Origin of the sequence: Streptomyces griseorubiginosus (assembly GCF_001514195.1) — a bacterium.
Classification (GTDB): Bacteria; Actinomycetota; Actinomycetes; order Streptomycetales; family Streptomycetaceae; genus Streptomyces; species Streptomyces griseorubiginosus.
Genome location: NZ_KQ948741.1, coordinates 196,905 through 254,575, shown reverse-complemented (window position 1 = coordinate 254,575; position 57,671 = coordinate 196,905). Strand labels below are relative to the sequence as shown.

Below are 57,671 nucleotides of genomic sequence, written 5' to 3'. Positions count from 1 at the left end.
AACACCCGCTTGGGCGGCGCCTGGGCAGCGGCCTTCGCCTTCTGCGGACCGGCGGCTCCTCCCTCGGAGTCGTCGTTGCCGGTCGCGCAACCGGCGAGTGAGGCGGCGCAGACCGCGGCGACCACGGCTCCCGCGGCAATCCTCTGGGTGGCGGCCATCTTCCGCCCACCTTCTTCCTTCTCTCGGGGCCAACGACAGCGCCGCCAAGCTCGCACGGGACCGAGAAGGAATTAGTACGACAAGCCGATGAAATTGCTACTTCACCCGTCTAGGTGAGTTGATAACCCATTTGCCCGGAAAGTCTATGCCTGGCCTTTACTCTGCATTACGATCCATTTACCGAGCGTTGATTCATCCCGCCGCTGCACGCCGTGACCCACGGCCGCGACCCGCCCCCCGCCATCGACGGGGGACCACCTGTTCCGCGACCGCGCTGCCCCGGAGGAGACGGGAAAACATGTCAGCCTGCGTACCCACCCGAGCCACCGACCCGAGCGACCCGCACCGCGCGAGTCACCTCCACCCACCCCACAGCCCGCCACCGACACCGCCGCGCCGCTTCCGCATCGCGAGCGCCGACGTGTCGGCCTCGATCGCGGTCTTCCTGATCGCCCTGCCCCTGTCCCTCGGCATCGCCCTCGCCACCGGCGCACCCCTCCAGGCCGGCCTCGTGGCCGCCGCCGTCGGCGGGATCGTGGCCGGCCGGCTCGGCGGCTGCCCGCTCCAGGTCAGCGGCCCCGCAGCCGGACTCACCGTGGTCACCGCCGACCTGATCCACCGCTACGGCTGGCGGACGACCTGCGCCATCACCGTGCTGGCCGGAGTCGTCCAACTCGGCCTGGGCTGCCTGCGCGTGGCCCGCACCGCGCTCGCCGTCAGCCCCGCGATCGTGCACGGCATGCTCGCCGGCATCGGCATCACCATCGCCGTCGCCCAGCTGCACATCGTCCTCGGCGGCACCCCGCAGAGCTCCGTCCTCGACAACCTCCGCGCCCTGCCCGCCCAGTTGGCGCGGGTCCAGCCCGCCGCCGTGTCGGTGAGCGCGCTGACCCTGGCGCTGCTCTTCCTCTGGCCGCGCATCCCCGGCCGGGCCGGCCTGCTGCTGCGCCGGATCCCGGCCGCGCTCGTCGCCGTCGCCGGGGCCACCACCACCGCCTCCCTCACCGGGCTCGTCCTGCCCAAGGTCGACCTGCCGTCCTGGAGCAGTCACGCACTGGCCGGGCTGCCCGAGGGCCCCGCCCTCGGCCTCGTGGCCGCCGTGCTCACGACCACGCTCGTGTGCAGCGTGCAGTCCCTGCTCGGCGCGGTCGCCGTGGACAAGCTGGCGGCCGGCCGCCCCGACCTGCTCGCCGGCGGCCCCGGCTCCGGCCGGGGAGCCCGGGTCGGCCGCTCCGACCTGGACCGCGAACTGCTCGGGCAGGGCGCCGCCAACATCGTCTCCGGCGCCCTCGGCGGACTGCCGGTCGCCGGTGTGGCGGTGCGCAGTTCGGCGAACGTCCAGGCCGGTGCCGTCAGCCGGAACTCCACGATGCTGCACGGCGTTCTCGTAGTGATCGCCGCCCTGCTGATGGTCCCCGTCCTGGAGTTCATCCCGCTCGCCTCGCTCGCCGCCCTGGTGATGGCCGTCGGCATCCAGATGGTGTCCCTGCACCACATCCGTACGGTGACCCGCCACCGCGAAGTGCTGGTCTACGCCGTCACCACCCTCGGCGTGGTCGTCTTCGGCGTCCTGGAGGGCGTCACCCTCGGGATCGCCGTGGCCGTCGGCGTCTCGCTGCACCGCCTCACCCGCACCCGCATCACGCACCACGAGAGAGACGGCGTCCATCACGTCCACGTACGAGGCCAGTTGACCTTCCTCGCGGTGCCGCGGCTCAGCCGTGCCCTGCATCTGGTGCCCCAAGGTGCGGACGCGGTGGTGGAGTTGGACGGGTCGTTCATGGACCACGCCGCGTACGAGTCGCTCCAGGACTGGCAGAAGACGCACACCGCGCAGGGCGGCTCGGTCGAGCTGACCGGGCGCAGTCCGGGCACGAGCATCGCCGAGCCCTCCGGTGCCGCCGACTGCCGCTGCCGCCCCTGGACGGCCTGGCGCAACCACCAGTGCGAGCTGCCCAACCCTGCGCTGACTTTGACGCCGACGCGGGGGCCTGTCTCGGACACCGAGACGTCGGGGGCGTCGGGCTCGGCGGGCACGTCGGTTGCAAGGAGCGCGTTGGGTGCGTCGGGTGCGTCCGGCGAGAAGGGCGGCCCGGATCAAGCAGGTCGACCAGACGGACCAGCCGGGTCGGGGAGACCAGCCGGACCGAGCGGATCAGCTGGATCAGGTGGACCGAGCGGATCAGCTGGGTCAGGTGGACCGAGCGGCTCAAGTGGGCCGAGTGAACCGGGCAGCTCACATGGACCGGCCGGCTCCCGCGGTCCCCTCGCCCCCGCAGGGTCGAGCGGGCATGAACTGGCTCGTGGCATCAGCGCGTTCCAGCGCAACACCGCGCCGATCGTGCGGGGCGAGCTGGCCCGGTTGGCGCGCGAGGGCCAGCAGCCGGCCCAGCTCTTCCTGACCTGCGCCGACTCACGCGTGGTCACCTCGATGATCACCTCCAGTGGTCCGGGCGACCTGTTCGTGGTGCGCAACGTGGGCAACCTCGTACCGCTGCCCGGTGAGGAGAGCGGGGACGACTCGGTGGCGGCCGCGATCGAGTACGCCGTGGACGTGCTGAAGGTGCGGTCCATCACGGTGTGCGGACACTCCGGCTGCGGGGCCATGCAGGCGCTGCTCGACTCCGAGCCTGGCGGCGCCCGGACCCCGCTGAAGCGGTGGCTGCGGCACGGGCTGCCGAGCCTGGAGCGGATGGCCGACGACAGCCGCGCCTGGGCGAAGCTGGCCGGGCGGGCGTCCGCCGACGCGGTCGAGCAGCTCTGCCTGACCAACGTGGTCCAGCAGTTGGAGCACCTCCGGTCGCACGACTCGGTCGCCCGGGCCCTGCGGGACGGGGAGCTGGAGCTGCACGGGATGTACTTCCACGTGGGCGAGGCGCAGGCCTACCTGCTCACCGAGGCGTCCAGCGAGGGGGTGTTCGACCGCGTGACCGACGCGGACGGTCTGCGCAGCCCGGTATAAGCGGACGGTCTGCGCAGCCCGGCATAAGCAGCACCCCAGAACAACGCCTCGCCCCAGCGCCCCCAGAACGACGCCCGCCCCAGCGCGCCGGCCCGGCGCCCGCCCCGGTTCCCCACCCAGCGCCCACCAACCCCCGCTCAGCGGAGACCCGACGTCTCCGCCGGGCGGGGCTCCGGGGCCGGGATCGGACGACACGGGGCGACGTCACCGCGGACGAAGCCGAAACCGGTGACCGGCTGGAAACTCCCGTCGGGCGCGCGCTGTCCCAGCTTTTCGACGACCAGGGAGTCCCCGCGCCGCAGGTCGAACACCTGGCTGGGGCCGTCGCTCGAATCGGGGCGGCCCTGGACCCCCTTGCCCCGGGGCTCGGTGCACTCGTAGCCGTTCGGTACCTCGTCCACGACCACGTGGATGCCGTACGCCTTGAGGCGTTCGACCAGGCCGTCCGGCAGGGTGCCACCGAGGCCGAAGTCGTTCATCGTGACCGTCAGGCTCCCGTCCGAGTGCGACACCACCGCGTAGGCGGGGCTTTCCGCCGGGGAGCCCGGAGTCAGCACCCAGGCGCCCGCGACGGCGGCGCAGGCCACCGCGACGACGGCGAGCCTCGGCACGGTGAGGGCCGTACGGCAGCGCCACCACACCGACGTGGGTGTCGCTGCCGCCGTACGGTCGGCCGCCCGCAGGGCGATCTCGTGGCGCAGTTCCGCCAGCAGCCGGTCCTCGAATGTCGTCCTGGTGGTCATGCCTCTCCCCCGGTTCCGCCGGTGACGTAGGACAGAGATGTGCCGCGGGCCCCGTCGGCGAACTCACCCGCCTCGCGCAGCGACTTGCGCGCCCTGTGCAGCCGTACCCGCGCCGCGACCCGGCTGATGCCCAGCGCCGTCGCGGCCTCGCCGACCGTCAGTTCGTCGACCGCGACGAGTTCCAGGACGGCTCTCTCCCCCGCGGGGAGCCGTTCCAGGGCGGCCAGGGCGCGGCGGCCGGGGCTCTCCGCGTCGAGCTTGTCCTCCAGGCGGGCGATGTCGTCGGGCTCCAGCAGCCGCCGCCCCGAGATGCGCCGGTCGCGGTCGGTCTCGCGGGCGACCCGGCGGCGCTCGGAGGAGACGACGTTGCGGGCGATGCCGTACAGCCAGGCCCGCTCGCTGCCCCGGGACGCGCGGTAGGTGTGGGCCGAGTCCAGGACCGCGAGGAAGATCTCGGCGGTCAGGTCGGCCACGGTGTGCGGGTCCGCGACACGCCGGGCCAGGAAGGACGTCATCGCGTCCACATGGCGTCGGTAGAACTCCTCGAAGAGCTGTGGGTCGCGCGCCGCGGCCCGCGGCCCACCCCGTATCCCGTCCACTCGGGCTCCCTTCACATAAGGCGTCGATGGCGCTGCACCCGTACTTGGGCGGGAGGGTGAAAGGCGTTACACGTGCCGAACTCCGCCGGACACATGCTGAACTCCGCCTGGTCGGCGTCCGTGGGTACGGATGAGCCGGCCGCCGGACTCGACGAGCCCACAGGTCTAAACCAATTGCAGATCGGCCCTTGTCATCGCACCCCCGGTCTGATGAGCTGTGGCCTGGGACACAACGGACACCCTGGGAAAGGCAGATGCCGTGAGCAACGAAAGCCTGGCCAACCTGCTCAAGGAAGAACGCAGGTTCGCACCCCCCGCCGACCTGGCCGCACACGCCAACGTCACGGCGGAGGCGTATGAGCAGGCCAAGGCTGACCGGCTCGGGTTCTGGGCCGAGCAGGCCCGCCGACTGAGCTGGGCCAAGGAGCCGACCGAGACGCTGGACTGGTCGAACCCGCCGTTCGCCAAGTGGTTCCAGGACGGCGAGCTCAACGTGGCGTACAACTGCGTCGACCGGCATGTCGAGGCGGGCCATGGCGACCGGGTCGCCATCCACTTCGAGGGCGAGCCGGGCGACAGCCGCGCGCTCACCTACGCCGAGCTCAAGGACGAGGTCTCCAAGGCGGCCAACGCGCTGCTGGAGCTGGGGGTCCAGAAGGGCGACCGGGTCGCCGTCTACATGCCGATGATCCCCGAGACCGCGGTCGCGATGCTCGCGTGCGCGCGGATCGGCGCCGCGCACTCCGTGGTCTTCGGCGGCTTCTCCGCGGACGCCCTCGCGACCCGCATCCAGGACGCCGACGCGCGCGTGGTCATCACCAGCGACGGCGGCTACCGCCGTGGCAAGCCCTCCGCGCTCAAGCCCGCCGTGGACGAGGCGGTCGGCAAGGCCGGCAACGTCGAGCACGTGCTCGTCGTGCGCCGTACCGGTCAGGAGGTCGCCTGGGACGACAGCAAGGACGTGTGGTGGCACGAGATCGTCGAGCGGCAGTCCGCCGAGCACACGCCTGAGGCGTTCGGCGCCGAGCAGCCGCTGTTCATCCTGTACACGTCCGGTACGACGGGTAAGCCGAAGGGCATCCTGCACACCTCCGGCGGCTACCTCACCCAGGCCGCGTACACCCACCACGCCGTCTTCGACCTGAAGCCGGAGACCGACGTGTACTGGTGCACCGCCGACGTCGGCTGGGTCACCGGGCACTCGTACATCGTCTACGGCCCGCTCGCCAACGGCGCCACCCAGGTCATGTACGAGGGCACCCCCGACACCCCGCACCAGGGCCGTTTCTGGGAGATCGTCCAGAAGTACGGGGTCACCATCCTCTACACCGCCCCGACCGCCATCCGGACGTTCATGAAGTGGGGCGACGACATCCCCGCGAAGTTCGACCTGTCCAGCCTGCGGGTGCTGGGGTCGGTGGGCGAGCCGATCAACCCCGAGGCGTGGATCTGGTACCGCAAGCACATCGGCGCCGACCTCACCCCGATCGTGGACACCTGGTGGCAGACCGAGACCGGCGCGATGATGATCTCCCCGCTGCCCGGTGTCACCGCGACCAAGCCCGGCTCCGCGCAGACCCCGCTGCCCGGCATCTCCGCGACCGTCGTGGACGACGAGGCCAACGAGGTCCCGAACGGCGGGGGCGGCTACCTCGTCCTCACCGAGCCGTGGCCGTCCATGCTGCGCACCATCTGGGGCGACGACCAGCGCTTCCTCGACACCTACTGGTCGCGCTTCGAGGGCAAGTACTTCGCCGGCGACGGCGCGAAGAAGGACGACGACGGCGACATCTGGCTGCTGGGCCGGGTGGACGACGTCATGCTGGTGTCCGGCCACAACATCTCGACCACCGAGGTGGAGTCGGCGCTGGTCTCCCACCCGTCGGTCGCCGAGGCCGCCGTCGTCGGTGCCGCCGACGAGACGACCGGGCAGGCCATCGTCGCCTTCGTGATCCTGCGCGGCACGGCGAACGCCGAGGACGAGAACCTCATCGCCGAGCTGCGCAACCACGTCGGCGCCACCCTCGGCCCGATCGCCAAGCCCAAGCGGGTCCTGCCGGTCGCCGAGCTGCCCAAGACCCGCTCCGGCAAGATCATGCGCCGGCTGCTGCGGGACGTGGCGGAGAACCGCCAGCTCGGTGACGTCACCACGCTGACGGACTCCACGGTCATGGACCTCATCCAGGCCAAGCTGCCGGCCGCGCCCAGCGAGGACTGACCCGCACGGCTCCGAGGGGGCGCCCGGCGCGAAAGCGTCGAGCGCCCCTTTTAGGTAACCTAAACAAAGCAGCGTGACCCAAGGTGTGCCGGGAAGTCTGGTCGGCGAGCAGCACTGTCCTGCCCACCGACCGGAGGTCCCCCCGATGCCCACGCCCACCCGCAAGGCCCTCGGCCGGCTCTCCCTCCCCGAGCGGACCTTCGTCGCGAACGCGCTGCGCACCGAGACGGTCGGCGGAGTCCTGCTGCTCGCCGCCGCGGTGACCGCGCTGATCTGGGCGAACGTCCCCGCACTGCACGACAGCTACGAGAGCGTCAGCCACTTCCACCTCGGCCCCGAGGCACTCGGCCTCCACCTGTCGATCGAACACTGGGCGGCCGACGGCCTGCTCGCGATCTTCTTCTTCGTCGCCGGCATCGAACTCAAGCGCGAACTCGTCGCCGGTGACCTCAAGGACCCCAGGGCGGCCGCGCTGCCCGTGGTCGCCGCCCTGTGCGGAATGGCCGTACCGGCGCTCGTCTACACGCTCACCAACCTCACCGGCGGCGGCTCACTCGCTGGCTGGGCCGTGCCCACGGCCACCGACATCGCCTTCGCGCTCGCCGTGCTCGCCGTCATCGGCACCTGGCTGCCGAGCGCCCTGCGCGCCTTCCTGCTCACCCTCGCCGTCGTCGACGACCTCTGCGCGATCCTGATCATCGCGATCTTCTTCACCGCCGACATCGACCTCGCCGCGCTCGGCGGCGCGGCCCTCGGCCTCGCGGTCTTCTGGCTGCTGCTGCGCAAGGGCGTACGCGGGTGGTACGTCTACGTCCCGCTCGCGCTGGTGATCTGGGCGCTGATGTACAACAGCGGGGTGCACGCCACCGTCGCGGGCGTCGCGATGGGCCTGATGCTGCGCTGCACCCGGCGGGACGACGAGGAGCAGTCCCCCGGCGAGCGGATCGAGCATCTCGTACGACCGCTCTCGGCCGGCCTGGCCGTGCCCCTGTTCGCCCTCTTCAGCGCGGGCGTCTCCGTCTCCGGCGGCGCGCTCGGCGATGTGTTCACCCGGCCGGAGACGCTGGGCGTGCTTCTTGGACTGGTCCTCGGCAAGGCGCTCGGCATCTTCGGCGGGACCTGGCTGACGGCCCGCTTCACCCGGGCCTCGCTCAGCGACGACCTCGCGTGGGCCGACGTGTTCGCGGTGGCGACCCTGGCCGGCATCGGGTTCACGGTGTCGCTGCTCATCGGGGAGCTCGCCTTCGACGGCGACGCGTCCACCACGGACGAGGTCAAGGCCGCCGTACTCGTCGCGTCGCTGATCGCGGCCGGTCTCGCGACCGTGCTGCTGAAGCTGCGCAACGCCAAGTACCGGGCGCTGTACGAGACGGAGGAGCGCGACGAGGACCTCGACGGCATCCCGGACGTCTACGAGCAGGACGACCCGGCCTACCACCTGCGCATGGCGGCCATCCACGAGCGCAAGGCCGCCGAACACCGCCGGATCGCCGAGCTCAAGACGGCCGAGCGGCTTGCCGAAGTGACGGGCGGGGCAGGCGAGGACGACGACCGTCGGGCATGATCTGACGGGACGGTACAAAAAGACACGGCACACCCAGCAGTCCCATGGAGAGGGAGACCGCGATGAGCGCACCCGACGGCAGCCCGGTCGGCGCCGAACGCAGCATCGGCCAACTGTTCGCCTCGGCGACGACCGAGATGTCCGCGCTGGTGCACGACGAGATCGCGCTGGCCAAGGCGCAGTTGAAGCAGGACGTCAAGCGCGGCGCCGTGAGCGGCGGCATGTTCAGCGTGGCCGGCGCGGTGCTGGTGTTCTCCCTGCCGATGCTGAGCTTCGCGCTGGCGTACGGCATCCGGACCTGGAGCGACTGGAACCTCGCGGTCTGCTTCCTGCTGTCCTTCGCGGCCAACGTCCTCGTCGCACTCGTCCTCGCGCTGATCGGCGTGGTCTTCGCGAAGAAGGCGCAGAAGGGCAAGGGCCCGCAGAAGGTCGCGGCGTCGATGAAGGAGACGGCCGGCGTCCTCCAGAACGCGAAGCCGCACCCGCGGCCCGGCAACGACAACAAGGTCCTGGAGGAGCGAGTCCGGGAGACCAAGGCCATCGAGGCTGTGGCACGCTCGTCGTCATGACGGATCCCGCCGCCTCTCCGGCGCAGCAGCCCGCGTCCCTCGTACGGCCCGACGGTCCCTGGACGCACCGGGACGTGGCCGCCAACGGCGCGCGCTTCCACATCGCCGAGATGGGCGACGGACCGCTGGTGATGTTCCTGCACGGCTTCCCGCAGTTCTGGTGGACCTGGCGGCACCAGCTGGAGGCGCTGGCCGACGCCGGTTTCCGGGCCGTGGCCATGGACCTGCGCGGGGTCGGCGGCAGCGACCGCACCCCGCGCGGCTACGACCCCGCCAACCTGGCGCTCGACGTCACCGGCGTGATCCGCTCCCTCGGCGAACCGGACGCCGCCCTGGTCGGCCATGACCTGGGCGGCTATCTGGCGTGGACGGCGGCCGCGATGCGCCCCAAGCTCGTACGGCGGCTCGCGGTCTCCTCGATGCCGCATCCCCGGCGCTGGCGCTCGGCCATGCTCTCCGACGTCCGTCAGACCCGCGCCGGCTCCTACATCTGGGGGTTCCAGCGGCCGTGGATCCCGGAGCGGCAGCTCACCGCGGACGACGGCGCGCTGGTCGCCGAGCTGATCCGGGACTGGTCCGGGCCGCGCCTGCCGGACGACGAGGCGGTGGACACGTACCGGAAGGCGATCTGCATCCCCTCCACGGCGCACTGCTCCATCGAGCCGTACCGGTGGATGGTGCGGTCGATGGCGCGGCCCGACGGCATCCAGTTCAACCGGCGGATGAAGCGGCCCGTCCGGGTGCCGACCCTGCACCTGCACGGCTCGCTCGACCCGGTGATGCGGACCAGGAGCGCGGCGGGCTCCGGGGAGTACGTCGAAGCGCCGTACCGCTGGCGGCTGTTCGACGGTCTCGGGCACTTCCCGCACGAAGAGGATCCGGTCGCTTTCTCGACCGAACTGATCAATTGGCTGAAGGATCCCGAGCCCGATCGGTGACCGTTCCGTCGCGCCCGGTATCCGGACCTGAACACCTGTCCTACGAACGGCCACTTGCCCGGCGCATAGGCCAATTGGGGGGCGTGGGGGAGGTTATCGACCTTGGGGCAGGGGCAAACGTCGGGGTATGGGCTGGACGCACGACTACGGTGACGCAGCACGCAATCGACGCTCGGGCGCTGCCCTGAGCTCCCACCACCAAGGGGGTTCCCCGCAACTCGCGGGCGGAACGGACCTGAGGGTGGGGATCCCGCGCATCCTGCGCCGCCGGGCCCGCTGGGTCTCGGTACGCCTGCGTCACCCCCGAGGCTGACGCGGCCCTCTTCTGACACCCCTCAGCGCGCGGCCGCTTCTGACACCCCTCAGGGCCCGCAGCCGCTTCTGACACCCCTCAGAGCGCGCAGCTGTCGCTGTCCACCTGCTGGTTCGCGGTGCGCCCCTTGGCGATGTCCGGCTGGATCTCGTCGGCGGTGAGCGCGTACCCGGTGTCCGGGTCGTCGAGCGACTTCGCGAAGACCACGCCGTACACCTTGCCCTCCGGGGTGAGCAGCGGGCCGCCGGAGTTGCCCTGGCGGACGGTCGCGTAGAGGGAGTACACATCGCGGCTGACGGTGCCGCGGTGGTAGATGTCCGGTCCGTGGGCGTCGATGCGCCCGCGCACCCGCGCGGGACGGACGTCGTACGAGCCGTTCTCCGGGAAGCCGGCGACGATCGCGCTGTTCCCGCTGGCCGCGTCCTCGGACGTGAACTTCAGGGCGGGCGCGTCGAGATCGGGCACGTCCAGTACGGCGATGTCGCGCTGCCAGTCGTAGAGGACGACCGTGGCGTCGTACTTCCTGCCCTCGCCGCCTATCTGGACGGTGGGCTCGTCGACCCCGCCGACGACATGCGCGTTGGTCATCACGCGGCGGTCGCCGAAGACGAAGCCGGTGCCCTCCAGGACCTTGCCGCAGCTCTGCGCGGTGCCCATGACCTTGACGATGGAGCGCTGGGCCCGGGTGGCGACCGCACTGTTCGCGAGCTTCGGGTCGGGCGGCTGGACCTCCTTGATCGGCTCGTCGGAGAACGGGCTGAAGACCTGCGGGAAGCCGTTCTGCGCGAGGACCGAGGTGAAGTCCTTGAACCAGGTGTCGGCGTCGGAGGGCAGGGCCTCCTGGACGCCGAGGAGCACCTTGGAGCCGCGGACCTCCTTGCCGACCGTCGGCATGGTGGTCTGCGCGAGGGTGGCCCCGATCAGCCAGGCGACCAGGAGCATCGCGAGGACGTTGACCAGGGCGCCGCCGGTCGCGTCCAGGGCGCGGGCCGGGGACCAGGTGATGTACCGGCGCAGCTTGTTGCCCAGATGGGTGGTCAGGGCCTGGCCGACGGAGGCGCAGACGATGACGACCACCACGCCGACCACGGCGGCGACCGTGCCGACCACCGCGTGGTCGGTCACCGCGTCCCACACGACGGGCAGCGTGTAGACGGCCACGAGGCCGCCGCCCAGGAACCCGATCACCGACAGGATGCCGACGACGAAGCCCTGGCGGTAGCCGACGATCGCGAACCACACGGCGGCGACCAGCAACAGGATGTCCAGCACGTTCACGAACGCCACCCTGTCATGCGCGCCAGTCGAGCGGGACCTGCTTCTCGCGGTCCCAGGGGCGCTCCCACCCCGCGAAGTGCAGGAGCCGGTCGATGATCCCGGCGGTGAAGCCCCAGACAAGGGCCGATTCGACCAGGAATGCCGGACCTCGGTAGCCGCTGGGGTGCACGGTCGTCGCACGGTTGTCGGGGTCCGTGAGATCCGCCACGGGGACGGTGAAGACGCGGGCGGTCTCGTTCGGGTCCACGACACCGACCGGGCTCGGCTCGCGCCACCAGCCCAGCACCGGGGTCACCACGAAGCCGCTGACCGGGATGTACAGCTTGGGCAGCACCCCGAAGAGCTGGACACCGCGCGGATCGAGGCCGGTCTCCTCCTCGGCCTCCCGCAGGGCGGCCCTGAGCGGACCGTCGCCCTTCGGGTCGCCGTCCTCCGGGTCGAGGGCACCGCCGGGGAAGGAGGGCTGCCCGGCATGCGACCTGAGGGAACTCGCCCGCTCCATGAGCAGCAGCTCGGGACCGCGCTCGCCCTCGCCGAACAGGACCAGCACCGCCGACTGCCGGCCGGCGCCGTTCTTCGGCGGCAGGAAGCGGCTCAGCTGGAGCGGCTCGACCGTCTCCACGGCGTGCACCACCGGATCCAGCCAGCCCGGCAGACCCTCCTTGCTGAGCGTCACGCCCTCCGTATGGCTCGCCCGTGTCATCGCCACCCCCGTCGTCCTGCACCACTCAACGCCCGAAGGGCCCTAGATCGTTCCGTCCGGGCTGCGTGTGTTTGCGGTGACGGGGGTCCGGGGCGTGCAGGGGGGCGGTTACCCGTGGCGGCCGGTTGGCGCGGGGCGGACGCTCCGGTCCGGCGCGACCCTTCGAGCAGGACCGACGCTCCGGTCCGGCGCAACGCTTCGGCCGGGGCCGATGCTCCGGTCCGCCGCGATGACCTGGTCGGGTTCGGAGTCGCCGCCCCCAGGCACCCGCCCGGCACACGGTCGCACTCCGCCCGACGGGACGGCCGGAGGAAATCCTGCAAGCGGCTCGGCACCGACGCGGGCCGCAGGACGGAAGCAGCCCTCGGCACCGGCAGAGGCCGTGAGTGCGCCCCGCGGCCCCAGCCTCGCCGACCGGACCGAACCGCCCCCCGCGCACACCCGGACCCGACTCTCCGCTCCACCGACGACCCGGTCCACACGCTCACCCTCACCCGGCGGCCCCCAACGGCGGTGCGGCCTTGCCGCCGGCGTCCAGGTAGGCCTGCGGTGGGTTCAGGCGCTGGCCCGGGAAGCCGCCCTTCTCGTACTTGAGGAGCTTGGCCGCCTTGTCCGGGTCCGTCTCGCCCTCGCCGTAGGCCGGGCAGAGGGGCGCGATGGGGCAGGCGCCGCACGCGGGCTTACGGGCGTGGCAGATCCGGCGGCCGTGCCAGATGACGTGGTGCGAGAGGTCGGTCCAGTCGCTCTTCGGGAAGAGCGCGGCAACGGCGGCCTCGATCTTGTCGGGCTCGCTCTCCTCGGTCCACTGCCACCGCTTGACCAGCCGCTGGAAGTGCGTGTCCACGGTGATGCCGGGCCGCCCGAACGCGTTGCCCAGCACCACGAAGGCGGTCTTGCGGCCCACCCCGGGCAGCTTGACGAGGTCTTCGAGCCGCCCCGGCACCTCCCCCGCGTGGTTCTCCACGAGCGCCTTCGACAGCCCTATCACCGACTTGGTCTTGGCCCGGAAGAACCCGGTCGGCCGCAGGATCTCCTCGACCTCCTCGGGGTTCGCCGCGGCCAGGTCCTCGGGGGTGGGGTACTTCGCGAAGAGCGAGGGAGTCGTCTGATTGACCCTCAGGTCGGTGGTCTGCGCGGACAGCACGGTGGCCACGATCAGCTGGAAGGGGTTCTCGAAGTCCAACTCGGGGTGGGCGTACGGGAACACCTCGGCGAGCTCGCGGTTGATACGCCGGGCACGGCGCACGAGGGCGGTGTGCGACTCGTTCCGCGGCGGCTTGGGCGCGACCGTCTTGGCAGCCGACGCCTTCTTCACCGCGGCAGCCGCCTTCTTGGGGGCCACGGCCGCCTCCTTGACCGGAGCAGCCTTCTTACCCGCAGCGGCCTTCTTGCTCGCAGCAGCCTTCTCGACCGGAGCGGCCCTCTCGACCGGAGCGGCCTTCTTGCTCCCGGCAGCCTTCTCGACCGGAGCCGCCTTCTTCGCCGAAGCGCTCTTCTTCACCGGGTTCACCGGAGCCTTCCCTGCCGCTTTTGCCGTTTTCTTCCCACCCCCGGCGCCCTGTTCGCCCACAGCGGAATCCCGACGTGCAACCACCTGCCCAGCCCCCTCGGCCTGTGCTCTCACCGGCGTTTTGGACACCCGGCCAGCCTAGGGCCCGGCACTGACATCCGCCCCGGACCCCGGGGACCGGCCCCCAATTGGACCCCTGCCGCTTACCCCAGGACATGTGTGCGGCATCCTTGTGACAGATCACACTGTTTGGACCGTCCGGCAAAATGGGCACCGGGTTCCCCTGGTACCAAGGGGGAACAAGATTCCCTGAGCAGGTCGACAAGGAGAGAACTCGTGGACGACGTCCTCCGGCGCAACCCGCTCTTCGCGGCACTCGACGACGAGCAGTCCGCGGAGCTCCGCGCCTCCATGAGTGAGGTGACCCTCGCGCGCGGCGACTCGCTGTTCCACGAGGGCGACCCGGGCGACCGGCTCTACGTCGTCACCGAGGGCAAGGTCAAGCTCCACCGCACCTCCCCGGACGGCCGCGAGAACATGCTCGCCGTGGTCGGCCCCGGCGAGCTCATCGGCGAACTGTCCCTGTTCGACCCGGGCCCGCGCACGGCGACCGCCACCGCGCTGACCGAGGTCAAGCTGCTCGGCCTCGGCCACGGCGACCTCCAGCCCTGGCTGAACGCCCGCCCCGAGGTGGCCACCGCACTGCTGCGCGCCGTCGCCCGCCGCCTGCGCCGCACCAACGACGCGATGTCCGACCTGGTCTTCTCGGACGTCCCCGGCCGTGTGGCCCGCGCCCTGCTCGACCTCTCCCGCCGCTTCGGCGTGCAGTCCGAGGAGGGCATCCACGTCGTCCACGACCTCACCCAGGAGGAGCTGGCCCAGCTGGTCGGCGCCTCCCGCGAGACGGTCAACAAGGCCCTCGCGGACTTCGCCCAGCGCGGTTGGCTGCGCCTGGAGGCCCGCGCGGTGATCCTCCTGGACGTCGAGAGGCTCGCCAAGCGCTCGCGCTGAGCGCGGACAGCCGTACGACTTCGAAGGGCCCCGCCGCACGGCGGGGCCCTTCGCGTGCCCTCGCGCCCTCCTGGCTCCTTGTGCCCTCTGGCTCCCCCGGGGCCTGGCTCCCCGGGCCCGTTCGGCCCCACACGGGCCGCCCAGGGCCGTAAATAAGCTGTCCCAGGGCCCGCACCCGGGCACAGTGGCCCCATGGCCGCCGAAACCGTTCCCGCTGTCGCCGCCAAGGGACTCGACGCCGAGGGCTTCATCGAGCGCGAGGGATCGCTGGGACGTGTCCCGCACCCCTTCCGCCCGGTCGTCGCGGCCGCGCGCGACCGCGTGCTCGGCCTGTTCGGGTCGAGGCTGCACAGCGCCTACCTCTACGGCTCGATCCCGCGCGGCACCGCGCGCGTGGGCCGCAGCGACCTCGACCTGCTGCTCGCCCTGAACGAGGAGCCGACCGACGCGGACCGGGAGGACGTACGGACGCTCGGGGAGGCGCTGGACAAGGAGTTCCCGCAGATCGACGGCGTAGGGACCCTCCTGTACAGCCGGACGCTGCTGCTGAGCGAGCTGGAGCGACACGACATGGGCTGGTTCGTGGCCTGTCTGTGCACCCCGCTGCTCGGCGACGACCTGGCGGAGTACCTCCCGCGCTACCGCCCCGACTCCCTCCTGGCCCGCGAGACGAACGGCGACCTCGCCCTCCTGCTCCCGCGCTGGCGCGAGCGGATCGAGGGGGCGGACTCCGACGAGACCCGCCGCCGACTGGTCCGCTTCATGTCCCGCCACCTGGTCCGCACCGCGTTCACCCTGGTCATGCCCCGCTGGAACGGCTGGACGAGCGACCTGCCCGAGATGGCCGAGGTCTTCGCCGCGTACTACCCGGAGCGCGCCGACCAGGTCCGGACGGCCGCCGTCCTGGGCCGGTCGCCGAGCGCCGACACGGCCGTACTGCGGACGTACGTCGACGATCTGGGCCCATGGCTGGCGGACGAGTACACGCGCGTGCACGGCACGAAGACCCCGAGACCTTGATGGGCCCCACGGGTGCCTAGATGAGCCCGTGCTCCTCCAGGTACTCCAGCTGTGCCCGCACCGACAGCTCGGCGGCGGGCCACAGCGACCGGTCCACATCCGCGTACACGTGTTCTACGACGGCACCGGGTGCCCGGTGCCCGTTCTCCACTGCCGTCTCGACCTGGGCCAGCCGGTGGGCCCGGTGGGCGAGATAGAACTCGACGGCACCCTGGGCGTCCTCCAGCACCGGCCCGTGCCCCGGCAGGACGGTGTGGACCCCGTCGTCGACCGTCAGGGACCTCAGACGCCGCAGGGAGTCCAGATAGTCGCCCAGGCGGCCGTCGGGGTGGGCCACGACGGTCGTACCGCGCCCCAGGACGGTGTCACCGGTCAGGACGGCCTGATCGGCCGGGAGGTGGAAGCACAGCGAGTCCGCGGTGTGCCCCGGAGTCGGCACGACCACGAGTTCGAGGCCGGCCACCCGCACCACGTCCCCGGCGCCGAGACCCTCGTCCCCCAGCCGCAGCGCGGGGTCGAGGGCCCGCACCTTGGTGCCGGTCAGCTCGGCGAAGCGGACGGCGCCCTCCGCGTGGTCCGGGTGGCCGTGCGTGAGCAGGGTGAGGGCGACCCGCTTTCCGGCGGCTCCCGCGGTGTCGACGACGGCCCGCAGGTGCCCTTCGTCGAGCGGACCGGGGTCGACCACGACCGCCAGGTCCGAGTCCGGTTCCGACAGGATCCAGGTGTTGGTCCCGTCCAGGGTCATCGCGGAGGCGTTGGGCGCCAGGACGTTCACGGCCCGTGCGGTGGCGGGGCCCGAGAGGACCCCGCCCCGCGGCTGGCCGGGAAGTGCTGCGGCGTCGGTCATCGGGAGGCTCCACCGGTCGGGATGTGCTTGGTGAACTCGTCGTGCCCCGGCCAGGAGAGCACGATCTGCCCGTCCACGAGCCGGGCCTGCGCGAGCACGGGGGTCAGGTCACGCCCGGGTGCCGCGGCGAGGGCGTCGGCGGCGCTGCCGTACCCGGCGATCTGCCGCAGCGTGGCGATGGTGGGCGGCATCATCAGCAGTTCGCCCTTGTCGTAGCCCTCGGCCGCGTCCTGGGGCCGGATCCACACGGTGCGGTCGGCCTCCGTGGAGGCGTTGCGCGTGCGCTGCCCTTCCGGGAGGGCGGCCACGAAGAACCAGGTGTCGTACCGACGGGATTCGAACTCGGGTGTGATCCAGCGCGTCCAGACCCCGAGCAGATCCGACCGCAGCACGAGCCCCCGCCGCTCCAGGAACCCGGCGAAGGACAGCTCGCGTGCGACCAGTGCGGCCCGGTCGGCCTCCCAGTCCGCGCCCGTGGTGTCCCCCACCACCGACTCGGGCGTCGGCCCGGCCAGCAGCACCCCCGCCTCCTCGTACGTCTCCCGCACGGCCGCGCAGACGATCGCCTGGGCCGCCGTCTCGTCGACCCCGAGCCGAGCCGCCCACCACGCGCGCGTGGGCCCCGCCCAGTGGATCTGGTGCTCGTCGTCCCGGGGGTCGACGCCACCGCCGGGATAGGCGTACGCCCCGCCCGCGAAGGCCATCGAGGCCCGTCTGCGCAACATGTGCACGACGGTCCCGCTCGCCGTGTCCTTCAACAGCATCACGGTCGCGGCCCGCCGCGGCTCGACCGGCACGAGGTCGCCGTCCGCGAGCGCGCGGATACGGTCCGGCCAATCCGCTGGGTACCACTGCCCGTTTGCCATGGCCGGAGGCTAACTCTTGACGGGCGGATGTTCGAGGGGGCGCCGGGTTCGGTTGTTGGGCGGCTGCGGGTCCGTCGTGGCTGGTCGCGCAGTTCCCCGCGCCCCTGGGTGGGTCATGGGGACGCACGCCACGACGCACTGTTCGCCGCGTACGGCGTGAAGGGGACGGGGTGGGGGGTGTCCGCCCGCAGCGGCCGGCGTCCGGAACCGGGCACCTTATGAAGGGACCGAGCCGCCGGACCGAGGACGGATACCCCCCACCCCGGCACCGACCCCAAACCGAACCGCACGCGCTACGCACGCCCCCACCGGAGCCGAGCGGGCCGCCGCAGGCATTTCAGGGGCGCGGGGAACTGCGCAAAACGCCCGCCCCCACCGAACCCGCAGACAAGCGCACAGCCCAACCGTCACGCCCCCGCAACCAACTCCACCTGCACCTCAACCTCAACCGGCGCATCCAACGGCAGCACAGCAACCCCCACCGCACTCCGCGCATGCACCCCCTTCTCGCCGAGCACCTCACCCAGCAACTCACTCGCCCCGTTGATCACCCCGGGCTGCCCCGTGAAGTCCGACGCCGACGCCACGAACCCCACGACCTTCACCACCCGCGCAACGAGATCAAGGTCACCCGTCACCGACTTCACCGCCGCCAACGCGTTCAACGCACACGTCCGCGCCAGCGCCTTCGCCTCCTCGGCCGTGACCTCAGCGCCCACCTTCCCGGTGACCGGAAGCTTCCCGTCGACCATCGGCAGCTGTCCCGCGGTGTACACGTACACCCCCGACCGCACGGCCGGCTGATACGCGGCCAGCGGCGGCACGACCTCCGGCAGCGTCAGCCCCAGCTCCGCGAGCCGCGCCTCGACGGCCCCGCCCCCGCTCACGCGGACTTCTCGCGCTTCAGGTACGCCACCAGCTGCTCGGGGTTGTTCGGCCCGGGCACGACCTGGACGAGCTCCCACCCGTCCTCGCCCCAGGTGTCCAGGATCTGCTTCGTGGCGTGGACGAGCAGCGGCACAGTTGCGTATTCCCACTTGGTCATGCGGCCGACTCTAGCCCCTGCTCACCCCCTGCTTTCAGCCCTCGCCCCCCACAGCCCCCACCCGCGTTATCCACAGCCTCCTGCTTAGGTTCCCCGCCGACTGGTTACGCTCGAATACGTGAGCAGGCTCCAGGTCGTCAGCGGCAAGGGCGGGACCGGAAAGACCACGGTCGCCGCAGCCCTCGCGCTGGCCCTCGCCACCGAGGGGAAGCGGACGCTTCTCGTCGAGGTCGAGGGCCGCCAGGGAATCGCGCAGCTCTTCGAAACGGAGGCGCTGCCTTATGAGGAGCGGAAGATCGCCGTCGCTCCCGGGGGCGGGGAGGTGTACGCACTGGCCATCGACCCCGAACTGGCCCTTCTGGACTACCTCCAGATGTTCTACAAACTCGGCGGCGCCGGCAGAGCCCTCAAGAAGCTCGGCGCGATCGACTTCGCCACCACCATCGCGCCCGGACTCAGGGACGTCCTGCTGACGGGCAAGGCCTGCGAGGCGGTCCGCCGCAAGGACAAGTCAGGCCGCTTCGCCTACGACTACGTCGTGATGGACGCTCCCCCCACCGGCCGTGTCACCCGCTTCCTGAACGTCAACGACGAGGTCGCCGGGCTCGCCAAGATCGGCCCCATACACAATCAGGCGCAGGCCGTGATGCGGGTGCTGAAGTCCAAGGAGACGGCCGTCCACCTGGTGACACTCCTGGAGGAGATGCCGGTCCAGGAGACCGCGGACGGCATCGCCGAACTCAGGGCCGCCCGCCTGCCCGTGGGCCGGATCATCGTGAACATGGTGCGCCCGGAGGTGTTGGACGGGGAGGACCTGGAACTCGTACGGAGCACGCCTCGTTCGGCCGTGGCGAAGGCGCTGTCCTCGGCCGGACTCGGTGGCGCCCGTCGCGGGGGCAACGCCGAGAAGCTGGTCGACCCGCTGGTCCAGCAGGCGGAGGAGTACGCCGTACGGTACGAGCTGGAGCACGAACAACGCTCGGTCCTGGGCGACTTGGGTCTCCCCCTGCACGAACTGCCTCTGCTGAGCGAGGGCATGGACCTGGCGGGTCTGTACGAACTGGCCACCGAGCTGCGGAAGCAGGAGATCTCATGAGTCCGGACCAGGACCGGCACCCCCGTCCCTCCCCGGCCCACCGTCTCTCCCCCGCCCCCAGGCTCGACCTGGACCCGTTGATCGACGACCCGAAGACCCGCATCGTGGTGTGCTGCGGCTCGGGCGGTGTCGGCAAGACCACGACCGCCGCCGCGCTCGGTCTGCGTGCCGCGGAGCGGGGCCGCAAGGTCGTGGTCCTCACCATCGACCCGGCCCGCCGCCTCGCCCAGTCCATGGGCATCGACTCCCTCGACAACACCCCGCGCAGGGTGAAGGACGTCGAGGGCGAGGGCGAACTGCACGCGATGATGCTGGACATGAAGCGCACCTTCGACGAGATCGTCGAGGCGCACGCGGACGCCGAGCGGGCGGCCGCCATCCTGAACAACCCCTTCTACCAGTCGCTCTCGGCGGGCTTCGCGGGCACGCAGGAGTACATGGCGATGGAGAAGCTCGGGCAGCTGCGGGCCCGGGACGAGTGGGACCTGATCGTCGTCGACACGCCCCCGTCGCGTTCGGCACTCGACTTCCTGGACGCCCCGAAGCGGCTGGGGTCGTTCCTCGACGGCCGGCTCATCAGGCTGCTGACCGCGCCGGCCAAGCTCGGCGGACGGGCGGGGATGAAGTTCCTGAACGTCGGAATGTCGATGATGACGGGCACCCTCGGCAAGCTCCTGGGCGGCCAGCTCCTCAAGGACGTCCAGACGTTCGTGGCCGCGATGGACACCACCTTCGGCGGCTTCCGCACGCGCGCGGACGCGACGTACAAGCTGCTCCAGGCGCCCGGGACGGCGTTCCTGGTGGTGGCGGCCCCGGAGCGGGACGCGCTGCGCGAGGCCGCGTACTTCGTGGAGCGGCTGGCCGCGGAGCGCATGCCGCTCGCCGGCCTGGTGCTCAACCGGGTCCACGGCAGCGACGCAGACCGCCTCTCGGCGGAACGAGCACTCGCCGCCGCGGAGACCCTTGAAAATCTTGAAGAGCCCCGCATTGTCGATCAGGAGGGCGGGAAAGCTGGACTTCGTAACTCTCCCGACACGTACGGCAGTTCAGAGGCACCCGATACTTCACCCGCCTCCGGGCCGGACTCCCCCGTCGACCCGGAGCGCACCGCCGACCTGCTCACCGCAGGCCTGTTGAGGCTGCACGCCGATCGTATGCACCTGCTCTCCCGCGAACAGCGCACACGGGACCGCTTCACCGCACGCCACCCCGAGGTGGCGGTGGCCGAAGTGGCCGCGCTGCCCGGCGATGTGCACGACCTCGCGGGGCTGCGGGACATCGGCAACCGACTCGCGGCCGGACGGCCGGAGCTGCCCGAACCCGGCACCGACGCGGGCTGAACCGACCCCCGCGCACAGTCGAACCAGAGCACACCAAACCGCGAGCACAGCGAACCGAGAAGCGAGCCCTCAGCCTGCCGTCGGACCTGAGCCGCCCTGCCCTCGGACGTCAGCCCCCAGAGCTCAGCACTCAGCCGCGAAAGCTCCGCGCCCAACGACCCTCAGCGTCAGCGCCCTCAGCCCTGAACGCTCCGCGCCCAGCACCCCTCAGCTAGCTGACCGCCGCATAGTTCTCGTAGATCTCGTCGTCCTCGAGGGGCAGGATGCCGACCCCCCGCTCGTACTCGACGCGCGCCGTCTCCAGCAGCCTGCGCCACGACGTGACCGTCGGCCGCCGGCGCAGCAGGGCGCGGCGCTCGCGCTCTGTCATGCCTCCCCACACGCCGAACTCGACGCGGTTGTCCAGCGCGTCGGCGAGGCACTCCGTGCGTACCGGACATCCGGTGCACACTGCCTTCGCCCTGTTCTGCGCTGCTCCCTGAACGAACAGTTCGTCCGGATCGGTAGTGCGGCAGGCCGCCTGCGCACTCCAGTCGACTACCCAGCCCATACCGGCGCCGTCCTCTCCCGAATCGAGGCTCCCCCACGGCGGCAGCGGCATATTCACCGCCGCCAGTTGAGGACGTTACGGAAGGCAGGCACAGCGCAACACCCCCTTCGGGCCCAATCTTGAATGGCCCGAACGGACTATGCGTAAGCGGCAGATCACCCGGGGGAGTGAGGCTGCGACATACATGACTATCCCGGCGAAACGGGACACTTGTCTTGCGTCACAACGGGCACCTGATGACACACGAGGCGGATTCGGACACGTCCCCACCAAAAAAGTCGGGGAACGACCGGAACGATTCGGGGTCGCCGGACGTATTGATACGTGGCCCTACTGCTGTGACAGTTGAGAGCAGCTTAGGCCAAGGCCTGTGCGCGTGTCCGGCGAATGAGAAGGTAGGGCGCTGCCGTCGCCATGCCCGCTCCGACGCGGTCGTGCTCTGCCATGCCCGCTCCGACGGGTCGCGCTCTGCAATGCCCCCTCCTAAGAGGCCGTGCCCCTCTTCCGTCGCCATGCCGTGACATGGGCTCCCTCTGAACGCTCAGGAGTACGGATTAGGCTGCCCCCTATGTCGAAGAAGCGCTCGGGCGGCGGTCTGTCGTCCACGCAGCAGGCCGCCAAGTTCCTCGGTGTCAGTGTCCTCGCGGGGGCGGTGATGGCCGGCATCGCGCTGCCCGCGGCCGGCGCGCTGGGGCTCGCGGCCAAGGGGTCGGTGGAGAGTTTCGACGAGCTCCCGGCCAACCTCAGGACCCCGCCGCTGAGCCAGCGCACCACGATCCTCGACGCCAAGGGCGGCACCATCGCCACGGTCTACTCACGTGACCGCACGGTGGTCGACCTCAAGGACATCTCGCCGTACATGCAGAAGGCGATCGTCGCGATCGAGGACTCGCGCTTCTACCAGCACGGCGCGGTCGACCTGAAGGGCGTCCTGCGCGCCCTCAACAAGAACGCCCAGAGCGGCGGGGTCGCCCAGGGCGCCTCCACGCTCACCCAGCAGCTGGTGAAGAACGTCGCGATCGAGGAGGCCGGTGACGACCCGACGAAGGTCGCGCAGGCCACCCAGCAGACCATCGGCCGCAAGATCCGCGAGCTGAAGTACGCGATCCAGCTCGAAGAGGAACTCGGCAAGAAGAAGATCCTCGAGAACTACCTGAACATCACGTTCTTCGGCCAGCAGGCGTACGGCATCGAGGCGGCCTCGCAGCGCTACTTCTCCGAGCACGCCAAGGACCTCGACCTGGAGCAGTCGGCGCTGCTCGCGGGCATCGTCCAGTCCCCCAGCCGCTACGACCCCGTCAACGACGAGGCCGAGGCGACCAAGCGGCGCAACACCGTCCTCCAGCGCATGGCCGAGGTCGGCGACGTCTCCCAGGCGGAGGCCGACAAGGCCGCGAAGCAGCCGCTGGGCCTCAAGGTCAGCAAGCCGAAGAACGGCTGCATCACCGCGGTCAAGGGCGCCGGATTCTTCTGCGACTACGTCCGCGAGGTCTTCCTGACCGACCCGGTCTTCGGCAAGAGCAAGGAGGACCGGGCCAAGGTCTGGAACCAGGGCGGTCTGACGATCCGCACCACGATGGACCCGCAGGCCCAGAAGTCGGTCCAGAGGTCGATCAAGGAGCACGTCTACCAGAAGGACCAGGTGGCCACCGCCGCGACCATCGTCCAGCCCGGCACCGGCAGGATCCTGGCGATGGGCCAGTCGCGGCCGTACGGCATCGACACCAAGAAGAACGAGACGACGCTCAACCTCTCGGTCAACTCGGACATGGGCGGCGGCGCCGGCTACCAGCCCGGTTCGACGTTCAAGCCGATCGTGGCCGCGGCCGCCATAGAGGGCGGCAAGCCGGCGACGCAGATCTACCCCTCGCCGTACAAGATGGACTACCCGGCCCCGGTCCAGGCCTGCAACGGCGCCGTCTGGAACGAGAAGGGCGTCTCGGTCACCAACGAGAACGAGTCCGAGGTCGGCCCGTACGACATGAAGACCGCGACCGCGAAGTCGGTCAACACCTACTACGTGTCGTTGATCAGCGACATCGGCATCTGCCCGGTGACGGAGATGGCCGCGAAGATGGGTGTCGAGCGCGCCGACGGCGGGAAGATCCAGCAGCGGCCGTCGATCGCCCTGGGCACCCAGGAGGTGTCGCCGCTGACCATGGCGAACGCGTACGCGACCTTCGCCTCGCGCGGGATGTACTGCACCCCGGTCGCCATCGAGTCGATCACCCAGCGGGTCGGCGAGAAGTCGAAGTCCCTCGAGGTCCCGAAGTCGACCTGCTCGCGGGCGATGTCGGAGAACACCGCGGACACCATCAACACGCTCCTCAAGGGCGTGGTCGAGGACGGCACGGGCGCGAAGGCGGGCCTCGGTGACGGCCGTGACAGCGCGGGCAAGACGGGTACGACCGACGAGCGGTACGCGGCCTGGTTCGTGGGCTACACGCCGAACATGGCCGGCGCGGTCTGGGTCGGCGACCCGGCGCACAAGCGCCAGATGAAGAACATCCGTATCGGCGGCGTCTGGAACGAGAAGGTCTTCGGCGGCGAGGTCCCCGGCCCGATCTGGCGCGACATGATGTCCGGCGCGCTGGAGGGCATGGCCGCCCCGCAGTTCAAGACCGTCTACATCCCGGACATGCCGAAGAAGGAAGACCCCCACAAGGGCGACGACGGGGGCAACGGCGACAGCCGCGGGAACGACAACGGCGGCAACGACACCGGTGGCGACAACGGCGGCGACGGCAACACCACCTTCCCGACCCCGAGCTTCTCGATCCCCGAGGGCTTCATCCAGGGCCAGAGCAACGGAAACAACGGCAACGGAGGCGGCCACGGCTGACCCCACCGGGCCGCCCCCATGAGAAGGGCCCCTCCGCCGCCGTAGAAGAAGATGTTCTACGACAGCGAAGGGGCCCTTCCGCCACCCGGTACCCGCGATCACCCACCCGGCGTTCCGGCTGCCCTGAGCCCGGCGTCATCGCTCGGGCCGGCGTCATCGCTCGGGCCGGCGCCGGCGCTCGGGTTGGCGCGATCAGCCCGCGAGGAGCTTCTTGACCGCGGCGGCGACACGGCCGCCCTCCGCGAGGCCCGCGACCTTCGGGTTCACGATCTTCATGACGGCGCCCATCGCCCGCGGCCCCTCGGCTCCGGCGGCCTTCGCCTCCTCGACGGCCTGGGCCACGATGGCGTTCAGCTCGTCGTCGCCGAGCTGCTTGGGCAGGTACTCGGCGAGCACCGCGCCCTCCGCCTTCTCCCGCTCGGCGGACTCGGCGCGGCCACCCTTGGCGAAGGCGTCCGCGGCCTCGCGGCGCTTCTTCGCCTCCTTGGTGATCACCTTGAGGACCTCGTCGTCGGAGAGTTCGCGCTTCTCCTTGCCCGCGACCTCCTCGTTGGTGATCGCGGCGAGCGTCATCCGGAGCGTCGAGGAGCGCAGCTCGTCACGCCCCTTGATCGCGGCGTTGAGGTCTTCCTGGAGCTTCGACTTGAGCGTGGTCATGGGGTCGATTGTCGCAGGTGTGCGGCGACGGGCGCCCGCGTATTTACCACCCGCCTTTACCGTGCGGGTGGCGGCCGGTCAAGGACGCCTCCGTGATCTGACACGATGGAGGCATGCGCGCGCGATACGGAGTCCCCTTGGGAATCGCGGCGGTTGGCGCCGCCGGACTGGCCTACTCCGCGGGTTTCGAAGCCCGCTCCTTCCGCCTGCGACGGGTGACGGTCCCCGTCCTGCCGTCCGGCATGCGCCCGCTCCGGGTGCTTCAGGTCTCCGACATCCACATGGTCGGCGGCCAGCGCAAGAAGCAGCGCTGGCTGCGCTCGCTGGCGGGCCTGCGCCCGGACTTCGTGATCAACACGGGTGACAACCTGTCCGACCCGGAGGGCGTCCCGGAGGTCCTGGACGCGCTGGGCCCGCTGATGGAGTTCCCGGGGGCGTACGTCTTCGGCTCGAACGACTACTACGGCCCCAAGTTCCGCAACCCCGTCCGCTACCTGTTCGAGAAGGCCCAGGGCCGCCACGGCCTCAACGGCAACCCGCCCGCCGTGGGCGTCGTCCACAACCCGTGGGAGGACCTGCGGGACGGCTTCGACGCGGCGGGCTGGCAGAACCTCACCAACACGCGGGGCCTGCTGAAGATCGAGGGCGTGTCGGTGGAGCTGACGGGCCTGGACGACCCTCACATCAAGCGGGACCGCTACGCGGAGGTGGCCGGCGGCCCGTCGAGCGCGGCGGACTTCTCCATGGGCGTCGTACACGCCCCGTACCTGCGCGTCCTGGACGCGTTCGCGGCCGACGCCTACCCCCTGATCCTGGCCGGCCACACCCACGGCGGCCAGGTCTGCCTCCCCTTCTACGGCGCGTTCGTGACGAACTGCGACCTGGACACCGACCGGGTCAAGGGCCTGTCCCGGCACACGGCGGAGGGCAGGACGTCGTACCTGCACGTCTCGGCGGGCTGCGGGGCGAGCCGCTACACGCCGGTACGGTTCGCGTGCCCGCCGGAGGTGACGTTGCTGACGTTGGTGGCACGCTGAGGCGGAGGCGGGTCGCCCAGGGGCCTATGACCGACAGGGGCTGTGGGGATTAACCCGCACGGCCCGCCCGTATCGCCCCTTTTGCCCTCTCTGTCTACCGTGAGGGCATGACCGCGCCGATACCCAGGGACCTCCCGGACCTCCCCGCCATCAAGGGTGTGCCCGCTTTCCTGCCCTCCGCCGTTCCCGCGACGGCGGTGGTGACTCCCGTACGCCATCCCGTGGCCGCCGTGTACCGCGTACTGGTGGCTCTGGCCGCCCTGGCGACCGTGACCCTGGAGATACTGCTGAGCAGTCCGGTCCGCGCCCTGAGCTACTTCGCGGTGCAGAGCGCGATGCTGCTGGCCGGCGTCTCCCTCCTCTCGGCCCGCAGGGCATGGAGGGCCCGTCGGCCCCTCCCCTCGGCCCTGACGGGCGCGACACTCCTCTATGCCGTGATCACGGCGGGCGTGTACCACCTGCTCCTGACGAACACGTCGAGCCCGTTCGCCTTGACGGGCGCGGCGGCGAACCCGACGGGCTGGCACGCGGTGACCACGCACCTGCTGCACACGGCGATCCCGGCAGCGGCGGCAGCGGACTGGCTGTTCCTGACGGCACCGGGCCGCCTGCACCTGCGCCAGGCGGCGACCTGGCTCCTCTACCCGGTGGCCTACCTGCTCCTCACCTTCACCCGGGGCGAACTGATCCCGCCGGGCACGCCGGGCCGCTACCTCTACCCGTTCCTGGACGTCGACCTGCACGGCTACAAGAGCGTCCTGGGCAACGCCCTCCTCCTCGGCCTCTCCTTCTACGCCCTCGCGATCCTCCTGGTCGCCCTCGACCATGCCCGCCCGAACCCCATCCGCCACCGCGCCAAAACCGGATTTCGTCTCCAGCCACCGGTGGGCTAAAGTAAACGACGTCGCCGCGACAAGCAGCGACGATCGGGGTGTAGCGCAGCTTGGCAGCGCGCTTCGTTCGGGACGAAGAGGTCGTGGGTTCAAATCCCGCCACCCCGACAGTGAAGTACCAGGTCAGGGGCCTGATCCAGTTAATGGGTCGGGCCCTTGAGTGGTTCCTGGAGATCGTTTGGGAGAAATCTGGGAGAAGATCTTGGTCGGCTTCTCCCAGGAGCGGTCTCCAGTGCCGCAGGAAGAGCGGCGCTCAAGCGCCCTCGGACCTGCGCGTTCGCGAATCCAGGGCTCGTAGCTGACCAGGAGCACTGCGGCGGGCCGCCCCCCAACGGTCGTTAGGAACACCGCACATGGCAGGCCATCGCTCAGCGCCTCCCCACGACCACGCCCGTGCGCTCGCCCAGCGAGTACGTGCGTTGCGGGAGGACTGCGGATGGACGCGTGAACGGCTGGCCAAGGAGGCGGGTATCGCCGTCGGGACGCTGGGCCGCCTGGAGAGCGAGGGAGCTATCCAGCCAGGTTTCTTCACCATCGGCGCCGTGGCCAAGGCTCTTGCGGTCTCCCTCGACGATCTGTTCCAGGCGGCCCAGGTCCCGCCCGTCGCGCCTGGCCTCTGGTCAGCCGGATATGAGGGGCGGGACATCGACTCGTTCGTCGCCTCGCTCCTAGACAGCCGCATCGGTGTCGTGGCGGACGTACGGCTCACCCCGATCAGCCGCAAGAAGGGCTTCAGCAAAACCCGCCTCGGGGAGGCTCTGGCCGGAGCCGGCATCGAGTACACGCACCTGCGTGGCCTGGGCAACCCGAAGGACAATCGGGAGCCCTTCTGGGACGGCCGCGTCGAAGTGGGTCGGGCGCGCTTTCGTGGCCTGCTTCGGTCCGAGCAAGCACAGGCCGACCTTGACCGCCTCGCAGAGCACGCCCGAGCGTCGCGGGTCGCGGTGCTGTGCTTCGAGAAGGACGAGAGCCGCTGTCACCGACAGGTCGTCCTGGAGACGGTCCGCAGCCGGGTCTCAGTGCCGGTGAATCCCTTGGCCTGACTTCGTCCCCGGCTTTCGCACGCGCCCTTGCCAGCGGTGCATGCCTCTCTTCCAATCAGATCGGGGAGATCGATGGAGGGGGCACGCCATGGCGTCGTCGGCATTCGGGAAACGGCAGCGCGCACGGATCATGATCACGGTCAAGACGTATCCGGAGCTGTCCAACAAGTACCGCGAGACCAGCTGCGTGGCCGGCATACGCCTGGACCAGGGCGAGCCGCAGCACGTCCGGCTCTTCCCCGTGCCCTTCCGGCTCCTGAGCGAGGACGCCCAGTTCTCCAAGTACTCGATCATCGAAGTCGACGTCGAACCACATCGCCCGGAGCGGGACTCACGCCCGGAAAGTCTCCGGCCCGACCTCGACACCTTGGAGATCGTGGGTGCGGTACCGTCCGACGGTGGCTGGAAAAAGCGGTACCGGTACGTGGAGCCGCTGGTCGCCCCGTCACTCTGCGCCATCAAGCGGGATCAGGAGCAGCGAGGAACGTCCCTCGGCGTCTTCCAGCCCGCCGAGATCACCCGCTTCCGGCTGGAGCCCGCCGAGCCCTGGTCCGTCTCCAAGGCGGCACTGGCCGACCAACTCGACCTGTTCGAGCAGGAACTGAACCCGCTGGAGTGGGTGCCGCTCGACTTCCGCTACAGCTTCCGCTGCGCCGACGACGACTGTCCGACCCACGACATGGGACTGAAGGACTGGGAAGCCGGCCAGTCGTACCGCAAGTTCCTGCGCAAGTACGGCGAGCGCGGGGTCCGTGAGGCACTGCGCGAGACTTGGTACGACCGGATGTGCGCCCCGAACCGGGCCATCCACTTCTTCGTCGGCAACATCGCGGCTCACCCCAAGACCTTCATGCTGCTGGCTGTCTTCTACCCGGAGCGAAAGGTCGTCGAGTACGTGCAGGACAGTCCGTTTGGTGAGTGACGCGCACCTGCCGAAGATTCAGGCGGACTTGCTGTGCTGCTGCGCGTCGCTCACTTCTGAGCTGTCGTGTGCGCAGGACCTCGAAGGTCCTGCGCACACGACAAAGCACCCGTGGAAGGCCAAGCCCCTTTGAGACCCGTTCAGATGGCCGGAGGGATCCCTGCTGGAGCGCTCAGTTCATCCGCTTCAGGTCCCGGTCGCTCATGCCGAACAGCACATTCGGCTGCGCGTACTTGAAGGTGTAGCCAGCGAGGAGAGCGGCGGCGATGAACTCGCCATTGGTGACGTAACTGCCGGTTGCCTGCTCCATCACGTGTTTCACGCTGTAGCTGCTGGCGGTAGGAGTCTTAATCGGCGTGATGTTCTCGCGCAGCCACGCGGCCGTCTCCATCACCATGGCCACGCCTCCGGCCAACTCCTCACGGCCGGCAGCGAGGTCGGTCTGGCGCTGCTCGGCCGTCTTGCGACGGGCATCGAAGACGCCGATGCCGAACGAATTGAGCTGCGGATGCTGCTGCATCACCTCGGCAAAGGCAATGATCTGCCGGCGGGCCACCAGATACGCCGTTCCGGTGGCTGCCTGGTGGGCGTGAATCTCAGCCTTGCGGCGACGGTTCCGGGTCATCATGTGCTCCATCTCGCGGGACGACCCACGTCCATCCCGCCGCAGATACTTGGATGACCTGGCAGAACGCTGCTGCGCGATTCGGGGAACCTTGTCTTCGCCGCCACGATGGACGTGGGCCACCATGACTCGGAGCGGGCAGGCGCGATCTGCCATGGACACCATACGCCGCAGCCCAGCCCCGTCCCACCAATTCGGGGCGATCCGCCGACGCCATACCAGTACCAGTACCAGTACCGAGGTCACCGAGCCGCACACGTCGTGCGCGGTCTTGGGCGGGCTCATCTAAGCCCGGCGACTGCGGGATCCCGGAGGCTCGCATAGGACTTCGGGAATCTGTGCAACTTCCTCGTCACCGAACGCTACGTCCGCGACCTCGCCTACACCCGCGAACCCGAACCCGTCGATGAAGACTCTGAAATCCGTACATGCCGGTGACAGCCGCCTCGGAAGACCCGCCTCGATGACTGCGAACGCTGGCATGATGCGCGCTCATGGGAACGAGAGGCGACAGTGACGAGGCGTATGTAGTCGGCCTGTGCAACCAGGTGCTCGGCGAGACCGCGCTGACCCAGCACAAGTTCAATTGGCTGCAGGGCGACCCCGGGACGGGCGGCCGGCGTGCCAAACTGCCGGTCGACGCCTACTGGCCCGGCCACCAACTCGTGGTCGAATACCGGGAACTCCAGCACGACCAGCCCATGCCCCACTTCGACAAGCCCGACAGGCTCACCGTCAGCGGCGTCCACCGGGGCGAGCAGCGGGCGCTGTACGACGCCCGGCGCGATACGGAGATTCCCGCGCACGGACTGCGGCTGATCGTAATCCGGCCGGCCAACCTTGATGCGGACGGTCGCGGACGACTGCGCCGTAACCAGGAGATGGACCTGGCCGCGCTGAGGAAGATCCTGGCACGCGACAGCGACGAGGACCGGGTCACCGACGCCTTCCGTACCTGGCTCCTCGCCGAGGGCTGGACACCGGTTGATCCCACGGACCGTTGGACCGATCTCGAAGCCGTGCGTGGCGGTGAGCGGTTGATCTGCGAAGCCAAGGGCCGCACCAGTGAGAAGGGAATCGACGCCGACATCGCCTACGGGCAGTTGCTGCGGCGGATGACGAGCCAGGAACCCCGCACGCGGTACGCGCTGGTGGTGCCGTCCTCGTCCGTGAAGGCCGTCGAGCGCGTTCCGGCCCGTGTTCGCAAGCTGTTGCGTATCGACGTGTACGAAGTGACGGACGACGACGTGGTGCGCCAGCTGTCGGCGTAGACGGGTTCCTGTCCCGGACCACTGCGCCCCAGTGCAAGGTGCCACAGCCGCAGGGCAGCCCGTTCGGTGTTGATTCGCGGAGCTGACGCGAACGCTTAGGGCGTCGGAGGTGGGTGATCGAGCGCACGATGTCATGGCTGTCCGGCTACCGCAGACTCAGCACCCGCTACGAGCGCCATCCCCGCGACTACCTGGCCTTTCTCGGGCTTGCCACCGCGCTCTGCTGCTACAAGCGAGTCCTCCACCTCACCACGTAGGACACGGTCTTAGGGACGAAGAGGTCGTGGGTTCGAATCCCGCCACCCCGACAGCTGAAACACCAGGTCAGGGTCGGTTTTCCTTCATGGGAAACCGACCCTGACTAGTTCCGCGGAGGTTCTGAGGAGAGAGGGGGGTGGATCAAGGAAATCCACCTGCCCAACATCACTCCTGATTTGCTTTCAGCCGCGCATCGGGCCCGCCCGGGGGACCGCGGGTGCCGCAGAGGCCCCAGCGCTGAGGGCAACGTCGACCGGCTCTGCGTCGATCTGCCGGGCAGCCTCATTGGGGGGATCGTGGCCGCGGACACGTACGTGGGTGGGTCGGCCTCCGGCCGTGAGCCCATCTGTGCCTCGTGTTTCCGTCTGCTTCACGAGGTGTGGTTCAGCCAGCGCTGCAGGGTGGTGTTGATGCTGGCGGGCAGGGCGCTGAGTTGGTTGATGGCGTCGCGGTCTTCGGGTCGCGGGGGGATGCCTGCGGTGGTCAGCGCGGCGTGCAAGGCCAGGCGGCGCTGGTCGCGGGGGTCGATCAGGGTGCTGAGGCGCTCGGAGGGGTTGGGCGGCGGGAGCAGGTAGTCCATGTCCTGCTCTGCCGAGGCTGCGGCCGGAGGCCAGCTGGTCTGTGCCGGGTCGTCGGCGTAGGGGTCGACGAAGGACTGCGTCGTGTGGTGGTCCAGAGCGATGGTCATGTCGGTCTCCTCCAGCAGCGGGTGGATGTGCGAAGGGAGAGCCCTCCATGCCCATCGGCGGTTGCGGCCCACGGGCGACATCACGCCGACGGCGTCATCGGCGGCTCATCGTCTTCTCCGACCAACGCAGCTGCACACCGACCGCACATGACCAGGCATTCGTAGGCATCTGCGCCGGGGAGAGGCTCGTGGCTGTTACGCACTTTCGGGTGGCGGTCGTGCCACTGCTGGGGTGGCGCGGCCTGGTGATTGCGATCGGCGGCCAAGACTCGTACGGCGTGTTCGCCTGGCGGGGCGTCAACTTTGCGCATACGCCGCATGAATGGACGTTACAGGCGAGAGTCACGACAACATGGGCGAACGGTAACGGAGCGCCCGTATCGCGTTCACAACCTGCACGGCGGGGCCATGGTGTGGATGCGCGGCCAAGCCGGCCGCCACCCGCACACCGCACCAGCCCGCCCCAACCCGGTCCGTATGACCTGGGCCAGGGACGGCCGGGTGCCCGTACAGCCTGGGGGCCTTGTGTCTTCTTCCACGGTGACCGCCCGTCGCCTGTCCGCCGCCGCTCTCGCGGCCGCCGCGATCGTCGGGGCGGTGGCGCTGCCGGCGTCGGCGGCCGACCACGCCCGGCCCGACCGGCCGAAGGTGGAGATCAGCGCGGTCCAGTACGACTCGCCCGGCCCCGAGGACCGGTCGCGGCGCTCGCTGAACAAGGAGTGGGTGGAGCTCACCAACACCTCCCGCCACACCGTCAACCTCGACGGCTGGACCCTGACGAACCGGGACGGCCGCACCTACACCTTCGACCACTACCGCCTTGAGGGCCGCGCCACCGTCCGCATCCACACCGGCGAGGGTCGCGACACCGACAGCGACCTGTACATGGACCGCCACAACTACGTCTGGGACAACTACTCCGACACCGCCACCCTGCGCAACGACCACGGCCGCTTCATCGACGACGCCTCCTGGGGCGGACGCCACCACCACGGTGGTCACCACCACCACGGTGGCCACAACCGCTGACCCCTCTCCCCTCGCTCGCGGCATGATGTGACGGGCGAGGGCGTAAGGAGTGCTCCGGCCGATCCGGCCTGCCTGGCCATGCACTGAGCCCCGCGGACGCCCCTCGCTCTCACAGATACGGCTGTGGCCCTGACCGGCTTACGGGTCAGGGCCACAGCCGCGCTCAGGGGATGCCGCACTGGCCAGGCCCAGCATGAAGACCCGCTATTTGTCGGCGGTCCTGATCTTGGCCACCGCTGGTGGAGACAGTACTGACCAGAGAGTTCTCAAAACCCGCAGCTTTCAGCGCTTCAACGAGGCCGGCGGCCCGCTCGTCTGCTTCCCGATGCGATGGAGCAGAGCCGAGGAGGCCTCCGCCTTCGCGGTGGCTCCCGCAAACTCCATGGGGCTGGTCTGCTTCGACCTCAACACACCAACTCAGGCCGTGAGATTGGGACACACAGCTCTGGCCCATGGACCGCACCACAAGCGCACCAGACCGGCAGTCGTCCCCGCACCCTGGCTGACCCCCACGACAGCGACCGTTTCTCACAAACAGTCACAAGATGATCACGAGGTGGAGCGGGCGGGTGAGCAGGCTTCTGATCGGCAAGAGAATGTGACTCCACGTTTGCCGGGAATGTCCGGCGCTCTGGTGGCTGGGGAGCCTCAGGGGTGAGGGGGCAGGAAATGAGTGCTTACCGCTTCAATCCGCCGCCGGGTTGGCCTGTGCCACCTGCGGGATGGATGCCGCCTGCGGACTGGAAGCCCGACCCTTCGTGGCCACCGTTGCCGGAGGGGTGGCAGTTATGGGTGCCCGAAGCCGGACCCACCCACGCCGGCCTCGGCGGCGGTCCCGTCGCAGGGACCTCCGCAGTGCCCGTCGCAGGGACCTCCGCAGTGCCGACCGTGGTCGCTCCCGGGAGCACCACCGCGGTGCCGACGCCTCGGAAGGGCGGGTTGTTCGCGCGGCGTCGTGATGCCGTGTCCGAGGCCGAGGAGCTGCGGGCGTGGATCGCGCGGACGCAGGGGCTGGACGCCGCGCAGGTCGCTGGTCTTGTGCGGCAGGTCGAGGCAGAGGCTGCCGCACTGCGCGAGAGGGCGCTCGCCGAAGCCACCGAGGAGGCCGAGGGGATTCTCAAGGACGCACGCACTACTGCGAAGGAGATCCTCGACGACGCGCGGCGGACGGCGAAGGAGACCGAACGCGTGCGCAAGGAGGCGGACCGGCGTCGAAACGACGTCTCCGACGCCGAGCGTCGACTGGCCGAGTTGCAGGGCCGGATCGTCAACGCCGACGAGACCGCCATGCTTCAGGAAGCCGGGATCTACTCCTACCGGCACGCGCTGCATGACGCGATCGCCTATCGCAGCCGACTCGACACTCTGCAGAACGAGATCAAGACGCTTGCCCGTGCGGGCCGCGCCGTCCAGGCGGCCACGGACTGGACGGTCAACGGCTCGAAGCGCGAGGGCCAGAAGATGGTCCGCGACTTCTCCAAGCTCATGCTGCGCGCGTACAACGCCGAGGCCGACTACGCCGTGCGGTCCATGCGTCCGCACCGCCTGAGTTCCCTCGTGGACCGGCTCTACAAGAGCCGCGAGACGATCGCCCGGCTCGGTGCCACCATGCACATCCGGATCACCGACGAGTACCACAACGCGCGTGTACGGGAGTTGGAACTCACGGCCGACTTCCTCCAGAAGAAGGAAGAGGAGAAGGAGGTCCAGCGCGAGGCCCGCGCTCGCGAGCGCGAGGAGGCCGCCGTCCAGCGGGAACTCGACCGGCAGCGCGAGAAGCTGAACAAGGAACTCGGCCATTATCAGGCGGCACTTGACCGCCTGCGCGAGCGCGGTGACGAGGCCGGCGTCGCGGAGTTGCAGGCCAAACTGGCCGAGATCGAGAACGCCTTGCAGGACGTCGAGTCCCGTGCGGCCAACGTCCGCGCCGGCTACGTGTACGTCATCTCGAACATCGGCGCCTTCGGCGACCGCATGGTGAAGATCGGCATGACGCGCCGACTCGAACCACTGGAACGTGTCTACGAGTTGAGTGGCGCGGCCGTGCCCTTCCGTTTCGACGTCCACGCCCTGATCTTCAGCAAGGACGCGGTCGGGCTGGAGACGGAACTCCACCGCCAGTTCGCCTCGAAGCGCGTCAACCAGGTCAACAGCCGCAAGGAGTTCTTCTACGCCACCCCTGCGGAGGTCCGTGACGCGCTGCAGCGGTTCGCCGGACAGCATCTGATCGAGTTCACCGAGGAACCCCAGGCCTTGGAGTGGCGCGCCGGCCGACGCACGGGTGACGCCGGGGCATCGACGGCCAGGGCATCGACGGCCAGGGCATCGACGGCCGGGGCATCGACGGCCGGAACGGGAGGCGTTGCGACCCGTACCGCGTGACGTGCACGCAGCGCCGTTACCCTCGCCGTCATGGAGCAGGACTGGCTGGGGCGGGTCGCGGGGTTGCGGCAGTGGAGTCGGGGTGGGGTCCGGGCGCCTCACAAGCCGTTGTTGCTGCTCTATGCGCTGGGGCGGTTTCAGGCGGAGGGTGTCGACGAGTTGCCGTACGGCGCGGTCGAGGGGGATCTGAAGCGGCTGTTGGTGGAGTACGGACCGCCGCGTGCGACCACCCCCGCCTACCCCTTTCACCATCTGGTCAGTGACGGGGTGTGGGAAGTGCGGACCGAGCGCGGGGGCGGCAGTCCGGGCCCCCGGGTGCGGGAACTGCGTGCCGGCGGGGCGAGCGGGCGGTTGGTGCCCGAGCTTCAGGCGGCGCTGCGGCGGGAACCGTCGCTGCTCGGCCGTATGGCCAGGTTGTTGCTGGAGTCGCACTTCCCGGTGTCGCTGCACCAGGACCTGTGCGATGCGGTGGGTCTGGAGACGGACATCGCGGAGACCTGCGTCCTGGCGGCGGCCGAGCCCCCACGGCAGCGGCAACGGGGGCGGCTCATGCGGGAGATGGTGCTGACCGCCTACGAGTACCGGTGTGCCTTCTGCGGGTACGACGGCATGATCGGCGCGGCGCCCGTCGGGCTGGAGGCGGCGCATGTGCGGTGGTGGGCCTACGGCGGCCCGGACGACGTCGACAACGGACTGTGCCTGTGCTCGCTCCACCACAAACTCTTCGACAAGGGTGTCCTCGGCATAGGCGACGGCCACCGCATCCTGGTCTCGCAGAGCTTCGTCGGTCGCGGTCCCGCCGCTCTTGGGCAGGTCATCGCGCTCGCCGGACGCCCGCTCATCGGGCCACAGCGTGGCGCCGACCCCGTCGCCGCGGTCCACCGCTCCTGGCACACCAGCCAGGTCTTCCACGGCAGCCCGCGGCAGGGCAGGCCGCGGCAGGACAGCCCCCAGCACCGGAACTGCGGCTAGCCGAGCCCCGAGCGCCGAGGCGACATCCCCGCCGGTGCTGCTCACGAGGTCTCCTGGGAGGACATCCGCGCACTCTACGGCGGCTGCGAGCCGAGCCGAAGGTTGCGCAAGCCTTAAACTGTCCGCTGTGGAAGCAGCGGAGTCAGTGGAGCCCGCCGGTGTGAGCGGGTGGGAAGTTGCCGTGCTCGATGGTGGGCCGGCCGACGGGATGCGGGTCAAGGTCGCCGACCGGCCCCGGGTGGTGCAGGTGACGTATCCCTGCCGTGCCGAGGGTGCGGCGGCCGGGGTGCGGGTCGAGGGCGTCTATGTCTATCGACTCGACCACGGGGTGACCGAGGAACCGCTGCGGTACGGGTTCGACATCGCCTGCCCCTGATCGCCTGTGACCCGTGGCCTGCCCCCTGTGACCTGTGACCTGTGACCTTAAACGATTCTTCAGGCAACCGGCGGCGACCTGCGTTCCTGTCGTGCTCTCGCTGTCATCAGGCCCGCCGCGTACAGGGTCAGGACCGCTGCGAGGAGGCCGTAGTAGACGCCCGGCAGGGGGCTCAGGCCGAGAGGGGCGCCCAGTGCGGACATGGGCAGGAAGAGGCCGGTCGCGGCCAGGGCCGCTGCCGACCAGGTGACCGGGCCCGGGCGTCGGCCGCTCGTGCCGCGTGCGCCGAGGGACAGCAGGACCATCACCACGGCCTGGGTGAGCAGGTTCTCCGTGAACCAGCCCGAGTGGAACAGTGCCTCGTCGTCGCCCGGGCCGCGCAGGGCGAAGGCCAGCACGCCGAAGGTCGCGAGGTCCGCCACGGCGTTCAGGGCGCCGAAGCCGACGATGAAGCGGAGCAGCGCCCGGGGTTCCAGGACGGTCGGGCGGCGTAGCGCGGACGGGGCGGGACGGTCGTAGGCGAAGGCCAGTTGGGCCGCGTCGAAGCACAGGTTCTGCACGAGGACCTGGGCCGGGAGCATCGGCAGGAAGGGCAGGAGCAGGCCCGCGGAGAGCATCGCGATCACGTTGCCGAGGTTGGAGGAGAGCGTGATGCGCAGGTACGAGGCGATGTTGCCGCCCGCGTGACGGCCCGCGGCGACCGCGTGGCCGATCGCGGTGAGGTCCTTCCCGGCGAGGACCAGGTCCGCGTCGTCCCTGGTCACCCCGGCCGCGTCCCGGGGGGCGAGGCCGACGTCGGCGGTGCGCAGGGCGGGCAGGTCGTTGACGCCGTCGCCGAGAAAGCCGACGGTGTGGCCGCCGGTCTGGAGGGCCCGGGTGATCCGGGTCTTGTGTTCGGGGGTGCAGCGGGCGAAGACGGTCGTACGGCTTGCCAGTTCCGTCAGTTCGGGGTCGGTGAGGGTGTCGAGGCGGTCGGCGGTGAGGACGCCGGCGACCGGGATTCCTAGGTCGCGGCAGGTGCGGACCGCGGTGCCCGGATGGTCGCCGGTGAGGACCTTGACGGTGACGCCCCGCTCCGCGAGGCCGGCGAGGGCTTCGGCGGCGGTGGGGACGAGGTCGTCCCGGAGGGTGACCAGGCCGCGGAAGGTGAGACCGCGTTCGTGGGGGCGGGTTCCGGCGGGGCGTTCGGCGGTGGCCACGGCAAGGACGCGCAGCCCGTCGGCCGCCTGTGCCGCGACGAGGGCGCGCAGGCGGGTGCGCTCCGCGTCGGGCAGGGAGCAGCGTTCCAGTATGGCCTCCGCGGCGCCCTTGGTGATCAGGGTGTGCGTGCCGAGCCGGCCGGGGGTGCGGACGACGACGGTGGCCAGGCGGCGGGCCGGGTCGAAGGGGAGGGCGGTGACGCCGTCATAGGCCATGAGGGCGTCCTCGTCGGCGGTGGTGAGGAGGGCCTCGTCGAGGGCGTCGGGGGCGGGCAGGTCGGCGAGTTGGAGGGACCACCAGGCGGCGGCCGCGGCCCAGCGCAGTACCTCGGGGTCGTCCCGGCCCTCGGCGTTCACCGCCCGGTCGACCACCGGGCGGTCCTGGGTGAGGGTGCCGGTCTTGTCGACGCACAGGACGTCCATGGCGCCGATGTCGTGCAACGCGGGGAGCCTGCGGACGATCACGTCGTGGGTGCGGGCGAGGAGGGTCGCGCCGCGGGCCAGGCAGGTCGTGACCAGGACCGGAAGCATCTCGGGGGTCAGGCCCACCGCGACCGCGACGGCGAAGGGGAGGGTCTCCAGGCCCCGGCCGCGGAGGGCGGCGTTCGCCATCAGGACCAGGGGCGGGGTCAGCAGGGCGAAGCGGATCAGGATCCAGGAGACGCCCTGGACCGAACGTTCGAAGGAGGTCGCCGGGGGTTTGCCGGTACGGCGGTGAGCCGCGGCGAAACGGGTGTCGGCGCCGGTCGCGGTGACCACGGCGGTGGCGCTGCCGGAGGCGACGCTGGTGCCCTGGAAGCAGAGGTGGGGCTGCTGGAAGACGCCGGTGCCCGCGGTGTCGGTTCCGGTGGGGTCGGTCCCGAGGGCGTCGCTCTCGCCGGCGGACTTCGGCACCGGGGCGGACTCTCCGGTGAGGGCGGCCTGGTGGACGGTGAGTCCGGTGGAGCGCAGCAGTCGTACGTCCGCGGGGACCAGGTCGCCCGGGCCGAGCCGCACGACGTCGCCGGGGACGAGTTCCTCGACCGGGATCTCGCGGGTCGCCGGGGCGGTGTCCTCGTCGGCCCGGCGCTGGACCGTGACCGTGGTCGCCACCAGGCGGCGCAGGCCGGCTGTGGAGCGGTCGGCGCGGTGTTCGCCGGAGGCGCGCAGGACGCAGCTCACGGCGACCAGGAGGAGGATCACCGAGGCGGTGCCCCAGGCGTAGACGGCGGCGGACACGAGTCCCAGGCAGAGCAGCACCGCGGTGAACGGGTCCCGCGCGCTCCGGGCGAGCAGCCTCGCCCAGGAGGGATCCCGGGTGTCCGGCACCCGGTTCTCCCCGAACCGCCCGAGCCGTTCCTCGGCCTGTCCCTCGGTCAGTCCTCGCGGCCCGGTGTCGAGCCCACGGAGGACTTCGAGGAGGGTGGGGACGGGGGTGGGGGTGGACGTGGGGGTGGACTCCGGGGCCTTGAGAGGAGGAGTGAGCTGAGGAAGGAGCGGCCCCGCAGAGACGGACGCCTGCTCACCCGAACCGGAACCGGAGCTCGCCGACCCACCGGGCCCCCCTCCGGGCCGGACCGGTGGTGTGGGCTCGAGGTGGGGCTTCGGGTGGTCAGACACCGGCCTCGTGGAGCCGTCGGGACGAGGTCGCGGCGGCGGTCTCGCGAGCCGTGAGCTGGCCGACCATGACGCGGACCACCGTGACGATGTCCGGGTCGTCGACGTAGTAGACCTGCCGGCGGCCCTCTCGGCGGGAGCGGACCAGACCGGCGAGCTTCAGCTTCGCCAGGTGCTGGCTGACCGCCGGCAGCGCGCCGCCCACCCGGTCGGCGAGGTTCGTCACATCGCTCTCGCCCTGGGCCAGCGCCCACATGAGGTGCAGCCGGGCCGAGGAGGCGAGGAGTCCGAACGCGGCGGCCGCCTCGGCGAGCACCTCCGCCGAGGGGTCCTGGAAACCGCCGACGGCACCGACGCCCTTCGCCACAGCCCGCTCCCGTCCTCCCACGTCGACGACGGACGCCGACCGACGCCCGCACGCACAGATGCTCGCAAGTGTAGGCGCGGCACCGTGACCGCCCCGCTTCGTCCGGTACCGGTCCCTCCCCTCGTGGGGACCGGTACCGGAGGAAGCGAGTGACCGTGGGGGGAATGTGGCGGAAAGCTTCCGGCGCGCCGGATGGCGCGCGAGGCACCCGAACGGTGACCTGGACGGTGGCCCGAACCGTGCCCCGGACGGTGGCCCGAACGGTGACCTGGAGGTCGGTGTCAGGGCGTCGCCCGAGGGCTGCGCCGCGGAGTCACGATCCTGCCAGCCGAGGGGCTCCATGAGGAGGTTCCGGTTCCGGAGACGGTGCGTTGCCGCAGGTCAGCCGTATAGGGTGAGTTTTCCGGTCCGGATTCAACCGCGAGGGAAGTAAGGGGTGGAAGACCTTGAGTTCCGACTCAGGGACACGCACGGCCTTCGCGGAGCGTCTCGCCCTGCTGTACCGAGAGGCAGGGAATCCGCCCCTCAAGCGGGTGTCCGAGGGCGTCGGCCGGCTCCAGCGGGTCGACGAGCGCGGGCGGCCCGTACGGGTGTCGGCCCAGCGCATCAGCGACTGGCGCCGGGCCCGTAACGTACCCGCTCAGTTCACCGCGCTCGCGGCCGTGCTGCACATCCTCATTCCCGAAGCCCGGCGTCTCAGTCCCACCCCCGTCTCGGCCGGACTGTACGACCTCACCCAGTGGCAGCGGCTGTGGGAGCGGGCGGTGGCGCCGGAGGAGGACGAGGGGGCGCAGCAGGCGGAGGCTCCGGCCGGTGTCTGCCCCTACCGCGGTCTGGCTCCCTACCGGCAGGAGGACGCGCGCTGGTTCTTCGGCCGGGAGCGCAGCACGGAGGCACTCGTCAAGCTGCTCCGCTCGGCCGCCGAGACCGGCATCGGCGGTCTGGTGATGCTCGTGGGCGCCTCGGGCGCGGGCAAGTCCTCGCTGCTCAACGCCGGTCTGGTGACCGCCCTGGAGGAGGGCGCGCCGGACGGGGAGGGCGGCGGCCGGACCGTGCTCCAGCTGGTGCCGGGCGCCGATCCGCTCGCCGAACTGACCCGTCGTATACCCGAGCTGGCCGCGGTCGTCGCCGCGGCCGACGTCGGCACGGCCGAGAGCAGAACGGCCGACACCGGCAGGACCGATCCCCCTGCCCGTCTCGCCGGCACCGGCCCCACCGACCACCCTGCCCGTCTCGCCGAGACCAGCAGGACCGACCACCCTGCCCGTTCCGCCGGCACCGGCCCCACCGACCACCCTTCCGGTCTCGCCGACGCCGCCCGGGACGCGGTGGCCTCGTGGGCCCGGCGCGCGGGTTCCGCCGCCCCGCCGGTCGTGATCGTGGACCAGTTCGAGGAGGCGTTCACGCTCTGCTCGGACGAGGCCGCCCGGCGTACCTTCATCCAGCTGCTGCACGCCGCCTGCACCCCCGCCGGGCCGGGCGCCGAAGCCCCCGCCCTGGTGCTCCTCGGCATCCGCGCCGACTTCTACGAGCGCTGTCTCGACCACCCCGAGCTGGCGGACGCGCTCCAGCACCGGCACATGGTGCTCGGGCCGCTGACCGGCGCGGAGCTGCGTGAGGCGGTGGCCGGTCCGGCCCGGGCCGTGGGTCTGGAGCTGGAGCCGGGGCTCGCGGAGCTGATCGTGCAAGAGGTGAGCGCCGACACCCCCCGCGGGGGCGGCGCCTCCCCCACCTTCCGGAGCTCCCCCACCTTCGGGGCCTCCCCCGCCTTCCGGAGCTCCCCCACCTTCCGGGCCTCCCCCGCCTTCCGAACCGCCGGGGAGCACGGCGCGGGTGTGCTGCCGCTGCTCTCGCACGCCCTGCTCGCGACCTGGCAGCGCCGCAAGGGCGGTCGGCTGACCGTGGCCGGCTATCGCGCGGCCGGCGGTATCCAGGGCGCGGTCGCGGCGACCGCGGAGCGGGCCTGGTCCGGTCTGGACCCGGCGGCGCGTACGGCGGCCCGGTTGCTGCTGCTGCGGCTGGTGCGGCTCGGCGAGGACACCCGGACGACCCGTCGGCGCGGTACCCGGCGGGAGCTGGCCGCGGAGTCCAGCGATCCGGGCAAGACCGAGGAGTCGCTGGAGGCGCTGGTGCGCGCCCGGCTGGTGACGCTGGACGCGGAGACCGTGGAGATCACCCACGAGGCCCTGCTGACGGCGTGGCCGAGGCTGCGCGAGTGGATCGACGAGGACCGCAGCGACCATCTGCTGCGCCAGCGCATCGAGGAGGACGGCCGGTTCTGGGAGGGCTCGAACCGCGACTCCTCGCTCCTGTACCGGGGTTCGCGGCTGGAGCAGGCCCGGACGTGGGCGAAGTCCGCCGGGGACACTTATCTGACCCGCAGCGCGGTGGAGTTCCTGGCCGCCTCGGTCCGGCTACGCCGGCGCACGGTCCTGATCGCCCGGGGCGCGGTGTCGGCGCTGGTGGTCCTCGCGATGGTGGCCGTGGGGTCCGCGGTGGTCGCCTGGCAGCAGCGCAACGACGCCGTGTTCGAGCAGGTCGTCGCGGAGGCGGACCGCGTCCAGTACACGGATCCCTCGCTGTCCGCCCGGATCGACCTGGTCGCGCACAAGCTGCGGCCCGACGACGAGGGCACCAACACCCGGCTGATCTCCATCGTCAACGCGCCGCTGGCCACCCCGCTGTCCGGCCACACCGGTGCCGTGTACCTCACCTCGTTCAGCCCGGACGGCAAGCTCCTGGCGACCGCCGGCTACGACCGGACCGTACGGCTGTGGGACGTGCGCGACCGCCGGCACCCCGAGGCGCTCGGCGCCCCCCTCGCCGGTGGCACGAGCTGGGTGAGCAGTGCGGTGTTCAGCCCGGACGGCAGGACGCTGGCCGGTGCGGGCGACGACGGGCAGATCCGGTTGTGGGACCTCCGGGACCCCGGGCACCCGAAGTCCCTCGGCGCTCCCCTGACCGGCCATCGCGGCACCATCTACCTGATCGCGTTCAGCCCGGACGGGCGCACCCTGGCCTCCGCCGGTGAGGACCGGACCGTACGCCTGTGGGATCTGGGTGACCGGGCGCGGCCCAAGCCCCTCGGGGTCCTGACCGGGTCCGGGGCCGCGGTGCGGTCCGTGGCGTGGAGTCCGGACGGGCGCACGCTGGCGTCCGCGGGCGATGACAAAACGATTCGGCTGTGGAACACCACGGACCCGCGCCACCCGAAGGCGTACGACCGTGCTCTCGCGGGGCACACCGGTCTGGTGCACTCGGTCGCCTTCAGCCCGGACGGGACCGAGCTGGCGAGCGGCAGCGCGGACGACACCGTCCGGCTGTGGGACGTGGCCGATCCGTCCGCGGCCGGCCCCATCGGCTCGCCGCTGACCGGCCACGCGGGGCCCATCTGGTCCGTGGCCTTCAGCCCCGACGGCAGCACGCTCGCCGCGGCCAGCGCGGACAGCACGGCGAGCCTGTGGAACGTGAGCGACCCGGCGTACCCCTCGCAGGTCGGCGAGCCGCTCGCCGGGAGCAGCGGGGAGATGTACGCGCTGGGCTTCAGCCCGGACGGCCGCACCCTCGCCACCGGCAGCGGCGACAGCAAGGTGCGCCTGTGGTCGATCCCGCGCGGAGACATGGTGGGCAGCAGCGGGGCGTTCCGGCGGGACGGCAAGGTGCTCGCCACGTCCGGGCGGGACGGCCGGATCCGGCTGTGGAAGGTGACGGACCCGGCCCGGCCGGTGGCGCTCGGCGAGCCGTTCACCCCCGAGGTGCGCGACCCGGACTCCCGGGTGCAGTTCTCCCCCGACGGCCGCATCCTCGCGGTGCTCGCCGTCGGCCGGGTCCACCTGTGGAACGTCACCGACCCGGCCCGTCCGGTCCCCTACGGTCCGGCGCTCGTGCTGCGCTCCCGGTTCATGGGCCCGGACGCTCTGGCGTTCAGTCCCGACGGACGCACCATGGCCACGGCCTACGACGGCCGCACCTTCCAGCTGTGGGACGTGTCCGATCCGGCCCACCCGGTCTCCCACGGTCCGGTCGCCGGTCACCGGGGGTACATCAACAGCCTCGCGTTCAGCCCGGACGGCCGCACGCTGGCCAGCGGAAGCGCGGACGGCACGATCCGGCTCTGGAGGATCACGGGCCCGGCCCGTGAGACGACTCCGCTCGGCAAGCCCCTCACCGGGCATGACGGGCCCGTCAACGCGGTGGTCTTCAGCCCGGACGGGCACACCCTGGCCAGCGGCGGCAACGACGACACGGTCCGGCTCTGGGCCGTGGCCGATCCCCCGCACGCCGCGCAGACGGGTACCGCCCTCACCGGGCACACCGAGGCGGTCGTGTCACTGACGTACAGCCGCGACGGCGCCAGGCTGGCCAGTGGCGGCAACGACAACACGGTCCGGCTCTGGGACGTGGCCGACCCGTCCGCGGCGGGCCCCATCGGGCAGTCGATGAGCCCCAACGCCAAGACCGGCAACTTCCTCTCGTTCAGCCCCAACAGCCGCATGCTCGGGGTGTCCAGCGGCTCGGACACGATCCGGCTGTGGGACCTCGACGTCGACGACGCGATCGACCGCATCTGCGCCACCACCGGGAACGTCCTGAGCCGCCAGGAGTGGGAGGAGTACCTGCCGCGGCTCTCGTACGATCCTCCGTGCGCCTGAGGCATATGACGTGATCCCGATCACAACTTCTCCCCCCGGCTGAGCAGTCCGCTCCCGCTGTTCCATTTGCCTTGTTAGTCTTGGCCACAGCCCGACCGCTGGTGCATCCCCCGTCGCCAGCGGTCGGGTCTTTTCGTTCACGGCCCGCGTTTGCGGCTGGGGGGTGCCCATGACGACCACAACGGCCGTACGGACGAGGTGCACCCGTACGTCCCCGACGGCCCACCGGTGACCTTCCGCCAGGGGCGGCCCCGGCGGACCGGAGGTCACCCGCACGTTCGCACTCGCGCACGCGAGCGGTCGTACGTGAAGGTCCTGGACACCGGCGACCAGCTCACCCCGGGCCCGCTCGCCCATGACCTGACGGGGCTGGAGGCCGATCCCACGGCCGGCTGGTCCCGCGGCGGCGGCTAGCGGTCGAAGTCGAGGTCGAGCATGCGGATCGCGTTGCCCCGCATCAGCTTGTAGATCACCTCGTCCGGGAGCCCGGCCACATGCTCCTCGGCGACCTTCTTGGTGTGCGGCCAGGTCGAGTCGACGTGCGGGTAGTCGGTCTCGAAGGTCGCGTTGTCCACGCCGACGGTCTCGATGGCCTCGATTCCGTGCCGGTCGCGGAAGAAGCAGCAGAAGATCTGCCGGTAGTAGTACGTCGAGGGCGGCTCCGGGATCAGGTCCTTCACCCCGCCCCAGGCCCGGTGCTCCTCCCAGACGTCGTCGGCGCGTTCCAGGGCGTACGGGATCCAGCCCATCTGGCCCTCGCTGTACGCCAGTTTCAGCCGGGGGAACCTCACCAGCACCCCGCTGAACAGGAAGTCCATCATCGAGGCCATGGCATTGTTGAAGGACAGGGACGCCTGGACGGCGGGCGGGGCGTCCGGTGAGGCGGCCGGCATCTGGGAGCTGCTGCCGATGTGCATGTTGACGACCGTCCCGGTCTCCTCGCACGCCGCGAAGAACGGGTCCCAGTAGCCGGAGTGGATCGACGGCAGTCCCAGATGGGTCGGGATCTCGCTGAAGGTGACGGCCCTGACACCGCGTTCGGCGTTACGGCGGATCTCCGCGACGGCCAGCTCGACGTCCCACAGCGGGATCAGGCACAGCGGGATCAGCCGGCCGCCGCTGTCCCCGCACCACTCCTCGACCATCCAGTCGTTGTAGGCGCGTACGCAGGCGAGTCCGACCTCCTTGTCCTGGGCCTCGGCGAAGGTCTGCCCGCAGAAGCGGGGGAAGGTGGGGAAGCAGAGGGAGGCCTCGACATGGTTCATCTCCATGTCCTCGATCCTGGCCTTGGGATCCCAGCACCCCTTGCGCATCTGCTCCCGGGTGATCCCGTCGAGCGTCATCTCGTCCCGCGAGAAGCCGACGGCCGCGATGATCCGCTTGTACGGGAAGAGGAGGCCCTCGTACTCCCACCAGTCCGTGAGCTGCCCTTCCGGGTCGGTGGTGAACCGGTACTTCCCGCCGACGTACGCGAGCTCCCCGATGCCGGCGGTGAGCGGCTTCGGCCCCCTGTCCCGGTACTTGGCCGGGAGCCAGGTCTCGAAGAGGTGCGCGGGTTCGATCACGTGGTCGTCCACGCTGATGACTCTCGGGATGTCCCTGCTGCCAGGTCCGGGTCCGGATCCGGTCCCGCTCTCGGTGGTGACGGCCATTGCCTGCCCCCTAGCCGGTTTCTGATGAGAATCTGATGGGTCGTCAGATTGCAGGCTAGGGGGAGGGATCGGCATCGGCAAGGGGCGAGCGGGGGCAGCCGGGGGCACAGGGAGCGGGCGGTGGGGTGAGACCGGGTGGGGGTGGAAGGCAAGGGGGCGGGGCGGGGCGGGGGGGGGCGAGGTCGGCGTGGCAGGGCCCGGTCACCGCGCACAACGTCGGCGCGACCGGGCGGACACAGCCAACCGGTCGGTCAGGCGGGAGGGCAGGCGGGACGCGCATCCCGAACGAACCGTCCTCGCAACCGAAGTCGACGCGGTCGCAGCAGTCGCAACAGTCGCACGATCACGGCAAGCCGGGGCGGCCGGGCAAGGGGGCACCGCAAATGAAGTCGGCCCGGCCCGGAACGTCACCTCAGCCGCTCATTCACAGCAAGTCGGGCCGACTGCCGTCTCCGCCGGGACGCGCCTGACCGGTGAATCACGGCAAGCGGCGATCAGTTGTTCCAGGTCTCGTCGTACGGGTCGGACGGGGTCGGTACCGGCTTGGCCGCGGTGACCTGGAGGTAGGGGATGGGGCCGCCGTTGACCGCGTCCTTGGTCCGCTTGGCGGTGTAGGTGCCGGTGACCTGCAACCAGCCGTCCGGCTTGAGGACCGGCGGGACCTGCCCCGTCAGGCCGATCTTGACCGGCTGCGCGTCCGCCGCACAGCAGTTGAGGGCCATGCGGACCAGGTAGGGCGCACCGGAGTGGTCCAGGGCGACGAACCCCGTGACGGTGATCGGCCGTCCGGTGAGCCCCTTGCCGTGCTCGTAGACCGCCCGGCCCGCGTAGTCGGCAAGACCCAGCCGCAGCGGGCCGGACGCGGGGAGCTTCTGATAGCCGTACGCCTGCTGAAGTGCCGTACCCGTGCGCATCGCGCTGTAGGAGCCGAGGGCCGGCGGGGCGACGAGGATGAGGGCGAAGAGGGGCAGGACCAGCAGCCAGGAGACGCGCGGTTCGCGATGGACGTGCGCCCCCTCCTCATGGGCCCCCTCCTCATGAGCCCTTTCGTGATGAGCCCCCTCGTGATGGGCCCCCTCCTCCTGCGGCTGCTCTCCGTGGTGCTCCTTGCGCTTCGCGTCGGCCCGCCACTCGTACCAGGCCGTCGCCACCGCCGTCACGATCAGCACCACCCCCGCCGCCAGGACCAGCGGACGCAACCCCGCCTTGACGTACCGCAGGTAGAGGTCGGTGAGGCCCGCGTGCAGGAGGGCCGCGCCGAGGACGAACAGGATCGCGGACTGTGCCTGTCGGTTCACAGCAGCACCCACCCGGTCAGGACCGAGCCCACGATCGCCAGCGCGAGGGTGGCCGGGGCGAAACGCAGGGCGAAGGCGCGGCCGAAGGTGCCGGTCTGCATCGCGAACAGCTTGAGGTCGATCATCGGGCCGACGACCAGGAAGGTCAGCCGCGCGGTCAGCGAGAACTGGGTGAGCGAGGCGGCCACGAACGCGTCCGCCTCCGAGCAGATCGACAGCACCACGGCAAGCCCGGCGAGGGCCAGCACGGCGATCACCGGGTTCTCCGCCGCCGTACGCAACCACGTCTGCGGGACCACCGCCTTCAGCGTCGCCGCCGCCATCGCGCCCACGACCAGGAAGCCGCCCGCGTGCACCACGTCGTGCCGCACCGAGCCCCAGAAGGCGGCGCCCTTGCCCTGGCCCTCGTACGCGTGCCGGGCCGGTGCCTTGATCAGGTCGGCGCGGCCCAGGCGCAGCCACAGCCAGCCCATCGCGCAGGCCACCAGCAGGCTCCCGACCAGCCGGGCCACCACCATCTCGGGATTGCGCGGGAAGGCCACCGCGGTCGCCGTCAGCACGATCGGGTTGACCGCCGGGGCGGAGAGCAGGAAGGCGAGGGCCGCCGCCGGGGTGACACCGCGCCGCACCAGCGCCCCCGCCACCGGCACGGACGCGCACTCGCAACCCGGCAGCACCGCGCCCGCCACCCCGGCCACCGGCACCGCGAGAACGGGGTTGCTCGGCAGTGCGCGGGCGAAGAACGACGGCGGCACGAACACCGCGATCGCCGCCGAGAGCAGCACTCCGAGCACCAGGAAGGGCAGCGCCTGGACGAGCACGGCGACGAACACCGTCATCCAGCTCTGCATCACCGGCGCGCCTAGCGCCGCGCGGATCGGGCCCTGGCAGAGCACCACCAGGAGCATCAACAGGGTCAGCGCGAGGGGGGAGTCGAGCCGCCGCGTCTCCGCGTCCGGCGCACGGGACGGCGCCGGGGAAGGTGCCGGGGGCGACTGGGGCCGGAGCTCCTCGCCGGTGTCCCGCGGCTGCGGGGGTGCTTTGGTGACGGCCACGGCCGGGATCCCTCCGGTGGTGAAATGCTGGCTTCCCCACCGGTGCGTACGGGGGAACGGGTCCGATTGCTCAGTGTGCGCGGCGTTTTGGGGATTTCTTGGGAGTTCACGGGAGCGTCAGGACCCGGTCGTGGCACCACCCGCCCCGGTGAGGCAGTCTTCTCCCTCGTGGGGAGCGTTCCGAACCAGGGTCCCGGAGTGCCGGGCGACACGGCCGCGCACATGGTGGTGTGCGGGGACGACGGGCTCGCGCACCGGTTGGCTGCCGAGCTCAGAGGGGTCTACGGCGAGCAGGTCACGCTGGTCGTACCGGCCTCCGAACGATCCGTCCGGCCACCGGTGGTGGTGCGGACCAGAGCCGCGTCCGCGCTGCTCGACCGGGTGGTGACCGCGGCCGTCGGCCTGACCGGCAACGGGACCGCAGGGGGCAACGGGGGCGCCGGAGCCACCGGGGGCCACGGCAGCCCCGCGCACGCGAGCGGCACCGGTGGTGACCCCCGGGGTGGCATACGGCTGATGGAGGCCGCCGAGCCCAGCGAGGCCGCGCTCGCCGAGGCGGGGGTGGAACGGGCGGACGCGCTCGCCCTCGTGTACGACGACGACGAGACCAACATCCGCGCCGCCCTCACCGCCCGCCGGCTCAACCCCCGGCTGCGGCTGGTCCTGCGGCTCTACAACCGCCGCCTCGGCCAGCACATCGAGGCGCTCCTCGACCAGGCCGCCGCGTTGGCCGCCGGGAGCGCGGACGGCGACTCGGCCGACGGCTCCGGCTTCGACGCCTCCACCACCGTGCTCTCCGACGCCGACACCGCCGCGCCGGCGCTGGCCGCCACCGCCCTCACCGGCACCAGCAAGGTGCTCCAGACCGGCGGCCTGCTGCTGCGCGCGGTGGAACGGCCGCCCGCCGGGGCCGGGGTGAGCGCCGCTCCGGGTCTTGCCACGCTCGCCCTGCTCTCGCCGACCGACCCCACCGGCACCACCGGACCCGGCGGTGACCAGGGACCGACGCTGCTGCCGGACGCGGCGGCGGTACGGGACGGCGGTGAGCGCACGACCGTCGTGCTGGAGCAGGTCTCCTACGCCGGACCCGCGCTGCCCGACGGCCGGGGCGTGATGCCCTGGTTCGCGTCCCTGTTCTCGCGGCGGCTGCGGTGGTCGCTGGCCGGCATGGTGGGGTGTGTGGTCGCGCTCGCCGTCGCGCTGTGGCTGGTGACCGGGATCCATCCGCTGCGCGCCTTCTATCTGACCCTGCTCGACCTGTTCGCGATCGACGATCCCGCGATCGGACAGTCCGTCGGGAGGCAGATCCTCCAACTCTTGTCCGGATTAGCCGGACTGCTCCTCCTCCCGGTGCTGCTCGCGGCGGTCCTGGAGGCGCTCGGCACCTTCCGCACCGTCTCCTCCCTGCGCAAACCGCCCCGCGGTCTCGGTGGACATGTGGTGCTCCTCGGGCTCGGCAAGATCGGCACCCGGGTGCTGACCCGGCTGCGGGAACTGAACATCCCGGTGGTCTGCGTCGAGTCGGACCCCGAGGCCCGCGGACTCGCCACGGCCCGGCGGCTGCGAGTGCCGGTGGTCCTCGGGGACGTCACTCAGGAGGGAGTCCTGGAGGCCGCCAAGATCCACCGCGCGCACGCACTCCTCGCGGTGACCAGCGCGGACACCACGAATCTGGAGGCCGTGCTGTACGCGCGGGCCGTGCGACCCGACCTGCGGGTGGTGCTCCGCCTGTACGACGACGACTTCGCGACGGCGGTGTACCGGACCCTGCGGGCCGCGCACCCGGGTGCCTCGACGCGGAGCCGGAGTGTGTCGCACCTCGCGGCGCCCGCGTTCGCCGGGGCGATGATGGGGCGACAGATCCTGGGGGCCTTCCCCGTCGAACGGCGGGTGCTGCTGTTCGCGGCGGTGGAGGTGGGCGGGCATCCGCAGCTGGAGGGGAAGACGGTCGGGCAGGCGTTCCGGGCGGGGTCCTGGCGGGTGCTGGCCCGGGAGGAGTCCGGGGACGCGCCGGGACTGACGTGGGACCTGCCGGACACGTATGTGCTCCAGCCGTCGGACCGGGTGGTGCTGGCGGCGACGCGGCGGGGGCTGGCGGAGTTGCTGGGGCGGCGGGGACGGGTGGGGACGTAGCGGTGGGTGAAGTGCGCGCCGGGTCAGGTCGTTGTGCGGGTGCGGGTGCGTGGGGGCTGGTCGCGCCGTTCCCCGCGCCCCTGAAGACCTGACCGAACGCCCCTTGGCAGGCGCGGCTGTGACATCAGCGGCTCCGCCGCGGGTGCGCGACCAGCCCCCACGCACCCGCGGACGAAACTCCTCCCCTGCTACCCCAAATGCCTCGCCGCGAAGTCCAGTTCCAGCTTCACCTGCTTGATCCGCTCGTCCACCACGAGTGAGCCGTGGCCCGCGTCGTAGCGGTACACCTCGTGGACCGCGCCGCGGGACTCCAGCCGCTTAACGTAGTTGTCGACCTGGCGGATCGGGCACCGGGGGTCGTTCACCCCCGCCGAGATGTACACCGGCGCCTTCACCTGGTCGACGTAGGTCAGGGGCGACGACGCCTCGAACCGCTCCGGCACCTCCTCCGGTGTGCCGCCGAGCAGCGTCCGGTCCATCGCCTTCAGCGCCTCCATCTCGTCGTGGTACGCCGTGACGTAGTCGGCGACGGGCACCGCCGCGATGCCCAGGGTCCACGCCTCCGGCTGGGTGCCGAGGCCGAGGAGGGTGAGGTAGCCGCCCCAGGAGCCGCCGGTCAGGACGAGCCGCGCGGGGTCGGCGAAGCCGGAGGCGACGGCCCATTCCCGCACCGCCGCGATGTCCTCCAGCTCGATGAGACCGACCCGGTGCTTGAGGGCGTCGGTCCACTCCCGCCCGTATCCCGTGGAACCGCGGTAGTTGACCCTGACGACCGCGTACCCGTGGTCCACCCAGGCCGCGGGGCCCGCCGCGAACGCGTCGCTGTCGTGCCAGGTCGGGCCGCCGTGGATGTCGAAGACCGTCGGCAGCGGTCCGCTCGCCCCGGCGGGCTTCTGGACCAGGGCGTGGATACGGCCCCCCGGGCCCTCCACCCACACGTCCTCCACCGGCACCGAGCCGGGGGACTTCAGGCCGGGCGGGTCCAGCACCACCCGGCCCGTAGTGGAGCGCACCGCCGATGGCTCGGCGGCCGAGGACCACAGGTACTCCACGCTGCCGTCGGGGCGGGCCGTCGCCCCGGACACGGAGCCCGGCGGGGTGGGGACCTTCTCGAGGGTGCCGCTCGCCAGGTCGTACCGGAAGAGCTCGCTGCGCGCCTCGAAGCTGTGCACGATGAGCAGGCCGGTGCCGTCCGGGTACCACTCGGCGCCCACGTCGCCGGGCAGGTCCAGGTCGAGGTCGGTCTCCTCGGACGTGGTCACGTCCCACACCAGCGGTTCCCAACGGCCGCGCCGCTGGTGGCCGATGAGCAGCCGGCCGTCCCCGACGACCGGCGCGAAGCCGAGGACCTCCAGGCCCAGTTCCTCGCTGCCGCCCTTGGTGTCGTCGAGTTCGGCGACCGCGGTGCCGTCGGGGCGGACCACGCGCAGCGCGGAGTGCATCGCGTCGCCGTGCTCGGTGTGCTCGATCGCGATCAGCGTGCCGTCGTGGGAGAGGTCACCGACGCCCGCCGACTCGCGGTGCCGGTAGATCTCCACCGGCTCCTCGCCGTCCCGGACGAGATGGATGGAGGTGCCCTCGTCGTCGGTCGAGCGGCCCACGACCGCCGTACGGCCGTCCCGGCCCAGGGCCAGGCCCGCGGGGTAGGAGGCCGCAAGGCCCGGTGCGGCCGGCTCGTCCGGGCCGCCCTCGAAGGGCTGGCGGCGCCAGACGCCGAACTCGTCGCCGTCCTTGTCGTCGAACCACCAGATCCAGGCGCCGTCCGGGGAGAGCACGCCGTCCGTGGTGCCGTTGGGCCGGTCCGTCACCTGGCGCTGCTCGCCGGTGGCTCTGTCCCAGGCGTACAGCTCGTAGGTCCCGGTGGCGTTGGAGACGAACAAGGAGCGGTCCGGGGCGTCCTCCGCCCAGTCGGGCAGGGACACCCGGGGCGCCCGGAAGCGCTTCTCCCAGTCCGGCATCTCGTTGTTCCGCTCGGCCGCGGCGGACCCGTTGCTCTCAGTCATGACCCCATACTGCCTGCCCTCACAGACAATCCGCAGACGAGGTCCCCAGCCTGTGGAAAACTTCTACCGGCCGCTTACCCGGACCCCTTCCCACCAGGCCCGCGAGCCCGCTCCGGGCCGATTGTCAGTGGCGGGGTGCAGACTCGTCCGCATGACCGATCTGCGCAAGACCGTGGAGAATTTCTGGGCCTTCGCCGAGGCCCGGGACTGGAGCGCGTTCGCGGACACCCTGGCCGAGGACGTCGTCTACACCCTGCCGCAGACCCGCGAGCGCATCAGCGGGCGGGCGCGGTACACCGAGTTCAACCGGGAGTACCCGGGCGACTGGCACGTGCGGATCGAGCGGATCGTCGCCGAACCGTCCCAGGTCGTCACCTGGACCCACTTCACGGTGGGCCTGGAGGAGATGTACGCCGTCTCGTTCTTCACCGGTGACGCGAGCGGCCGCATATCCGCGGTCACGGACTTCTGGCCGGAGCCGTACGAACCCCCGGCGGGCCGGGACCACCTCACCGAGCGGTACTGACCCCGCGCCCCTTCGCCCCGGGGCGGCCCCGTACCGTGGGAGTGTGTACCGGTTTCTGCTGACGCCCCGCTGGTTCGGCATCAACGTCTTCGTGCTGCTCGCCATCCCGTTCTGCATCTTCATGGGGTCGTGGCAGCTGAGCCGGTTCGAGGACCGGATGACGGAGAGCCGGGAGGCCGAGAAGGCGGTCGTCACGGATGTCCGGGAGGCCCCGCGGCCGCTGGCCGAGCTGCTCCCGGTGGACAAGGCGACCTCCGGCAAGCAGGTCACCGCGACCGGGCGGTACGACAAGCAGCTGCTCGTCCCCGACCGGCAGCTGGGCGACCGCCAGGGCTACTACGTGCTGACGCTGCTGCGCACCGACGGCGGCCAGGCCCTTCCCGTGGTCCGCGGCTGGCTGCCGGGCACCCCCGACCCGGCGAAGGCCCCGGCCCCGCCGAAGGGCGAGGTCACCGTCACCGGGGCGCTCCAGGCCTCCGAGACCCCGGGGGACAACGGCGTCAGCGCGCGGGGCGGGCTTCCGGCCGGGCAGACCGCGGCGATCAGCGCGGCCTCGCTGATCAACCTCGTGCCGTACGACGTGTACGACGCGTGGGTCACCCTCAACACCGGTGACTCCGGGATGAAGGCGGTGCCGGCGACCGCGCCCGCCGACAGCGGGCTGGACCTGAAGGCCTTCCAGAACCTCGGCTACACCGGGGAGTGGTTCGTCTTCGCCGGCTTCGTGGTCTTCATGTGGTTCCGGCTGATGCGCCGCGAGGTGGAGTTCGTCCGGGACGCGGAACTGGGGATCGTCCCGGACGAGGCACAGCCGGAACAGGCGAGCCAGGAAGAGGGAGAGCGGGGCCAGTCCCAGGAGAAGACGCCCGCCTGAGGAGCGCCTTCCCCGTCACCGCCGTCACCCTTCGTCAGGACGACGTGAGCACACCCGTCCAGTACACGGTCCCCGCGCACGCGTTGGAGACCGTCGTGGACATCGTCGGGCCGCCCGCCTCTCCCGTGTTGGTCACCAGGACGCTGCCGTCCGCCGTGCCGTCCGCGGTCATCAGCTGGGTGGAGGTCCCGGTGTCGCCGCCGGTGGAGGAGCCCGCACTGCTGGAGGCGTCCGGCGAGGACGTGGGATCGGGGGTGGGGTCGGTCGAGGGGTCCGTGGTGGGACAGGTCTCGGACGGCACCCAGGCGAACTTCACGTCGTAGGAGGAACCGGGCTGGAGCAGCAGCTGCGAGACCTCGGCCGAGGGATCGGGCAGTCCGGTCGCCGGGTCGCCGGAGGCATGCCGCGTCGCGACGATCTTGCTCCCGTCCGCGGCGCCCTGCGGGCTGGCGGTCACGGTGCCGGGACCGCTGACCGTGCAGGCGGCGGTGGAGCCGTTGGTGATGTGGAAGGTGCCGTAGACCGTGCCGGAGGCGTCGGGCGCGGCGGTGCTCGCCGTGGGCGTGCCCAGCTGCGCCGCCGTACAGGCCGGGGTGCTCGCGGCGGACGTGGCCGACGGGTCGGCGCCGCTGCTCGCACCGGCGCTCGCGCCGGCCGACTTGCCCTTGTCCTCGCCCTTCGTCTCGCCCTTGCCCTTGTCCTCGCCCTTGCCGGCGGAGCCGCCGGAGGTGGACTCGCCGCCGTCCTGGTGCTTGCCGTCGCCCGCGCCGCCCTGCATCTGGGAGGTGTGCCCGGCGTTGGAGGTGTTGGCGCTCGTGTTGGCGGAGGAGACGTGCACGACGGCCGGGATCGCGGTGCCGAAGAAGAGCGCCGCGGCCGCCATGCCGACCAGTGCCTGTCGCTTGCGTGCCCGGCGGGCGGGCACCGCCTTGCGCAGATGCTCCAGCGTGCCGTCCCGCGGCTCCATCTCCTGGACCGCCTGCTGAAGCATCCGTCGCAGTGCCAGCTCGTCCGAGTCGAACTCCCCCGTGGAGCTCAGATCGTCGGGGCCGTGATTCACAGTTCCGTTCCCAGCGTGCGATTGCGTGTGCTCTTGCTGTGACCCCCACGTCGGCTCGTGCCACTCGTAGGGTTCGTGGCGCCGTTCCTCGGATCCACTGTCGCCGCTCATGCCGGCGTCTCCATGGCGACGCGCAGCGCGGCGATGCCCCGGGAGCCGTACGCCTTGACGGAGCCCAGCGAGATGCCGAGCGCGTCGGCGACCTGGGCCTCGGTCATGTCGGCGAAGTAGCGCAGGACCAGCACCTCGCGCTGGCGGCGCTGGAGGCCCTTCATGGCCTTGATCAGCGAGTCCCGCTCCAGCTGGTCGTAGGCCCCCTCCTCGGCGCTCGCCATGTCGGGCATCGGCTTGGACAGCAGCTTCAGTCCGAGGATGCGCCGGCGCAGGGCCGAACGGGAGAGGTTGACGACCGTCTGCCGCAGGTAGGCGAGCGTCTTCTCGGGGTCGCGGACGCGTTTGCGCGCCGAGTGGACGCGGATGAAGGCCTCCTGGACGACGTCCTCGCAGGAGGCGGTGTCGTCGAGCAGGAGGGCGGCGAGACCCAGCAGCGAGCGGTAGTGCGCCCGGTAGGTCTCGGTCAGGTGGTCGACGGTGGTCCCGGCTGCCGCCGCTTCCTCGGCGCCGTCGCGCTGACTGGGTATGCGGGCGGGCCGCGCTGCGGGCATGGGCGCGATCACCGGCATGCCACCGGGCGCCCCGGGCCTGCGGGGCCGGAGGACGGCCGCGCCGCTCGGCGCGGCCGGGAAGTCGAGTACCTGAGCCACGCCAGTTGGACACGCTCACCCCCGTGAGGGTTGTACGCGCCTGACCGTCTTCTCTCAGGCAGCACAACTGACCGTGCGTCAAACGCGCTCATGCCTACCCGCTCTTCCCCTGTGTCCTGATGGAGCGAGGCGTCCCCACGCCTCGTCGCGCATCCCGCACCCCCTGAAAGGGCGTTCGCAAAGACGCTCCCCGCCCTCCGCGCGGTTGCGGAGAGCGGGGAGGAAAATCTTCGGACGCCCGGGCGCCGGGATCAAGTGGTACGGACTATTGGTCGCACCACATGTCGCCCACAGATCCTACAAAGCGTTTCGGCCATGGCCAGGACTTTTTCCGTGCCGACACCTGCGTTCGGTCACCCGAACTCGGCCGCCACCAGCTCCGCGATCTGCGCGGTGTTGAGCGCGGCACCCTTGCGGAGGTTGTCCCCGCACACGAAGAGTTCGAGTGCCGTCGGGTCGTCGAGGGCCCGACGGACCCGCCCGACCCAGGTGGGATCGGTGCCCACCACGTCGGCGGGGGTGGGGAACTCCCCGGCCTCCGGATCGTCGAAGAGGACGACCCCGGGGGCGGTCGCGAGGATCTCGCGCGCCTTGCGGACGGTGACCTCGCCCTCGAAGCGGGCGTGCACGGTGAGGGAGTGCACGGTGACGACCGGGACCCGCACACAGGTCACGGCGACCGGCAGCGCGGGCAGTCCGAGGATCTTGCGGGTCTCGTCCCGCACCTTCATCTCCTCCGAGGACCAGCCGTCCTCGCGCAGCGACCCGGCCCACGGCACGACGTTCAGCGCGACCGGCTCCGGGAACGGCCCGGTGTGGTCGCCGACGGCCCGCCGCACATCGCCGGGGTGCGTGCCGAGCTCGGTGCCGGCGACCAGGGACAGCTGCCGGCGCAGGGTCTCCACCCCGGCCCGCCCGGCCCCGCTCACGGCCTGGTAGCTGGACACCACCAGCTCCCGCAGCCCGAACTCGGCGTGCAGCGCGCCCAGGGCCACGATCATGGAGAGGGTCGTGCAGTTGGGGTTGGCGATGATCCCGCGCGGCCGCATCCGGGCCGCGTGCGGATTGACCTCGGGGACGACGAGGGGCACGTCGGAGTCCATCCGGAAGGCTCCGGAGTTGTCCACGACGACGGCACCGCGCGCGGCGGCGACCGGCGCCCACTGGGCGGCCACCTCGTCGGGTACGTCGAACATGGCGACGTCGACCCCGTCGAAGGCCTCCTCCGACAGGGCGATCACCTCGACCTGCTCCCCGCGCACGGCCAGCTTGCGGCCGGCCGAGCGCGGGGAGGCGATCAGTCGGATCTCGCCCCAGATGTCCGCGTGCTGGGACAGGATCTGGAGCATGACCGTGCCGACGGCTCCGGTCGCGCCTACGACCGCGAGCGTCGGGCGGACGGTCATCGTCCGGTGCCGCCGTAGACGACCGCCTCGTCACTGTCGGAGTCGAGGCCGAAGGCGCTGTGGACCGCGCGGACGGCTTCGTTGACGTCGTCGGCGCGGGTGACGACCGAGATGCGGATCTCGGAGGTCGAGATCAGCTCGATGTTCACGCCCGCGTCGGACAGGGCGGTGAAGAAGTCCGCCGTGACGCCCGGGTTGGTCTTCATGCCCGCGCCGACCAGGGAGATCTTGCCGATCTGGTCGTCGTAGCGCAGCGAGTCGAAGCCGATGCCGGACTTGTTCTTCTCCAGGGCGTCGATGGCCTTGCGGCCCTCGGCCTTGGGAAGCGTGAACGAGATGTCCGTCAGCCCGGTGGAGGCGGCGGAGACGTTCTGCACGATCATGTCGATGTTGATCTCGGCGTCCGCGATCGTGCGGAAGATGACCGCGGCCTCACCCGGCTTGTCCGGCACGCCGACGACCGTGATCTTGGCCTCGGAGGTGTCGTGCGCGACACCGGAGATGATGGCCTGCTCCACCTGCTTGTCCCCTTGCTCGATCGGCTCACTGCTGACCCAGGTGCCCTGAAGCCCGCTGAAGCTGGACCGGACGTGGATCGGGATGTTGTAGCGGCGCGCGTACTCCACACAGCGGTGGAGCAGCACCTTCGAACCGGAGGCGGCGAGCTCCAGCATGTCCTCGAAGGAGATCCAGTCGATCTTCTTCGCCTTCTTCACCACGCGCGGGTCGGCGGTGAACACGCCGTCGACGTCGGTGTAGA

At 71.0% G+C, this 57,671-nt stretch carries 49 protein-coding genes, 1 tRNA gene and 1 pseudogene (1 of these 51 only partly in view); 27 read left to right on the top strand and 24 right to left on the bottom strand.

The genetic code is table 11. The annotated features are described in order from the left end of the window. Positions 1–158 carry the start of a polysaccharide deacetylase family protein gene (locus AQJ54_RS31285; RefSeq protein WP_062242824.1) on the bottom strand. It extends 1,120 nt beyond the left edge of the window, so the window shows 158 of its 1,278 coding nt (coding positions 1–158); the start codon lies at positions 156–158; its stop codon lies beyond the left edge, outside the window. 299 nt (positions 159–457) lie between these two features. On the opposite strand from AQJ54_RS31285, the gene AQJ54_RS31280 reads away from it, so the two are divergent. Continuing rightward, the gene (locus AQJ54_RS31280) at positions 458–3,121 is read left to right on the top strand and encodes a bifunctional SulP family inorganic anion transporter/carbonic anhydrase (RefSeq protein WP_062242822.1); all 2,664 of its coding nucleotides are present in this window, start codon (positions 458–460) and stop codon (positions 3,119–3,121) included. Positions 3,122–3,258: 137 nt separating this feature from the next. Here AQJ54_RS31280 and AQJ54_RS31275 read toward each other — a convergent pair whose 3' ends face one another. Both AQJ54_RS31275 and AQJ54_RS31270 read right to left on the bottom strand, forming a co-directional pair. After that, positions 3,259–3,864, bottom strand: a complete 606-nt coding sequence (locus tag AQJ54_RS31275; RefSeq protein WP_062242819.1) for a hypothetical protein — start codon at positions 3,862–3,864, stop codon at positions 3,259–3,261. Continuing rightward, on the bottom strand, positions 3,861–4,463 hold the full coding sequence (locus AQJ54_RS31270) for an RNA polymerase sigma factor (protein ID WP_062242815.1): 603 nt from the start codon (positions 4,461–4,463) through the stop codon (positions 3,861–3,863). The genes AQJ54_RS31275 and AQJ54_RS31270 overlap by 4 nt, the downstream gene beginning before the upstream one ends. A 259-nt stretch (positions 4,464–4,722) precedes the next feature. Here AQJ54_RS31270 and acs point away from each other — a divergent pair, with 259 nt between their 5' ends. From acs to AQJ54_RS46885, 5 genes are all read left to right on the top strand, one after another. After that, positions 4,723–6,681, top strand: coding sequence for an acetate--CoA ligase (gene acs, locus AQJ54_RS31265; RefSeq protein ID WP_062243072.1), 1,959 nt, complete (start codon positions 4,723–4,725; stop codon positions 6,679–6,681). Between the two features lie 145 nt (positions 6,682–6,826). Continuing rightward, a complete protein-coding gene (gene nhaA, locus AQJ54_RS31260; RefSeq protein WP_062242811.1) occupies positions 6,827–8,245 on the top strand; it encodes a Na+/H+ antiporter NhaA in 1,419 nt (472 codons plus the stop codon). A gap of 62 nt (positions 8,246–8,307) precedes the next feature. Next, positions 8,308–8,814: a phage holin family protein gene (locus tag AQJ54_RS31255; RefSeq protein WP_020134539.1), complete on the top strand. Its 507-nt coding sequence runs from the start codon at positions 8,308–8,310 to the stop codon at positions 8,812–8,814. Then, positions 8,811–9,752 (top strand): alpha/beta fold hydrolase, encoded by a 942-nt coding sequence (locus AQJ54_RS31250; RefSeq protein ID WP_062026015.1) that lies wholly within the window; start codon positions 8,811–8,813, stop codon positions 9,750–9,752. The genes AQJ54_RS31255 and AQJ54_RS31250 overlap by 4 nt, the downstream gene beginning before the upstream one ends. A 127-nt stretch (positions 9,753–9,879) precedes the next feature. Then, entirely contained in the window at positions 9,880–10,065 is a 186-nt protein-coding gene (locus AQJ54_RS46885; RefSeq protein ID WP_078852143.1) for a hypothetical protein, read from the top strand. A gap of 78 nt (positions 10,066–10,143) precedes the next feature. Here the strand turns inward: AQJ54_RS46885 and AQJ54_RS31245 are convergent, their stop codons facing one another. The 3 genes from AQJ54_RS31245 to nth all read right to left on the bottom strand — a co-directional run bounded on the left by AQJ54_RS31245 (position 10,144) and on the right by nth (position 13,556). Beyond that, the gene (locus AQJ54_RS31245) at positions 10,144–11,343 is read right to left on the bottom strand and encodes a MarP family serine protease (protein WP_030324064.1); all 1,200 of its coding nucleotides are present in this window, start codon (positions 11,341–11,343) and stop codon (positions 10,144–10,146) included. 13 nt (positions 11,344–11,356) lie between these two features. After that, a complete protein-coding gene (locus AQJ54_RS31240; RefSeq protein WP_062026109.1) occupies positions 11,357–12,046 on the bottom strand; it encodes an NUDIX hydrolase in 690 nt (229 codons plus the stop codon). Between the two features lie 490 nt (positions 12,047–12,536). After that, a complete protein-coding gene (gene nth, locus AQJ54_RS31235) occupies positions 12,537–13,556 on the bottom strand; it encodes an endonuclease III (protein ID WP_107121171.1) in 1,020 nt (339 codons plus the stop codon). 336 nt (positions 13,557–13,892) lie between these two features. Between nth and AQJ54_RS31230 the strand changes: the two genes are divergently transcribed. Together AQJ54_RS31230 and AQJ54_RS31225 are read left to right on the top strand one after the other, a co-directional pair. Beyond that, positions 13,893–14,567: a Crp/Fnr family transcriptional regulator gene (locus AQJ54_RS31230; protein WP_015658871.1), complete on the top strand. Its 675-nt coding sequence runs from the start codon at positions 13,893–13,895 to the stop codon at positions 14,565–14,567. A 192-nt stretch (positions 14,568–14,759) separates the two neighbouring features. Continuing rightward, positions 14,760–15,587 carry a nucleotidyltransferase domain-containing protein gene (locus AQJ54_RS31225; RefSeq protein WP_062242808.1) on the top strand — a complete coding sequence of 276 codons (828 nt, stop codon included), beginning with the start codon at positions 14,760–14,762 and terminating at the stop codon, positions 15,585–15,587. Between the two features lie 16 nt (positions 15,588–15,603). Here the strand turns inward: AQJ54_RS31225 and AQJ54_RS31220 are convergent, their stop codons facing one another. The 4 genes from AQJ54_RS31220 to sp36 form a co-directional block, all read right to left on the bottom strand. Continuing rightward, positions 15,604–16,434 (bottom strand): MBL fold metallo-hydrolase, encoded by an 831-nt coding sequence (locus AQJ54_RS31220; RefSeq protein ID WP_062242806.1) that lies wholly within the window; start codon positions 16,432–16,434, stop codon positions 15,604–15,606. Beyond that, positions 16,431–17,300, bottom strand: coding sequence for an NUDIX hydrolase (locus AQJ54_RS31215; protein ID WP_062242803.1), 870 nt, complete (start codon positions 17,298–17,300; stop codon positions 16,431–16,433). The genes AQJ54_RS31220 and AQJ54_RS31215 overlap by 4 nt, the downstream gene beginning before the upstream one ends. A 407-nt stretch (positions 17,301–17,707) precedes the next feature. Then, a complete protein-coding gene (locus AQJ54_RS31210) occupies positions 17,708–18,187 on the bottom strand; it encodes a RidA family protein (protein ID WP_062026009.1) in 480 nt (159 codons plus the stop codon). Then, positions 18,184–18,345: a Sp36 family protein gene (sp36, locus tag AQJ54_RS45185; RefSeq protein ID WP_075033571.1), complete on the bottom strand. Its 162-nt coding sequence runs from the start codon at positions 18,343–18,345 to the stop codon at positions 18,184–18,186. Before sp36 ends, AQJ54_RS31210 begins: the two co-directional genes overlap by 4 nt. Positions 18,346–18,463: 118 nt before the next feature. On the opposite strand from sp36, the gene bagA reads away from it, so the two are divergent. Beyond that, entirely contained in the window at positions 18,464–19,441 is a 978-nt protein-coding gene (bagA, locus tag AQJ54_RS31205) for an ATPase BagA (protein WP_062026008.1), read from the top strand. After that, positions 19,438–20,781 (top strand): ATPase BagB, encoded by a 1,344-nt coding sequence (gene bagB, locus AQJ54_RS31200; RefSeq protein WP_062242800.1) that lies wholly within the window; start codon positions 19,438–19,440, stop codon positions 20,779–20,781. The genes bagA and bagB overlap by 4 nt, the downstream gene beginning before the upstream one ends. Positions 20,782–20,992: 211 nt before the next feature. Here the strand turns inward: bagB and wblA are convergent, their stop codons facing one another. Continuing rightward, positions 20,993–21,331 carry a transcriptional regulator WblA gene (wblA, locus tag AQJ54_RS31195; RefSeq protein ID WP_030324083.1) on the bottom strand — a complete coding sequence of 113 codons (339 nt, stop codon included), beginning with the start codon at positions 21,329–21,331 and terminating at the stop codon, positions 20,993–20,995. Between the two features lie 568 nt (positions 21,332–21,899). Here wblA and AQJ54_RS31190 point away from each other — a divergent pair. Then, on the top strand, positions 21,900–24,173 hold the full coding sequence (locus AQJ54_RS31190; RefSeq protein WP_062242796.1) for a transglycosylase domain-containing protein: 2,274 nt from the start codon (positions 21,900–21,902) through the stop codon (positions 24,171–24,173). 192 nt (positions 24,174–24,365) lie between these two features. Here the strand turns inward: AQJ54_RS31190 and AQJ54_RS31185 are convergent, their stop codons facing one another. After that, positions 24,366–24,830 carry a GatB/YqeY domain-containing protein gene (locus tag AQJ54_RS31185; RefSeq protein WP_030324087.1) on the bottom strand — a complete coding sequence of 155 codons (465 nt, stop codon included), beginning with the start codon at positions 24,828–24,830 and terminating at the stop codon, positions 24,366–24,368. Positions 24,831–24,943: 113 nt separating this feature from the next. Between AQJ54_RS31185 and AQJ54_RS31180 the strand changes: the two genes are divergently transcribed. The 5 genes from AQJ54_RS31180 to AQJ54_RS31160 all read left to right on the top strand — a co-directional run bounded on the left by AQJ54_RS31180 (position 24,944) and on the right by AQJ54_RS31160 (position 28,725). Beyond that, complete coding sequence (locus AQJ54_RS31180; RefSeq protein WP_062026006.1) at positions 24,944–25,867, top strand: metallophosphoesterase; 924 nt, start codon at positions 24,944–24,946, stop codon at positions 25,865–25,867. Between the two features lie 107 nt (positions 25,868–25,974). Beyond that, positions 25,975–26,760: a Pr6Pr family membrane protein gene (locus AQJ54_RS31175; RefSeq protein WP_062242791.1), complete on the top strand. Its 786-nt coding sequence runs from the start codon at positions 25,975–25,977 to the stop codon at positions 26,758–26,760. A 34-nt stretch (positions 26,761–26,794) separates the two neighbouring features. Then, positions 26,795–26,868, top strand: a tRNA-Pro gene (locus AQJ54_RS31170). A gap of 245 nt (positions 26,869–27,113) precedes the next feature. After that, positions 27,114–27,803 carry a DUF488 family protein, N3 subclade gene (locus tag AQJ54_RS31165; protein ID WP_062242788.1) on the top strand — a complete coding sequence of 230 codons (690 nt, stop codon included), beginning with the start codon at positions 27,114–27,116 and terminating at the stop codon, positions 27,801–27,803. 88 nt (positions 27,804–27,891) lie between these two features. After that, complete coding sequence (locus AQJ54_RS31160; protein ID WP_107121170.1) at positions 27,892–28,725, top strand: hypothetical protein; 834 nt, start codon at positions 27,892–27,894, stop codon at positions 28,723–28,725. A 172-nt stretch (positions 28,726–28,897) separates the two neighbouring features. Here the strand turns inward: AQJ54_RS31160 and AQJ54_RS31155 are convergent, their stop codons facing one another. Then, complete coding sequence (locus tag AQJ54_RS31155; protein ID WP_211278604.1) at positions 28,898–29,506, bottom strand: hypothetical protein; 609 nt, start codon at positions 29,504–29,506, stop codon at positions 28,898–28,900. Between the two features lie 338 nt (positions 29,507–29,844). On the opposite strand from AQJ54_RS31155, the gene AQJ54_RS31150 reads away from it, so the two are divergent. After that, complete coding sequence (locus AQJ54_RS31150; RefSeq protein WP_062242785.1) at positions 29,845–30,621, top strand: hypothetical protein; 777 nt, start codon at positions 29,845–29,847, stop codon at positions 30,619–30,621. A gap of 89 nt (positions 30,622–30,710) precedes the next feature. Further along, positions 30,711–30,878, top strand: a pseudogene (locus AQJ54_RS31145) (transposase); the annotation flags it as partial. Positions 30,879–31,249: 371 nt separating this feature from the next. Here AQJ54_RS31145 and AQJ54_RS31140 read toward each other — a convergent pair. After that, the gene (locus AQJ54_RS31140) at positions 31,250–31,567 is read right to left on the bottom strand and encodes a hypothetical protein (protein WP_062026002.1); all 318 of its coding nucleotides are present in this window, start codon (positions 31,565–31,567) and stop codon (positions 31,250–31,252) included. A gap of 540 nt (positions 31,568–32,107) precedes the next feature. On the opposite strand from AQJ54_RS31140, the gene AQJ54_RS31135 reads away from it, so the two are divergent. The 4 genes from AQJ54_RS31135 (at position 32,108) to AQJ54_RS31120 (ending at position 36,326) form a co-directional block, all read left to right on the top strand. After that, the gene (locus AQJ54_RS31135; protein WP_063802964.1) at positions 32,108–32,596 is read left to right on the top strand and encodes a lamin tail domain-containing protein; all 489 of its coding nucleotides are present in this window, start codon (positions 32,108–32,110) and stop codon (positions 32,594–32,596) included. A gap of 963 nt (positions 32,597–33,559) precedes the next feature. Next, positions 33,560–34,978 (top strand): SNIPE associated domain-containing protein, encoded by a 1,419-nt coding sequence (locus tag AQJ54_RS31130; protein WP_248845470.1) that lies wholly within the window; start codon positions 33,560–33,562, stop codon positions 34,976–34,978. Positions 34,979–35,008: 30 nt separating this feature from the next. Beyond that, on the top strand, positions 35,009–35,950 hold the full coding sequence (locus AQJ54_RS31125; RefSeq protein ID WP_062242781.1) for a phosphorothioated DNA-binding restriction endonuclease: 942 nt from the start codon (positions 35,009–35,011) through the stop codon (positions 35,948–35,950). 181 nt (positions 35,951–36,131) lie between these two features. Continuing rightward, entirely contained in the window at positions 36,132–36,326 is a 195-nt protein-coding gene (locus AQJ54_RS31120) for a hypothetical protein (protein ID WP_381007103.1), read from the top strand. A gap of 59 nt (positions 36,327–36,385) precedes the next feature. Here the strand turns inward: AQJ54_RS31120 and mgtA are convergent, their stop codons facing one another. Beyond that, positions 36,386–39,124 carry a magnesium-translocating P-type ATPase gene (mgtA, locus tag AQJ54_RS31115; protein WP_079070081.1) on the bottom strand — a complete coding sequence of 913 codons (2,739 nt, stop codon included), beginning with the start codon at positions 39,122–39,124 and terminating at the stop codon, positions 36,386–36,388. Then, positions 39,117–39,488 carry an ArsR/SmtB family transcription factor gene (locus AQJ54_RS31110; RefSeq protein ID WP_062242775.1) on the bottom strand — a complete coding sequence of 124 codons (372 nt, stop codon included), beginning with the start codon at positions 39,486–39,488 and terminating at the stop codon, positions 39,117–39,119. Before AQJ54_RS31110 ends, mgtA begins: the two co-directional genes overlap by 8 nt. Before the next feature lie 446 nt (positions 39,489–39,934). On the opposite strand from AQJ54_RS31110, the gene AQJ54_RS31105 reads away from it, so the two are divergent. Both AQJ54_RS31105 and AQJ54_RS43945 read left to right on the top strand, forming a co-directional pair. Beyond that, complete coding sequence (locus AQJ54_RS31105; RefSeq protein WP_063806471.1) at positions 39,935–44,140, top strand: nSTAND1 domain-containing NTPase; 4,206 nt, start codon at positions 39,935–39,937, stop codon at positions 44,138–44,140. 150 nt (positions 44,141–44,290) lie between these two features. After that, positions 44,291–44,554 (top strand): hypothetical protein, encoded by a 264-nt coding sequence (locus AQJ54_RS43945; protein ID WP_248845469.1) that lies wholly within the window; start codon positions 44,291–44,293, stop codon positions 44,552–44,554. On the opposite strand, the gene AQJ54_RS31100 is transcribed toward AQJ54_RS43945, so the two are convergent. The 3 genes from AQJ54_RS31100 to AQJ54_RS31090 form a co-directional block, all read right to left on the bottom strand. After that, complete coding sequence (locus tag AQJ54_RS31100) at positions 44,551–45,792, bottom strand: amidohydrolase family protein (protein ID WP_062242771.1); 1,242 nt, start codon at positions 45,790–45,792, stop codon at positions 44,551–44,553. The genes AQJ54_RS43945 and AQJ54_RS31100 overlap by 4 nt on opposite strands. Before the next feature lie 494 nt (positions 45,793–46,286). Further along, positions 46,287–47,090, bottom strand: a complete 804-nt coding sequence (locus AQJ54_RS31095; RefSeq protein ID WP_062242766.1) for a TIGR03943 family putative permease subunit — start codon at positions 47,088–47,090, stop codon at positions 46,287–46,289. Continuing rightward, positions 47,087–48,145, bottom strand: a complete 1,059-nt coding sequence (locus AQJ54_RS31090; RefSeq protein WP_062025994.1) for a permease — start codon at positions 48,143–48,145, stop codon at positions 47,087–47,089. Before AQJ54_RS31090 ends, AQJ54_RS31095 begins: the two co-directional genes overlap by 4 nt. Positions 48,146–48,367: 222 nt before the next feature. On the opposite strand from AQJ54_RS31090, the gene AQJ54_RS31085 reads away from it, so the two are divergent. Further along, entirely contained in the window at positions 48,368–50,278 is a 1,911-nt protein-coding gene (locus tag AQJ54_RS31085; RefSeq protein WP_062243058.1) for an NAD-binding protein, read from the top strand. 188 nt (positions 50,279–50,466) lie between these two features. Here AQJ54_RS31085 and AQJ54_RS31080 read toward each other — a convergent pair whose 3' ends face one another. Beyond that, positions 50,467–52,281 carry a S9 family peptidase gene (locus AQJ54_RS31080; protein ID WP_062242762.1) on the bottom strand — a complete coding sequence of 605 codons (1,815 nt, stop codon included), beginning with the start codon at positions 52,279–52,281 and terminating at the stop codon, positions 50,467–50,469. Between the two features lie 151 nt (positions 52,282–52,432). On the opposite strand from AQJ54_RS31080, the gene AQJ54_RS31075 reads away from it, so the two are divergent. Then, on the top strand, positions 52,433–52,807 hold the full coding sequence (locus tag AQJ54_RS31075) for a nuclear transport factor 2 family protein (protein WP_062025992.1): 375 nt from the start codon (positions 52,433–52,435) through the stop codon (positions 52,805–52,807). 43 nt (positions 52,808–52,850) lie between these two features. Beyond that, positions 52,851–53,681 (top strand): SURF1 family protein, encoded by an 831-nt coding sequence (locus AQJ54_RS31070; protein WP_062242757.1) that lies wholly within the window; start codon positions 52,851–52,853, stop codon positions 53,679–53,681. Between the two features lie 34 nt (positions 53,682–53,715). Here the strand turns inward: AQJ54_RS31070 and AQJ54_RS31065 are convergent, their stop codons facing one another. The 4 genes from AQJ54_RS31065 to AQJ54_RS31050 form a co-directional block, all read right to left on the bottom strand. Continuing rightward, positions 53,716–54,741, bottom strand: a complete 1,026-nt coding sequence (locus tag AQJ54_RS31065; RefSeq protein WP_062242754.1) for a hypothetical protein — start codon at positions 54,739–54,741, stop codon at positions 53,716–53,718. Between the two features lie 107 nt (positions 54,742–54,848). After that, on the bottom strand, positions 54,849–55,505 hold the full coding sequence (locus AQJ54_RS31060) for a SigE family RNA polymerase sigma factor (RefSeq protein WP_078616578.1): 657 nt from the start codon (positions 55,503–55,505) through the stop codon (positions 54,849–54,851). Between the two features lie 353 nt (positions 55,506–55,858). After that, complete coding sequence (locus tag AQJ54_RS31055; RefSeq protein WP_062242752.1) at positions 55,859–56,911, bottom strand: aspartate-semialdehyde dehydrogenase; 1,053 nt, start codon at positions 56,909–56,911, stop codon at positions 55,859–55,861. After that, a partial coding sequence (locus tag AQJ54_RS31050) for an aspartate kinase (RefSeq protein ID WP_159055572.1) occupies positions 56,908–57,671 on the bottom strand: 764 nt, incomplete at its 5' end. The genes AQJ54_RS31055 and AQJ54_RS31050, both read right to left, overlap by 4 nt.

What these genes read in the sequence shown, in the direction of transcription:
- AQJ54_RS31155 (WP_211278604.1), bottom strand. Translation starts at nt 29,506, where the DNA reads ATGGCAGATCGCGCCTGCCCGCTCCGAGTCATGGTGGCCCACGTCCAT.
- AQJ54_RS31275 (WP_062242819.1), bottom strand. Translation starts at nt 3,864, where the DNA reads ATGACCACCAGGACGACATTCGAGGACCGGCTGCTGGCGGAACTGCGC.
- AQJ54_RS31080 (WP_062242762.1), bottom strand. Translation starts at nt 52,281, where the DNA reads ATGACTGAGAGCAACGGGTCCGCCGCGGCCGAGCGGAACAACGAGATG.
- AQJ54_RS31125 (WP_062242781.1), top strand. Translation starts at nt 35,009, where the DNA reads ATGGAGCAGGACTGGCTGGGGCGGGTCGCGGGGTTGCGGCAGTGGAGT.
- AQJ54_RS31055 (WP_062242752.1), bottom strand. Translation starts at nt 56,911, where the DNA reads ATGACCGTCCGCCCGACGCTCGCGGTCGTAGGCGCGACCGGAGCCGTC.
- AQJ54_RS31140 (WP_062026002.1), bottom strand. Translation starts at nt 31,567, where the DNA reads ATGACCATCGCTCTGGACCACCACACGACGCAGTCCTTCGTCGACCCC.
- AQJ54_RS31190 (WP_062242796.1), top strand. Translation starts at nt 21,900, where the DNA reads ATGTCGAAGAAGCGCTCGGGCGGCGGTCTGTCGTCCACGCAGCAGGCC.
- AQJ54_RS31180 (WP_062026006.1), top strand. Translation starts at nt 24,944, where the DNA reads ATGCGCGCGCGATACGGAGTCCCCTTGGGAATCGCGGCGGTTGGCGCC.
- bagB (WP_062242800.1), top strand. Translation starts at nt 19,438, where the DNA reads ATGAGTCCGGACCAGGACCGGCACCCCCGTCCCTCCCCGGCCCACCGT.
- AQJ54_RS31160 (WP_107121170.1), top strand. Translation starts at nt 27,892, where the DNA reads ATGGCGTCGTCGGCATTCGGGAAACGGCAGCGCGCACGGATCATGATC.
- sp36 (WP_075033571.1), bottom strand. Translation starts at nt 18,345, where the DNA reads ATGACCAAGTGGGAATACGCAACTGTGCCGCTGCTCGTCCACGCCACG.
- AQJ54_RS31220 (WP_062242806.1), bottom strand. Translation starts at nt 16,434, where the DNA reads ATGACCGACGCCGCAGCACTTCCCGGCCAGCCGCGGGGCGGGGTCCTC.
- AQJ54_RS31255 (WP_020134539.1), top strand. Translation starts at nt 8,308, where the DNA reads ATGAGCGCACCCGACGGCAGCCCGGTCGGCGCCGAACGCAGCATCGGC.
- AQJ54_RS31240 (WP_062026109.1), bottom strand. Translation starts at nt 12,046, where the DNA reads ATGACACGGGCGAGCCATACGGAGGGCGTGACGCTCAGCAAGGAGGGT.
- AQJ54_RS31150 (WP_062242785.1), top strand. Translation starts at nt 29,845, where the DNA reads ATGGGAACGAGAGGCGACAGTGACGAGGCGTATGTAGTCGGCCTGTGC.
- AQJ54_RS31225 (WP_062242808.1), top strand. Translation starts at nt 14,760, where the DNA reads ATGGCCGCCGAAACCGTTCCCGCTGTCGCCGCCAAGGGACTCGACGCC.
- AQJ54_RS46885 (WP_078852143.1), top strand. Translation starts at nt 9,880, where the DNA reads ATGGGCTGGACGCACGACTACGGTGACGCAGCACGCAATCGACGCTCG.
- AQJ54_RS31165 (WP_062242788.1), top strand. Translation starts at nt 27,114, where the DNA reads ATGGCAGGCCATCGCTCAGCGCCTCCCCACGACCACGCCCGTGCGCTC.
- AQJ54_RS31215 (WP_062242803.1), bottom strand. Translation starts at nt 17,300, where the DNA reads ATGGCAAACGGGCAGTGGTACCCAGCGGATTGGCCGGACCGTATCCGC.
- AQJ54_RS31085 (WP_062243058.1), top strand. Translation starts at nt 48,368, where the DNA reads ATGGTGGTGTGCGGGGACGACGGGCTCGCGCACCGGTTGGCTGCCGAG.
- nhaA (WP_062242811.1), top strand. Translation starts at nt 6,827, where the DNA reads ATGCCCACGCCCACCCGCAAGGCCCTCGGCCGGCTCTCCCTCCCCGAG.
- wblA (WP_030324083.1), bottom strand. Translation starts at nt 21,331, where the DNA reads ATGGGCTGGGTAGTCGACTGGAGTGCGCAGGCGGCCTGCCGCACTACC.
- AQJ54_RS31175 (WP_062242791.1), top strand. Translation starts at nt 25,975, where the DNA reads ATGACCGCGCCGATACCCAGGGACCTCCCGGACCTCCCCGCCATCAAG.
- AQJ54_RS31185 (WP_030324087.1), bottom strand. Translation starts at nt 24,830, where the DNA reads ATGACCACGCTCAAGTCGAAGCTCCAGGAAGACCTCAACGCCGCGATC.
- AQJ54_RS31280 (WP_062242822.1), top strand. Translation starts at nt 458, where the DNA reads ATGTCAGCCTGCGTACCCACCCGAGCCACCGACCCGAGCGACCCGCAC.
- AQJ54_RS31100 (WP_062242771.1), bottom strand. Translation starts at nt 45,792, where the DNA reads ATGGCCGTCACCACCGAGAGCGGGACCGGATCCGGACCCGGACCTGGC.
- AQJ54_RS31250 (WP_062026015.1), top strand. Translation starts at nt 8,811, where the DNA reads ATGACGGATCCCGCCGCCTCTCCGGCGCAGCAGCCCGCGTCCCTCGTA.
- AQJ54_RS31075 (WP_062025992.1), top strand. Translation starts at nt 52,433, where the DNA reads ATGACCGATCTGCGCAAGACCGTGGAGAATTTCTGGGCCTTCGCCGAG.